52 protein-coding genes and 1 tRNA gene (1 of these 53 cut by a window edge) are annotated in these 56,458 nt (G+C 55.5%); 26 read left to right on the top strand and 27 right to left on the bottom strand.

The window, feature by feature from the left end:
* Positions 1–8 precede the first annotated feature (8 nt).
* Both ACFQDM_RS02380 and ACFQDM_RS02375 read right to left on the bottom strand, forming a co-directional pair.
* On the bottom strand, positions 9–2,108 hold the full coding sequence (locus tag ACFQDM_RS02380) for a beta-glucosidase (protein WP_377374946.1): 2,100 nt from the start codon (positions 2,106–2,108) through the stop codon (positions 9–11).
* A 16-nt stretch (positions 2,109–2,124) separates the two neighbouring features.
* Positions 2,125–3,501, bottom strand: coding sequence for an MFS transporter (locus ACFQDM_RS02375; RefSeq protein ID WP_377374943.1), 1,377 nt, complete (start codon positions 3,499–3,501; stop codon positions 2,125–2,127).
* Between the two features lie 301 nt (positions 3,502–3,802).
* Here ACFQDM_RS02375 and ACFQDM_RS02370 point away from each other — a divergent pair, with 301 nt between their 5' ends.
* A complete protein-coding gene (locus ACFQDM_RS02370) occupies positions 3,803–5,551 on the top strand; it encodes a CocE/NonD family hydrolase (RefSeq protein WP_377374941.1) in 1,749 nt (582 codons plus the stop codon).
* Positions 5,552–5,595: 44 nt separating this feature from the next.
* Here ACFQDM_RS02370 and ACFQDM_RS02365 read toward each other — a convergent pair whose 3' ends face one another.
* The 3 genes from ACFQDM_RS02365 to ACFQDM_RS02355 all read right to left on the bottom strand — a co-directional run bounded on the left by ACFQDM_RS02365 (position 5,596) and on the right by ACFQDM_RS02355 (position 9,851).
* Positions 5,596–6,456 (bottom strand): SDR family NAD(P)-dependent oxidoreductase, encoded by an 861-nt coding sequence (locus ACFQDM_RS02365; protein ID WP_377374938.1) that lies wholly within the window; start codon positions 6,454–6,456, stop codon positions 5,596–5,598.
* Positions 6,453–7,934 (bottom strand): flavin-containing monooxygenase, encoded by a 1,482-nt coding sequence (locus tag ACFQDM_RS02360; protein ID WP_377374935.1) that lies wholly within the window; start codon positions 7,932–7,934, stop codon positions 6,453–6,455. The genes ACFQDM_RS02365 and ACFQDM_RS02360 overlap by 4 nt, the downstream gene beginning before the upstream one ends.
* A 120-nt stretch (positions 7,935–8,054) precedes the next feature.
* Positions 8,055–9,851 carry a carboxylesterase/lipase family protein gene (locus tag ACFQDM_RS02355; protein ID WP_377374934.1) on the bottom strand — a complete coding sequence of 599 codons (1,797 nt, stop codon included), beginning with the start codon at positions 9,849–9,851 and terminating at the stop codon, positions 8,055–8,057.
* Between the two features lie 376 nt (positions 9,852–10,227).
* Here ACFQDM_RS02355 and ACFQDM_RS02350 point away from each other — a divergent pair, with 376 nt between their 5' ends.
* The 3 genes from ACFQDM_RS02350 (at position 10,228) to ACFQDM_RS02340 (ending at position 16,715) form a co-directional block, all read left to right on the top strand.
* On the top strand, positions 10,228–12,039 hold the full coding sequence (locus ACFQDM_RS02350; protein WP_377374931.1) for a long-chain-acyl-CoA synthetase: 1,812 nt from the start codon (positions 10,228–10,230) through the stop codon (positions 12,037–12,039).
* A gap of 14 nt (positions 12,040–12,053) precedes the next feature.
* Positions 12,054–15,134 carry a glycosyl hydrolase gene (locus ACFQDM_RS02345; RefSeq protein ID WP_377374928.1) on the top strand — a complete coding sequence of 1,027 codons (3,081 nt, stop codon included), beginning with the start codon at positions 12,054–12,056 and terminating at the stop codon, positions 15,132–15,134.
* A 723-nt stretch (positions 15,135–15,857) separates the two neighbouring features.
* Positions 15,858–16,715 carry an alpha/beta hydrolase gene (locus ACFQDM_RS02340; RefSeq protein WP_377374925.1) on the top strand — a complete coding sequence of 286 codons (858 nt, stop codon included), beginning with the start codon at positions 15,858–15,860 and terminating at the stop codon, positions 16,713–16,715.
* 146 nt (positions 16,716–16,861) lie between these two features.
* On the opposite strand, the gene ACFQDM_RS02335 is transcribed toward ACFQDM_RS02340, so the two are convergent.
* Both ACFQDM_RS02335 and ACFQDM_RS02330 read right to left on the bottom strand, forming a co-directional pair.
* Positions 16,862–16,938 (bottom strand) — tRNA-Arg (locus tag ACFQDM_RS02335).
* An 87-nt stretch (positions 16,939–17,025) separates the two neighbouring features.
* Positions 17,026–18,036, bottom strand: a complete 1,011-nt coding sequence (locus ACFQDM_RS02330; RefSeq protein ID WP_377374923.1) for a P1 family peptidase — start codon at positions 18,034–18,036, stop codon at positions 17,026–17,028.
* Between the two features lie 54 nt (positions 18,037–18,090).
* Here ACFQDM_RS02330 and ggt point away from each other — a divergent pair, with 54 nt between their 5' ends.
* Complete coding sequence (gene ggt / locus ACFQDM_RS02325; RefSeq protein ID WP_377374920.1) at positions 18,091–19,860, top strand: gamma-glutamyltransferase; 1,770 nt, start codon at positions 18,091–18,093, stop codon at positions 19,858–19,860.
* Between the two features lie 9 nt (positions 19,861–19,869).
* Here ggt and ACFQDM_RS02320 read toward each other — a convergent pair whose 3' ends face one another.
* From ACFQDM_RS02320 to ACFQDM_RS02305, 4 genes are all read right to left on the bottom strand, one after another.
* Complete coding sequence (locus ACFQDM_RS02320) at positions 19,870–21,333, bottom strand: sensor histidine kinase (protein WP_377374917.1); 1,464 nt, start codon at positions 21,331–21,333, stop codon at positions 19,870–19,872.
* Between the two features lie 53 nt (positions 21,334–21,386).
* Positions 21,387–22,826 (bottom strand): dihydrolipoyl dehydrogenase family protein, encoded by a 1,440-nt coding sequence (locus tag ACFQDM_RS02315; protein ID WP_377374914.1) that lies wholly within the window; start codon positions 22,824–22,826, stop codon positions 21,387–21,389.
* A gap of 74 nt (positions 22,827–22,900) precedes the next feature.
* The gene (locus tag ACFQDM_RS02310) at positions 22,901–23,644 is read right to left on the bottom strand and encodes a TVP38/TMEM64 family protein (protein ID WP_377374911.1); all 744 of its coding nucleotides are present in this window, start codon (positions 23,642–23,644) and stop codon (positions 22,901–22,903) included.
* Between the two features lie 24 nt (positions 23,645–23,668).
* Complete coding sequence (locus ACFQDM_RS02305; RefSeq protein ID WP_377374908.1) at positions 23,669–24,412, bottom strand: DUF547 domain-containing protein; 744 nt, start codon at positions 24,410–24,412, stop codon at positions 23,669–23,671.
* A 268-nt stretch (positions 24,413–24,680) separates the two neighbouring features.
* On the opposite strand from ACFQDM_RS02305, the gene rpmH reads away from it, so the two are divergent.
* Genes rpmH through dapE form a run of 9 tightly spaced genes read left to right on the top strand, consistent with a single transcriptional unit; the run spans position 24,681 to position 32,315 of the window.
* Positions 24,681–24,815, top strand: a complete 135-nt coding sequence (gene rpmH / locus ACFQDM_RS02300; protein ID WP_377374906.1) for a 50S ribosomal protein L34 — start codon at positions 24,681–24,683, stop codon at positions 24,813–24,815.
* A 23-nt stretch (positions 24,816–24,838) separates the two neighbouring features.
* Positions 24,839–25,198 (top strand): ribonuclease P protein component, encoded by a 360-nt coding sequence (locus tag ACFQDM_RS02295; RefSeq protein WP_377374904.1) that lies wholly within the window; start codon positions 24,839–24,841, stop codon positions 25,196–25,198.
* 11 nt (positions 25,199–25,209) lie between these two features.
* The gene (yidC, locus tag ACFQDM_RS02290) at positions 25,210–27,021 is read left to right on the top strand and encodes a membrane protein insertase YidC (protein WP_377374902.1); all 1,812 of its coding nucleotides are present in this window, start codon (positions 25,210–25,212) and stop codon (positions 27,019–27,021) included.
* Positions 27,018–27,656, top strand: a complete 639-nt coding sequence (gene yihA / locus ACFQDM_RS02285) for a ribosome biogenesis GTP-binding protein YihA/YsxC (protein WP_377374900.1) — start codon at positions 27,018–27,020, stop codon at positions 27,654–27,656. The genes yidC and yihA overlap by 4 nt, the downstream gene beginning before the upstream one ends.
* Before the next feature lie 34 nt (positions 27,657–27,690).
* On the top strand, positions 27,691–28,569 hold the full coding sequence (gene argB / locus ACFQDM_RS02280; RefSeq protein WP_377375381.1) for an acetylglutamate kinase: 879 nt from the start codon (positions 27,691–27,693) through the stop codon (positions 28,567–28,569).
* The gene (locus ACFQDM_RS02275) at positions 28,544–29,617 is read left to right on the top strand and encodes a DUF1036 domain-containing protein (protein ID WP_377374898.1); all 1,074 of its coding nucleotides are present in this window, start codon (positions 28,544–28,546) and stop codon (positions 29,615–29,617) included. Before argB ends, ACFQDM_RS02275 begins: the two co-directional genes overlap by 26 nt.
* Positions 29,614–30,324, top strand: coding sequence for a pyrimidine 5'-nucleotidase (locus ACFQDM_RS02270; protein WP_377374895.1), 711 nt, complete (start codon positions 29,614–29,616; stop codon positions 30,322–30,324). Before ACFQDM_RS02275 ends, ACFQDM_RS02270 begins: the two co-directional genes overlap by 4 nt.
* A gap of 19 nt (positions 30,325–30,343) precedes the next feature.
* Positions 30,344–31,174, top strand: a complete 831-nt coding sequence (gene dapD / locus ACFQDM_RS02265) for a 2,3,4,5-tetrahydropyridine-2,6-dicarboxylate N-succinyltransferase (protein ID WP_377374893.1) — start codon at positions 30,344–30,346, stop codon at positions 31,172–31,174.
* Positions 31,167–32,315, top strand: a complete 1,149-nt coding sequence (gene dapE / locus ACFQDM_RS02260) for a succinyl-diaminopimelate desuccinylase (protein WP_377374890.1) — start codon at positions 31,167–31,169, stop codon at positions 32,313–32,315. The genes dapD and dapE overlap by 8 nt, the downstream gene beginning before the upstream one ends.
* On the opposite strand, the gene truA is transcribed toward dapE, so the two are convergent.
* From truA to rmuC, 6 genes are read right to left on the bottom strand one after another with little or no spacing between them, the layout of a single operon-like run.
* On the bottom strand, positions 32,300–33,046 hold the full coding sequence (truA, locus tag ACFQDM_RS02255) for a tRNA pseudouridine(38-40) synthase TruA (protein ID WP_377374887.1): 747 nt from the start codon (positions 33,044–33,046) through the stop codon (positions 32,300–32,302). The genes dapE and truA overlap by 16 nt on opposite strands.
* 4 nt (positions 33,047–33,050) lie before the next feature.
* Positions 33,051–33,566 (bottom strand): GNAT family N-acetyltransferase, encoded by a 516-nt coding sequence (locus tag ACFQDM_RS02250; RefSeq protein ID WP_377374885.1) that lies wholly within the window; start codon positions 33,564–33,566, stop codon positions 33,051–33,053.
* A complete protein-coding gene (fmt, locus tag ACFQDM_RS02245) occupies positions 33,563–34,492 on the bottom strand; it encodes a methionyl-tRNA formyltransferase (RefSeq protein WP_377374882.1) in 930 nt (309 codons plus the stop codon). Before fmt ends, ACFQDM_RS02250 begins: the two co-directional genes overlap by 4 nt.
* Positions 34,493–34,514: 22 nt before the next feature.
* Complete coding sequence (locus ACFQDM_RS02240; RefSeq protein ID WP_377374879.1) at positions 34,515–34,685, bottom strand: hypothetical protein; 171 nt, start codon at positions 34,683–34,685, stop codon at positions 34,515–34,517.
* Positions 34,686–34,690: 5 nt separating this feature from the next.
* Complete coding sequence (def, locus tag ACFQDM_RS02235) at positions 34,691–35,215, bottom strand: peptide deformylase (RefSeq protein WP_377374876.1); 525 nt, start codon at positions 35,213–35,215, stop codon at positions 34,691–34,693.
* Between the two features lie 39 nt (positions 35,216–35,254).
* Positions 35,255–36,745, bottom strand: coding sequence for a DNA recombination protein RmuC (gene rmuC / locus ACFQDM_RS02230; RefSeq protein WP_377374873.1), 1,491 nt, complete (start codon positions 36,743–36,745; stop codon positions 35,255–35,257).
* Positions 36,746–36,844: 99 nt separating this feature from the next.
* Here rmuC and ACFQDM_RS02225 point away from each other — a divergent pair, with 99 nt between their 5' ends.
* Together ACFQDM_RS02225 and ACFQDM_RS02220 are read left to right on the top strand one after the other, a co-directional pair.
* Entirely contained in the window at positions 36,845–37,003 is a 159-nt protein-coding gene (locus ACFQDM_RS02225; protein WP_377374870.1) for a DUF2256 domain-containing protein, read from the top strand.
* Positions 37,004–37,034: 31 nt separating this feature from the next.
* Positions 37,035–37,778, top strand: coding sequence for a metallophosphoesterase family protein (locus tag ACFQDM_RS02220; protein ID WP_377374868.1), 744 nt, complete (start codon positions 37,035–37,037; stop codon positions 37,776–37,778).
* On the opposite strand, the gene ACFQDM_RS02215 is transcribed toward ACFQDM_RS02220, so the two are convergent.
* Complete coding sequence (locus ACFQDM_RS02215; RefSeq protein ID WP_377374866.1) at positions 37,779–38,477, bottom strand: DsbA family oxidoreductase; 699 nt, start codon at positions 38,475–38,477, stop codon at positions 37,779–37,781.
* 65 nt (positions 38,478–38,542) lie between these two features.
* Between ACFQDM_RS02215 and ACFQDM_RS02210 the strand changes: the two genes are divergently transcribed.
* Complete coding sequence (locus ACFQDM_RS02210; RefSeq protein ID WP_377374863.1) at positions 38,543–39,046, top strand: hypothetical protein; 504 nt, start codon at positions 38,543–38,545, stop codon at positions 39,044–39,046.
* 1 nt (position 39,047) lies between these two features.
* Here ACFQDM_RS02210 and ACFQDM_RS02205 read toward each other — a convergent pair whose 3' ends face one another.
* The 3 genes from ACFQDM_RS02205 to ubiA all read right to left on the bottom strand — a co-directional run bounded on the left by ACFQDM_RS02205 (position 39,048) and on the right by ubiA (position 41,870).
* Positions 39,048–40,007, bottom strand: a complete 960-nt coding sequence (locus ACFQDM_RS02205) for a fatty acid desaturase family protein (RefSeq protein WP_377374860.1) — start codon at positions 40,005–40,007, stop codon at positions 39,048–39,050.
* A 47-nt stretch (positions 40,008–40,054) separates the two neighbouring features.
* A complete protein-coding gene (locus ACFQDM_RS02200; protein ID WP_377374858.1) occupies positions 40,055–40,873 on the bottom strand; it encodes a hypothetical protein in 819 nt (272 codons plus the stop codon).
* A 67-nt stretch (positions 40,874–40,940) separates the two neighbouring features.
* The gene (gene ubiA, locus ACFQDM_RS02195; protein WP_377374855.1) at positions 40,941–41,870 is read right to left on the bottom strand and encodes a 4-hydroxybenzoate octaprenyltransferase; all 930 of its coding nucleotides are present in this window, start codon (positions 41,868–41,870) and stop codon (positions 40,941–40,943) included.
* 110 nt (positions 41,871–41,980) lie between these two features.
* Between ubiA and ACFQDM_RS02190 the strand changes: the two genes are divergently transcribed.
* The gene (locus ACFQDM_RS02190) at positions 41,981–42,778 is read left to right on the top strand and encodes a 16S rRNA (uracil(1498)-N(3))-methyltransferase (protein ID WP_377374852.1); all 798 of its coding nucleotides are present in this window, start codon (positions 41,981–41,983) and stop codon (positions 42,776–42,778) included.
* Here the strand turns inward: ACFQDM_RS02190 and carA are convergent.
* Complete coding sequence (carA, locus tag ACFQDM_RS02185; protein ID WP_377374850.1) at positions 42,775–43,968, bottom strand: glutamine-hydrolyzing carbamoyl-phosphate synthase small subunit; 1,194 nt, start codon at positions 43,966–43,968, stop codon at positions 42,775–42,777. The two genes, ACFQDM_RS02190 and carA, sit on opposite strands and share 4 nt — an antisense overlap.
* 153 nt (positions 43,969–44,121) lie before the next feature.
* On the opposite strand from carA, the gene ACFQDM_RS02180 reads away from it, so the two are divergent.
* Complete coding sequence (locus ACFQDM_RS02180) at positions 44,122–44,610, top strand: GatB/YqeY domain-containing protein (RefSeq protein ID WP_377374847.1); 489 nt, start codon at positions 44,122–44,124, stop codon at positions 44,608–44,610.
* Between the two features lie 10 nt (positions 44,611–44,620).
* On the opposite strand, the gene ACFQDM_RS02175 is transcribed toward ACFQDM_RS02180, so the two are convergent.
* Entirely contained in the window at positions 44,621–46,336 is a 1,716-nt protein-coding gene (locus tag ACFQDM_RS02175; protein ID WP_377374844.1) for an acyl-CoA dehydrogenase family protein, read from the bottom strand.
* Between the two features lie 43 nt (positions 46,337–46,379).
* Complete coding sequence (locus tag ACFQDM_RS02170) at positions 46,380–46,538, bottom strand: YqaE/Pmp3 family membrane protein (protein WP_377374842.1); 159 nt, start codon at positions 46,536–46,538, stop codon at positions 46,380–46,382.
* Positions 46,539–46,636: 98 nt separating this feature from the next.
* Here ACFQDM_RS02170 and ACFQDM_RS02165 point away from each other — a divergent pair, with 98 nt between their 5' ends.
* Entirely contained in the window at positions 46,637–47,053 is a 417-nt protein-coding gene (locus ACFQDM_RS02165) for a lipocalin-like domain-containing protein (RefSeq protein ID WP_377374839.1), read from the top strand.
* Here ACFQDM_RS02165 and metA read toward each other — a convergent pair.
* Complete coding sequence (gene metA, locus ACFQDM_RS02160) at positions 47,047–47,985, bottom strand: homoserine O-acetyltransferase MetA (RefSeq protein WP_377374836.1); 939 nt, start codon at positions 47,983–47,985, stop codon at positions 47,047–47,049. The genes ACFQDM_RS02165 and metA overlap by 7 nt on opposite strands.
* Positions 47,986–48,159: 174 nt before the next feature.
* On the opposite strand from metA, the gene ACFQDM_RS02155 reads away from it, so the two are divergent.
* The 5 genes from ACFQDM_RS02155 to rpoD all read left to right on the top strand — a co-directional run bounded on the left by ACFQDM_RS02155 (position 48,160) and on the right by rpoD (position 54,579).
* On the top strand, positions 48,160–49,182 hold the full coding sequence (locus ACFQDM_RS02155; RefSeq protein ID WP_377374833.1) for an adenosine deaminase: 1,023 nt from the start codon (positions 48,160–48,162) through the stop codon (positions 49,180–49,182).
* A complete protein-coding gene (locus tag ACFQDM_RS02150) occupies positions 49,179–49,829 on the top strand; it encodes a TrmH family RNA methyltransferase (RefSeq protein ID WP_377374830.1) in 651 nt (216 codons plus the stop codon). Before ACFQDM_RS02155 ends, ACFQDM_RS02150 begins: the two co-directional genes overlap by 4 nt.
* A 151-nt stretch (positions 49,830–49,980) precedes the next feature.
* On the top strand, positions 49,981–50,631 hold the full coding sequence (locus ACFQDM_RS02145; RefSeq protein ID WP_377374827.1) for a TrmH family RNA methyltransferase: 651 nt from the start codon (positions 49,981–49,983) through the stop codon (positions 50,629–50,631).
* Positions 50,632–50,696: 65 nt separating this feature from the next.
* Positions 50,697–52,583 carry a DNA primase gene (gene dnaG, locus ACFQDM_RS02140; protein ID WP_377374824.1) on the top strand — a complete coding sequence of 629 codons (1,887 nt, stop codon included), beginning with the start codon at positions 50,697–50,699 and terminating at the stop codon, positions 52,581–52,583.
* A 43-nt stretch (positions 52,584–52,626) separates the two neighbouring features.
* Entirely contained in the window at positions 52,627–54,579 is a 1,953-nt protein-coding gene (gene rpoD, locus ACFQDM_RS02135; RefSeq protein ID WP_377374821.1) for an RNA polymerase sigma factor RpoD, read from the top strand.
* Positions 54,580–54,731: 152 nt separating this feature from the next.
* Here rpoD and ACFQDM_RS02130 read toward each other — a convergent pair whose 3' ends face one another.
* Positions 54,732–55,277 (bottom strand): hypothetical protein, encoded by a 546-nt coding sequence (locus tag ACFQDM_RS02130; protein WP_377374818.1) that lies wholly within the window; start codon positions 55,275–55,277, stop codon positions 54,732–54,734.
* 768 nt (positions 55,278–56,045) lie between these two features.
* Between ACFQDM_RS02130 and ACFQDM_RS02125 the strand changes: the two genes are divergently transcribed.
* Positions 56,046–56,414: a hypothetical protein gene (locus ACFQDM_RS02125; protein WP_377374816.1), complete on the top strand. Its 369-nt coding sequence runs from the start codon at positions 56,046–56,048 to the stop codon at positions 56,412–56,414.
* A gap of 13 nt (positions 56,415–56,427) precedes the next feature.
* On the opposite strand, the gene ACFQDM_RS02120 is transcribed toward ACFQDM_RS02125, so the two are convergent.
* On the bottom strand, positions 56,428–56,458 hold the final stretch of the coding sequence (locus ACFQDM_RS02120) for a YkgJ family cysteine cluster protein (protein WP_377374814.1). It continues 551 nt past the right edge of the window; 31 of the gene's 582 nt are visible here — the last part of the coding sequence; its start codon lies beyond the right edge, outside the window; the stop codon is at positions 56,428–56,430.

Genomic DNA, 56,458 nt, shown 5'->3' with positions numbered 1-56,458 from the left:
GAAAAAAGCTAATTGCCGATTTCTTCAAGTCGAAAAGGAAGGATGTGATCCTGCGCTGTCACGCTGTCTGAACCTATTCGCATGGAATATTCAATGTCTTCCACAGCCCAGCGTCCTGCGGTCTCATCATAATAGGCGAGATCGTTTGCTGTGAGCTCAAACCGGATCGTTGCGGTTTCGCCGGGTGCCAGGGTGACGCGTTCAAAACGCTTCAGCAGGAAGGCTGGGCGATCAATCTGCGTGTTCTCAAATCCGACATAGCCCTGAACGATCTCATCACCGGTGCGGTCACCAATGTTGGTCACGTCGATCTCGAAGGCAATTTGCTCATCTGACGTCACCTTGCGCGCATTGGCATAGGAGAATCTGGTGTAGCTGAGTCCAAAGCCGAATGGGAAAGCGGGTTCTGCGTTCACCTTCGCGAGGTGCGAATAGCCATGATACAGATCGTAATCGATCTCCAGCGCGAACGCGTCGAAGAAAGGCAGGTCCTCAGCGCGCTTTGGAATGCCGAAGGGGAGCTTGCCGCCCGGATTGACATCACCAAAGACAGCGCGTGCGAAGGCGTGACCGCCCTCCATGCCCGGATACCAGATCATCATGATGGCTTCTGGTTTTGCCTTCCAGTCTTCCATGATGACGGCGCTGCCGGCCATAATTGAGACGAGCGTTTTGCTGTTTTCTTCGCAGACCGCTGAGATAAGGGCCTCGTCAGATGGAAGCAGGCGAAGGTCAGCGCGGTCGCCGCCACGTGATTCCATCTTTTCTTTGGAATCGAGGCCTTCCATTGCCTCATTGCCCGGAATGTATTCGCCCTCATTTTCCCAGGTGTAGCCCGCGGCAATCAGGCAGGCGTCGGCGGAAGCTGCCAGTTTCCGGGCTGCTTCGAGGTCGTCGCCGTCAAAGAATTCGAGCTTCACATCTGTCCCAACATAGGCCTCCAGCCCCTGCTTCAGGGTGACGGCGTAAGGCGGTGTGTTGCAGCTTGAGCCGCGGTCGCCGAGGTTTTGCAGGTCCATAAGCTTGCCGAAGCACGCGATGGTTTTCACCTCTGATTTGTTGAGTGGCAGCAATCCATCATTCTTGAGAAGCACAAAACTCTTTTCGGCAACTTCGCGGGCCAGATCTGTATGTGCGGTACAGGCCACATCCGCTTTCGCGTAATCGCGAGGATCGCTGGCGCGCGCGAACGTAAATTGCGTCCGCAGAATGCGCCGGATGGCGTCGTCGACAGCCTCTTGCGTGACCTCGCCTTTCTCGACCGCTTTGATCAGATGATCGCCAAAGAAAATCACGTCGGGATTTTCGATGTCCAGTCCGGCCTGCGCGGCGTCCGGCCCATAGGCGCCTTTCACCCAGTCTGAATGGACAAAGCCATTAAAGCCCCACTCGTCCTTCAGGATCTCGCGCAGCAAATGCGTGTTGTGCCCGCAATAATCGCCATTCACCTTGTTATAGGCGGACATGACGGATGCGCAGCCGGACTCGATGATGCGTTTGAAATGCGGCAGATAAACTTCGCGCATGGCGCGCTCGCTGACGCGGACATTCACTTCAAATCGTGAGTTTTCAACGCTGTTGAGGGCGAAGTGTTTGACCGTCGCGATGACATTGTGGCGTTGAATGCCTTCCGACAAGGCCGCGCCGAGTTCACCCAGAAGATAAGGGTCTTCGCCATAGGTTTCCTGGGCGCGCCCCCAGGCGGGATGACGCAAGAGGTTGACGCAAACCGCGCCTGAAAGCGTTGCGCCGATTGCGCGTGCTTCCGTTCCGATCACTTCACCGATGCGGCGCTCCAGGTCCGGATCCCAGGTTGCGCCGCGCGCCATGGACACCGGAAAGCTTGTAGCGGCTTCGCTGTGGCGCACGCCTCGCGGGCCATCCGTGAAATAGAGCGGCGGAATGCCCAAACGCTCGCATCCGCTGCCAGCCTCATAGGCCCGGCGGCCGAATTGTTTCTGGTCTTCACCGAAAAAGACTTCGAAAAAGCCATGCCCGTTCATCATCCAGACTTTCTCTTCCAGAGAAAGCTCTTCGATGATGGCGTTGATCTCGGCCTCAAGCTCGGGGTTGGTCGTATCGTTGAAAGCGGCGTGTGTGTCAGACATGAAAAGGTCTACCTTTTTATTGAGGTCGAGCTGAGATTTCGGCTTTGATCCGGGCATGCATCCGCTGATCGAGGCGGTAACGCTGCACGATCACGAGGCAGATCAGAGCCATGATGAAGGGAATGAGAGAGATCATCATTTTAAGGCCGGTGAGGGCCGTTTCGGTCTGCTCGGTATTGGCTTCATAGCCAAAGCCATCGAGCAGAAGTCCCGCGATCAGGGTCGCAACACCCAGCGCCAGCTTTTGCGCAAAGGCGACGGCGCCGAAAATGACAGACTCAGAGCGGATGCCGGTCTTCCATTGTCCGTATTCCACCGTGTCCGGCAGGGTGGACCAGGTGCTGAAATAGTTGGCGGCCGAGCCAATTGCGCCAAAGGCCAGAATGGGTAGGACGACCTGCGGAATTTCCAGAGGGTTCAGCCATAATGACAGCGTGGTGATCGCTGAAATGCTGATGCCGGATGTCCAGACCCAGCGCTTGCCAATCTTGGTGGAGGCCCAGCCCCAGATCGGTACGGCAATCAGAATGGTGACGGCGACGAGAAGTAGCGTCAGTCCTGTCAGGTGCTCTGCGCCAAGATTGTATTTCAGATAGTAAAGCACAGCCTTGCTGGAGATGGTTGCACCGATCATTCCGAACAGAATGATCGAGAAGGCCGTCCAGAAAGCGGAGTTCTTGGACAGCATGTGCAGTATGCTTTTGATGTCCGATGTTTCGTGATGGTCGTCGAGTTTCGGGTTCTCGCGGGTGTGGAAGACGCATGTTAGAACCGCCACCATGCCGATCACCGCATAAGCGATGGAAATGCGCTCAAAGCCGAGTTTCAGATCGCCGTCGCCAAGAAGGGCTGCGCCGTCACGGGTGAAGGCTGCAATCACAATCCCGGCGATCGAGGCAAAGACCATGCGATGCACGGCAAGTGCGCCGCGCTCGTCAGAATCCTGAGTCATGCGCGCAGAGAGAGAGCTGTAGGGAACGCTGACGACGGTGTAGAAGGTGCGGAAGACCAGCTGCGTGCCAAGCGCGTACAGGGCCAGATAGGTTTCCGGACCAGATGGCGCGTGAAACATCAGCACGAATGATACGGCAAGCGGGAGCGCGCCAACCAGAAGGTAAGGGCGGAAGCGGCCAAATCGCGTGCGGGTTCGTTCTGCAACAACGCCAATCAGCGGATCGGTGATGGTGTCCCACACCATCGCGCCGAAAATGATCAGGCCGGCCATCGTGTTCGAAATGCCAACGACGTCTGTGTAAAAGAACATGGCGAACAGATTCGTCATGTTCCAGAACACGTTGATTCCGAAATCACCTATTCCAAAGCCAATGCGTCTGCGGAAGCCGAGTTGTGGTGCAGCGCGCGCGGCGAAGCCGTGTTGATCAAGCATGCTCATGGCGTGCGGGGGTCCGCTGAGCCCATTCGATCTTCCTCCCAATTGGTATCTTTTTATCGGCCTGATCTGGCCAGGCGGCCAAAATGTTTCCAAATGGAATAAAAATCAACCCATCATCCCTCGACAAATCAGAAATTCTAACCAATTCTGCGCCCCGTGCCGTGGGGTGACCTTCGGGCTAATAGATATAAAAATAAATAAAAACAGTAAAATATATCGAATATGTGAGTTCGGTTCACAGAGTGTATTCAGCCTGAAAAGTCTGGTCCTGTGTGTTCCATATGGAATTATAGGGAAGAAAATGACACGTTTGCGCACAGTTGGTTTGGCCGTTCTGAGTGTATTGCTGTTGGCGGCACTCATGGTGTTTCTGTTCCGTGGAATGATCGGTTCGGCATTCATCACCCACTTCACGAAAGACTTTATTGGTCCGAGGCCTGCCTTTGAGACTTCTGCGAGACCTGTCACCTCTGAATGGGTTGAGATGCGTGATGGCACGCAGCTCTTCACGCGGGTCTATCTGCCGAAAGGGGAGGGACCGTGGCCAACTCTGCTGGTACGGGATGCCTATCAGTTCCAGCGTTTTCTGACCTGTCACTATTACGTCCGTTACGGTTTCGCCTGTGTGCATCAGGACGTACGTGGGCAAGGGGAATCAGAGGGCGAGTGGTATCCAATCAAGCATGAAGCAAGCGATGGGCAGGACACGTTGAGCTGGTTGCTGCAACAGGATTTTCAGGATGGGAATCTGGCGCTGATCGGCGGCTCATATTTGGGGCTGGCGCAATGGGCGGTGGCTGCGTCCCTTCCCGAGGAAGTGAAAACCATCGTTCCGACCACGTCGCATGGCGACTTCTATGAGATGATCTACCGGAACGGAAATTTTACGCAGGGGGTCGCAGGGCTCTGGGCGGCAGAGATTTTCTACCCTCTGGCGGAGAAGCAGGATGCTGCTGATCGCTGGATGGCCGAGATCGTGCCTGTTCGCCCGGCAAATGATGCGCCGCGTGATTTGTTCAAGGGGGCCTGGGCTTCCTATGCCGACTACATCGCACACCCAGACAAGGCAGACCCATACTGGCAGCAGGACTTCTATACGGACCTTCGCGGCGCGCATCACTCAGTCGATGTGCCTGTGCTCTGGATTGCGCGTTGGCATGATTTCTTTCTGGAAGGCACGCTGTCGAATTTCACCGAACTTCCAAGCCGGGACGAGAGCCTATTGCTCATTCAGCCGGGGCAGCATGCGGGCCTGACGGCTGATCTGAATTACAACAATATCGATTTTACAGAGTTTGCGACCACACTGGACTGGCTAAATCACCATCTGAAGGGGGCGCCTCTACCTGATGATCTGTCAGGGCGCGTGGTTTATTACGAGAATGGCGCCGATGCATGGGGCGCAGGAGATGTCTGGCCCCCAGAGGGTGGCGAGAGTCTTTCGCTCCATTTGACGCAATTATCTGATGCGAGCCATTGCGGTGGGGTGTTGAGTTCTCGCATGCCGGAAGGTGATGCGGCGCCTGCTCGTTTTTCCTATGACCCGGCTCGTCCCGTGCCGACGAAAGGCGGGGCCTTCATGCTCAACCCGAACTTTGCTCCTTCGGCGGTCACGGAGCAGGGTGACGAGGCGTGCGCGCGTGATGACGTGCTGAACTTCCGCTCGGATGCGTTTGCCAACGGGCTCCACATTGCTGGAGACATTCGCGTTGATCTCGCCATTTCGACATCCGCGCCTGATACGATTTTTACGGTCAAGCTGTCTGAAGTCTTTGCCGATGGCCGTGTGTGGAACATTCGGGATGACATCACGACCTTGAGCGCAGCAGGGGTTACCGGTCCGGGTGAGGCAGAAATCACGCTTGATCTCGCACCGATTGATTGGGTGCTTCAGCCGGGATCGAAGCTGCGTCTGGATATCTCGTCTTCGAATTTTCCGGCTTTTCCGGCGCATTCGAACAAGTCAGGTCTCTGGAGTGACGTTGAGAGCGTTGAACTCGCCGATCAGATGGTCGCTGGTGGCGTGCTGTCGCTGAGCGTCATCCGATAAACCGGGCTCTGGCGCTCCTCAGGAGGGAGCGCCAGCGGGGCGTCTCAGCCCGCTTTGCGGGAGACACGCTGCATCGTCTGGACGACCAGTTTGATGTAGGAGGATGGCAGGACGCGCGCGAGAATATCGAGCCGCTTCGCATCGGGCGTCACAATGATCCGGTGCTTGTTTCTGGCGACACCTTTCAGAATATCCATGGCAGCGTCTCGCGCCGGATAGGTAAGAAACTTTTCCTGATAGATCTTGCGTAGCTTCGCGGCCTGTTTCTGCGTTTCAGGACTGCCGGATTCCGTTTCATCCGGACGGGCGTTCGCGATGTTTGTCTTCACACCACCAGGGTGGACCACAACGATCTGAATTTGCTCTCCGCGCATCATCGCATCTGCACGCATTGCTTCGGTGAGCCCGCGCACGGCAAATTTGGTTGTGCAGTAAATCGCAACATTTGGCTGCGCCAGAAAGCCGTTCAGGCTTGAAATATTGACGAGTTTGCCACGTCCGGAGTGGGTCAGTATCGGCAGAAAGGCTCGCGACATGTGCAGCACGCCATTGAGATTGATGTCCATGACCCGATCAATGACCTTGTCCGGGGTCTGGGCAATGGAAACTCCTCCGCCCGATATTCCGGCATTGTTGTAGAGCTGATCGACCCGTCCGAAACGCTGAAGCAACTGGTCGGGATAGTTATAGATGGCCGTTCGGTCTGATACGTCCAGATATTGGCTATGAACTTCAACGCCCAGATCCTTCAGCATGGCTTCGGTTTCAGCCAGGCCGATCTCATTGACGTCGGAAATCGCCAGTCTCGCACCATGTTCGCCGAGGCAAATGGCCAGTTCACGCCCAATGCCACTTGCTGCGCCGGTAACAACGCAGACCTGACCTTCGTATGTCTCTTTCATCATTCGGCGGCTTCCTGGGTATGCATTTGTTCTGGATTTGAGAGTTTGAGTTCGGGCTGCAAAACCTCGCGCGTTCTGAAGGCCTTCCGGTCGACCATGAAGCTGTCATTCATTTCCCACGGAAAGCCTTTGCCTTGCTTGGGCAGCATGTCGGCTGCGCGTTTGACATAGCCGGCATCGAAATCGAGGAGGGGGCGGTTCTGGCTTTCGTCGGCAGGCCGCATGGGTGTGCAGATACTGGCGCCTTGCTCATCCATCTTGTCGAGGAGTTCGCAGAAATGTTCGCAGACCAGTCCGACTTTCAACGTCCATGAAGAGTTCGTATAGCCCTGCGCGAAACAGAAATTCGGAACGCCATCGAGCATCATGCCGCGATAGACTAGCTTTTCGCCTGTTTCGACAGGCACGTTATCGACGGTCAGTTCCACGCCGCCGAACATTTGCAGTTTCAGCCCTGTTGCCAGAATGATCGCGTCCGCTTCAACCCGTTCGCCAGTCGTCATTTGCACGCCTTCAGGGATGAATTGATCAATCTGACCTGTGACGATCGAGACTTTCTCTTTGCGAATGTCTGAGAAAAAGTCGGCGTCCGGTACGGCGCACAAACGTTGGTCCCAGGGATTATAAGGCGGGTTGAAGTGCGTCTTGATCGGGTAATCTTCCGGTAGGTGTCGCTTGTTCATCCGCATGATGGTTTTGCGCGCATGCTTCGGAAAAGTCTGGCAATAAAGGTAGAACAGACGCTGAATGCGAATGTTCTTCCAGCGTGTCAGCGCATGAGCTGTTTTTGCCGGCAGCCATTTTCGAAAAAACAGGGCCAGCTTATCCTGCTTGGGTCTCGGCACGATATAGGTCGGTGTGCGCTGGATCTGTGTGACGTGGGCGGCCTTGTCCGTCATGGAGGGGACAATGGTGACGGCCGTCGCGCCGCTTCCGATCACGGCAATGTGCTTGCCTGAATAGTCGAAATCTTCCGGCCAGAACTGTGGGTGGATGATGGGACCTTCAAAGCGCTCCTCATTTTCGAAGTGCGGTCTGAAGCCGTGCTCATAGTCGTAATAGCCCGCTGCGCCGAAAATCCATCGCGCAAAAAATTGCGTTCCATCTTCCACGGTGACGGTCCAATAGCCTCTCTGGCTGTTCCAGTCGGCGGTCAGGACCTTCTGTCCGAAATCAATACGGTTCTCGAGATCGTATTCCTCGACAGTTTCATTCAGGTATTCGAGAATTTCCCCGGCCGATGCAATCGAGTTCGGGCTATCCCATGGCTTGAAGGCATAGGAAAACGTGTAGAGGTCAGAGTCGGATCGGATGCCTGGATACCGAAACAGATCCCAGGTGCCTCCGATGCGCTCTCGCGCTTCCAGAATACGCCAGTTTCGGTAAGGCTGCTCTCGGGTCAGGTAGCATGCGCAGCCAATTCCGGAGACGCCTGCGCCGATGATGAGAACATCCAGAATATCGTTCGCCTTATCCGGCATGGCGGAGTTCCTTCAGAGTGAATGGTCAAATGGGTGATCAGCGAAAAAGCTGCCGCCCCGACGATGGCAGAAGCCATGCCGGGACGGCGACAGTTCCTGGAGGAAAGGGAATTGCAGCGCTCATGAGGTGCAGTAGCGCTCAGAAAGTGCGGTGAATGGATCGGTTGGCGCGCTTTGTGATGCGGCAATCATTTTCATCACTCCGGCGATCTCACAGCGTTGTGCGTCATTGATGAAACGGGGATCGACGATGAAGGCCTCGGCTATGTCCTGAGGTGTTTCGCGGACGACTTGCGTGCGAAGCCCGCCATCCGCTTCACTGTCCAGGATTAGGGTTTTTTGCCCTTCAGACCAGGCTGGCCAGTCTGGCTGACTTTCGACGTCTGGATCGAAGTCATGAGCGAAGCTCGCCCAATAGGACATCATGCGGCTGGATAATACGCGTCTGGATTCGGCGGTCTCATCCTTGAAGAAGGCCTTGTCGTCCAGAAAGGGGAGGCGAAAGTCGCCCGACACGAAATTGACGTCGAGGGCGTGAACAGCTCCGATCAGCAATGAGATATCGGAGAACATGAAGCTGCCTTGTTCATCCCAGTCAAAGCGATAGGTGAAAGTCGGAGATTCCAGTTCTTCAGCGCGGCGATCTGCGATCTGCTGAACCCCCAGTGACGCCCAGAGCCGGGAAGGATGCTCGCCAGACGCGATGTAGGCATCCTTGTCGATCGGGCGAAACAACACGCCCATTTTCTTTTTGGTGAAAGCTTCATTTTCCATCGCGAAAATGCGTGTTTCGTCACGATTGGTTCCGATGAGCAAAGGTATATCCCGGGAGGTGATCCGCGGGTCATGGCCCTCAGCACCTGTCCGCCGAATTGGGATCAGAACGCCGTCAGCTGTATTGTCGATACTGTTGATCTGATCACCGCCTGTTTCCGGATCGAGAAGCGCCAGATAGGCGTCATACAGAGCTTCGGGATCAAGTGATCGCAGCGTTGCAGAAAATGCTTCACTGTCTGTTCCCGCCGTTTCGGGGAGGCTGCCGTCTTTTTGAAGTTGCGAAATGGCTTCTCCAGATGAATAGCCCCGGCGATCATCCTCATTTGACGGGCCGTGCTCTGCTTCTTTCAGGGTGTAAGTGTTGAAACCTGCGCTCTGGATAATCGCGGCATCGAACAGGCCTTCGGACTGCGGCGCCATCATCAGGGCAGAAATATTAAATCCGCCTGCGGACTCGCCGAAAATGGTCACTTTGTCCGGGTCGCCACCAAAAGCCGCGATGTTCGTCTGAACCCATTCCAGGCCCTGCATCAGATCGAGCAGTCCGAAATTCATGGATTCGTCGAGTTCCGTTTCAGCCGTATCTCGAAGCGCCTCATGGCTGAACCAACCCATTGGGCCAAGCCTGTAATTCAGCGCGACAACGATGACGTCTTCTTGCGCGGTCAGCTGGCTATAGTCGTACTGACCCGCATAACCGGTCGCATTGCCACCGCCATGAACCCAGACCATCACGGGCAGGGGCTCGTTCGATGCCGTTTCAGGTGCCCAGATATTCAGGTAGAGACAATCTTCGCTCCCCACCAGATCGCCGGCTTTGCCGGGCAGAATGCTGGGTGAGTTGATCTGCAGGCAGGCGTGATCGGGAGTATCTGCGATCAGCGGTGCGCCGAAGGGCATTGCCGGCCGCGGCGCACGCCATCTCAAATCACCGACAGGAGGGCTGGCAAATGGGATGCCGAGCCAGGCTCTGCTCTTGTTTTCCAGATTGCGTACGCCGGTGAGGTCGCCTTGTTCAATGGAAACACGGGTCTCATCAGCCACGTCATAGGCGTGATCATTCTGCGAAGCAGATCCGCAGGCTGACAGCCCCGCTGTAATCAACAGCGCTGCGGCGATGAGCCATGGTTTGTCCGACATTTTTCCACCCGATAGCATTATTATAAAACATTCCAATTGGAATATAATTGCATGCGGAGATCTGCAAATCAACTCGCGTTATTGGACTATTGTCATCTCTGCGAGCGGTCGGACACACAGGCGTATCAAAGGTCCCCAACTGAACGGCGTCGCATATTAATGCTGACTTTTTCAATTTTCGGAGCGCGATGGCACGCGACTGCAAGCCTTGGAATTAGAAAAATTCACGCCATGCATGGACAGAAGAAGAATGCCTCTCTAGGACTTGCAAAACAATTCCATTTGGAAAGTAATATCTTCTGTCAGAGCTGCTCTTGAGGTGAAGTTCTGCGGAGAAGGGCTTTCGCACCGTTCGGCGGAAGCATGGGAGGAAGTTATGGAAGAACGCCTATCGTTTCTGCGCCGTCTGCAGAGCGACATGCGCTATATTTTTGGCTTGCGCGAGGTTGGGGAACGAACCGGTCAGTTCACGCCGGAAGGTGCGTTGCTCGTCCCGGACTGTCTTGAGCGTAGCGTCGACCAGTTCGGTGGGAATACAGCCTTCGTTTTCGAGGGACGGGATTCAAGTTATGGCGACCTGGATGTCAGGGCCAATCGCTTTGCTCATTGGGCGAGCGCAAAAGGCTGGCGCGCCGGAGACACAATTGCCGTCTTTCTTGATAACAGACCGGATGTGGTCGGCCTCTGGTTCGGGCTATCCAAGCTTGGGGTCACCGTCGCGCTGATAAACTCTCATTTGTCTGGAAAAGGTCTGGTCCACTGCATTGAGAGCGCGAACGCACAGGCTGTCGTCACCTGTCATGAATTGGCTACCGTGCTGGATGAGGCGATGTCGGCAGAGCGTGCCACCTATCCACGATATGTGCTCGGCGATGGTGAGCTCTCGGACAACGCGCTTGATGAATTCAGTTCGAGCCGTCCTGACAGGTCCTTGCGCGGCCATCTCAAGGGCAAGGACGTTGCGCTTCTGATCTACACATCCGGTACGACGGGCCTTCCAAAAGCAGCACGGATGAGCCATTCGCGCTGTCTGAACATGATGTCCGCCTTGATTGGCCCGACCAAGGTAACGCCTCACGACCGCATCTATGAAACTTTGCCGCTATATCACGGCACGACGGGGCTCTGCGGCGTCGGTGTGGCGCTGCTCAGTGGGGCGGCGATTGTTTTACGCCGGAAGTTTTCGGCAGGTTCTTTCTGGGAAGAGGTCTGCGAAAGCGGTGCGACCATGTTCGTGTATGTCGGCGAAGTGTGTCGATACCTGATGAACCGTCCGCCATCGGAGCTGGAACGCCAGCACGATATCCGCTGTATCTTCGGAAATGGATTGCGAAAAGACGTCTGGGAAGAGCTCAGTGAGCGAACCGGGATAACCCACATTGTGGAGTTCTACGGTTCGACCGAAGGCAACATCTCTTTGCTCAATCTCGATTCCCGACCTGGAGCGGTTGGTCGGGTACCACCGCTCATCCGAAATCGGCTTCCTGTTCGTGTCGTTGCCGTCGAGCCGGAAACCGGCGAAGCCTTACGAGGGGCTGATGGCCTCTGCCGCGAGGTCGAAGCCGGTGAGCCGGGTGAGGCGATTGGCGAGATCAGGCTTGATGATGCCCGCTGGCGATTTGACGGCTACAGCGACAAGGCAGCCACGGAGAAAAAGATCTTACGGGACGTGTTCAAGCCCGGCGATGCATGGTTTCGTTCCGGTGATCTGATGAAGCAGGACCGCGATGGCTATTTCTATTTTGTCGATCGCATGGGTGACACATTCCGCTGGAAGTCTGAGAATGTCTCGACGAGTGAGGTTGAGCAGGTTGTAAATGCCTTTTCAGGTGTGGATGTCAGCGCGGTCTATGGCGTGGAAGTACCGGGAAACGAAGGCCGGGCTGGTATGGCTGCAATCTGTGTGAATGAGGCGTTCGATCCGGCGGATTTCTATCGTCATGTCGATGCAGAACTGCCCGCCTATGCAAGGCCGGTTTTTCTGAGAATTGTTGCAGATCAGTTTCTGACGGGCACCATGAAGATCCGGAAAACCGAAGCCAAACAGCAATCCTACGAGCTGGTTGAAAATGGCGGCGAGGTACTGGTCGCTGATCCGGCGAAGAAAACCTACAGGCCGCTGACGCATGAAGATCTGCAAAGTCTTCGCGATGGTCACTTACCCGGCCCGGCGCCGAAAAACACATAGGGATGGGCCCAGTCATGAAGATACTGAAATGGATCGGATTTACCGTTCTGGGCCTTTGCGTTGTCGGCGCGCTGGTCGCGGGCGGCGGCTTTTTCTGGCTGAAAGGGCAGTTGAAGCAGGCAATGGCACCGCAAGAGGTGAATGAGGCTGTACCATCACTTCATACCTATTTGCGTGACACGCCGCCGAGCGGCACCGCATTTGCGTATGACAATCTACAGGGCTTTCGATCAGTAGATCAGTTGTTTGAGCAGAAGACGGCGCGTCCCTGGACACGTTGGTGGTGGCCGGGCGGCGATGTGGATGCCGCGCGTGCCTGCGAGCAATTGGCACGTCTGGAATCCATGGGGTTCGGCGGTGTTGAAATCCAGTCTTTCAATGCCGGTCTGATGTTTATCGAGGACGAAGGGACACAGTCAGCCATCAATGCTTTCGGCACGGATGCGTATCACGACACTCTGGCTGAGGTGATGGTGTGCGCTCGAGCGGCCAATATGCAGGTCTATCTCAACCATTTGAGCGGCTGGCCGGCAGGTGGGCCAGAGGTGCCTGTCGATGAAGGCATGAAAGAACTCACATTTGCGGAAATCGCGGTGAAAGGTGGTGAGCCCGTTGAACTGAAGCTGCCGGTCCCCCAGCCAGGCTATAATGACTACATCATGGCGATTGGCGAGCGCCTGATGGGCTTCGATCTGACCAATTTTGTGGTCGAAGAGCGAAACCTTCTGTCCGTTGTCGCCGGACGCCCTATCCGCGGGGAACGGTCCGGCAATCCGCTGGATGCCACGGATACGATTGAACTTGATCCGGAGTCGATCATCGTTCTGACCGATCAGGTTAAAGACGAAACACTAAGCTGGAGCGCACCTGAAGGCGATTGGCTCGTCATTGCTGTCTATGTACAGCCCTCTGGTGAAGCACCAACACTGATCGCGTCCGAACGTGCAGGCTATGTGATTGACCACATGGATGCAGATATTGTTCGCGGCCATTATGAATATGCCTATGGTGCGCGTTCGGGGCTGGAGCCGTATTACGGCAATCCCTTTGCGGGCTTTTTCAATGACAGTCTGGAATTCAAGATTTCCAGATTTGCCGCAAATGACATTCTGGACGCCTTTGAAGTACGCAGGGGATATGACCTCGAGCCTTTCCTGCCGATACTGTTTCGCCCGGCGCGGGATAATTTCTTCATCACAGAGACCATGCGGCACCGGCCTGCTGATGAATTTTACCTGACTGATCTCGATGAGCGTGTTCGCTACGATTATCAGGAGACGATTTCAGACCTTATCATTGAGCGCTTTGTTGAAACGAGCGCTGAGTGGGCAGAAACGCGCGGGCTGGTCTCCAAAGGGCAATCCTATGGCGCAGATTTCGACGTCATTCGCGCAATGGGCCAGAACACCATGCCAGAGAGCGAGCAGCTCTTCGCAGGCGGCGGTGAAACCGTGTTGAAAATGGCGAGCGCATCCGGGGATCTTTATGACCGACCCATCATCTCTGCTGAATCCTTCGTCTGGTACAAACTCGCCTATGGCGTTGCACCAGCGCAGCTGAAAATGGCGGCTGACAAGCTGTTTGCGTCGGGGATCAATCAGATCATCTATCACGGCATTCCTTACGGACCGGAAGGTGAGGCGTATGACGCATATTTCGGTGAGCTCGACTGGTACCCGTTCAGTGGACCGAAGAATGATAGCAATTTCTCTGGAAATTACGGGCCAGATTCGCCGGTCTGGAACATCCTGCCAGAACTGAACACCTATCTGACCTCTGTTCAGACATTGCTTCAGTCTGGTCGTCAACAATCTGATGTCTTCATCTATTATCCGTTTCTTGGATTCCCGCATGAGATCGAAGATTCAGAGGCGTTTTCGGAAGAGTTTCTGTTCATGGGGCAAATGCCGGGCGCAGCCCCCCGTGCCCACGAGCCGCCTATGGATATTCCTTTCGTGAAACTGCCTGATCTCACAGAGGAAGAGAAAAAGGATGTCCGTCTTCGCTGGCTGGAGCGCGTAAAGCCCTTGCTGGATGAGCTCAACGCGGCGGGGTTTAGCTGGACCTGGATCAATGATGAAGCGCTGACGCGCATTGACCGTATTGCGGGCCCAAAGGCTGGCGTTGTGATCGCGGACGCGCCATGGATTCAACGAGACGCGCTTGAGGCTCTGGCATCCTGGGACGGACATCAGGAGCGGCTGGTCTTTTGGGGCGCACTTCCTGAACAACAACCCGGCTTCAAAGGTCACGTTGCCAATGATGACTGGATTGCGAAGAGCGTTTCTGAATTGTCAGTGGGGCGGAGTCTCGAAGCTGTGGAAAGCGTCTCGGATCATTTCACGCCGCGCCTCGGCTATCAGGGGCGTTTTCCCGATATGAGGCGTTATACCCGGATTCTGGAAAACGGCGCCGAGCTTCACTTCCTGTTCAATCAGTCAGAAACAGGACAAGAGCTGTCGCTGGTTTCTGGTGCATCGTTCGCCAATGCCTATTGGTTTGATCCGGTTGATCGCGCGCTTTCGGTGGCGGTTCCTGACGAGGCGGGGCAGTTCTCACTCTATCTGGATGGTCTGGAAACCCGGTTTCTCGTGCTGTCTTCTGAACCCATGCAGGGTGCAGTGGAGGGCGGCAGCACCGACATCATGTCTTCGACCCTCTTGAATGGCTGGACGCTCCAGGTGGGAGAGGACACGCGCGAATATGAGCTTCTTCTGACAGATCTTCGTGAGGATGACGCTCTGCGCTATAAAGCTGACGCGCTGGTCTACAGAACGGATTTTACTGTGGATGGCGCGAGCTCATGCAATTGTCGATACGAGCTGAATCTTGATCGTGTGGCAGGCGTTGCGACGGTTCGTCTGAACGGGGACGATCTGGGTTCTGTCAGCCTCCCTCCATTCCGGCTGGATATCTCGCAGTCGCTTCAGGACGGTTTGAATGAACTTGAAATCACCGTTCAGCAGCCCTTGCGCAATCAGATGGTCGGTCGCGCGGTCGCGGGCGACGAGCTGTTCGCTCATATGTCTCAGCATGAAAATGCGCTCAGCGCGATGGGGCTGATTGGGCAGGTCCGGCTCGAAAAGCGCCGGTAAACTCGAACTGTGTCGGAACGAAAAAGCGGTATCGAAAGATGCCGCTTTTTTCGGTTTCCTGTCACGAGAGAAGCTCAGTCACATTGCGGATGAATTTCGCTTCCCGGACGGGCGGATCTTTAAATTGTAAAAACATGTATTGCATTTTGGGGTAGCCGCCTGCCATCCTGCCTGAGGATATGCGAGCTGAAGTCCTGTTTTTTGAAATGCCATCAAACCAAAAGGAAATTGGACCTTCTGCACTCGATATTCACCGCCAACACCGTCCCGATGTCTGCGTCAGAGCTTGAAGTCATCGTCAGGGAGGGGCGAAATAAAAGGTTTTGGATTGAAATGAAGCACGTATCCATATTCGGTGCAGTGGTTGCCAGTATCATCACGATGTTCGCTATCGGCTCGGGGGGCAGCTCGAATGCATGGGCAGATACCTCCGAAGTGACTTTTGCTGATGTTCTACAATTCAAGGCAAGCACGCCATGCGAACGCGTGGATGCCGAAATAGATGAATCTTTTCCGGCTTCTTTTCAGAGTATCTGGCGTGATGCCCGCGCGCTCTGCCAAATCGAAGCGCCTTTACCCACCAGTCTCGACACATTGACTTGGCACAATCCCAGAGTCGCAACGCTCTCGTCAGGCTCTAACTTCCACGTTTTCGTGGTAAGCGAGGACGCGCCGACACTCTGTTGTTCTATATGGTCTGAAAGCCTGAAACAGGTAGATGGCATGGCTCTGTGGGTTGCCAGCTTTCGCGTGCAGGATCTCGACAAGGCATCGTTTTCTTTCGAAGTCCATGATCGCGATGGTCAGAAGATCGCCGACACGGTTTTCTACGGCGGTGGCCAGTTTGCGCCTCCGGGTTTTGAGGGCGTGATACGTCGCTTTTCTCTCGAAGATCCGAAAAATGATGAGCGTCGGCAGATCTTTGTTTACTTTCCACCTGAGGACCTGGTCGGCCCTGCCGAACGGACCGTAGTGCTCCTTGATGGTGAGAGTATTTTCGACTTCGCCTATCACATCGAGAAAGCGATTTCTGCTGACGGGTTATCGCCCATAGCTATCATTGGAATCACGTCAGGTCCCTTCGCGGTCGAAGGCAATGCAGCTGGCGGGATACGGTCTCAGGAGTACCGACCTGCAACGCGTGAAGATTCGCCACGATTCGACAATTACGTTGATTTTGTCACGAAAACGGTCATCCCGTGGGCGGGATCGGATTTGTCCTTGCCATCAACCCCTGAGGCTATGACCATTGCGGGCTTTTCGGATGGTGCGCAGTTTGCCGCCTGGATGCTCAAGGAGCACGCCGCGTCATTCCGGAGCGCAATCATCATGTCACCTGGCGAACAGGTCGCCAAGCTGTCAGACCCGCTTCCTGCGGATGCAATCGCATATGTCAGCGCAGGACTCTATGAGCCAGCATTTCTTTCGGCTGCTCGAGCAACACGTCAGCGCTTCGAGGGCGCGGGAGTGACCGTCGCTCTTCAAATCGTGCATGCTGGACATGACACGTCCAACTGGACGCACGCTCTGATCAAAGGACTGTATGCGACTGAGAAAGCGCCGAACGATATGTCTGATTGAACTCAAGGCCAATCAGGGCATGAGAGCGATAAGTGCCCGTTTTTACGTGACTTGAGTTCCCGGATCTCGACAAAGTTCCTGAGAACTCCCTGAGGGTGCCGACGTTACCAGCATCTTGGAAACAGAAACAAAGATGAGGGAGAAAATGGCGGACTGGGGAGGATTCGAACCCCCGACCCCTTGGTTCGTAGCCAAGTACTCTATCCAACTGAGCTACCAGTCCGCGCCGAGAGGGCGGTCAATACCGAAGGGCGCAGGGAAAGGCAAGCGCATTTGCAGAAAAAAAACGCAATTCCTGACGATTTTCTGATCAGGCCGTGAGGTTTTCTCTGCCAGCCTCGTAAACGCCGCGGGCAATTGCCCGGGCGAGCGTACTCGCCGCGAGTTCACCCAGCCGTGCAAGCTGCATGGGCTCAGGCGCATCGAGCGGCTTCTTGGCCGTCGACAGGGCGAAAACGATATCCCCATCAAAGGGCGCAAAGACCGGACGAATAGCTCGCGCCATTCCTGCCACGGCCATATCTGCCAATCGCTGCGTCTGGCTGGGGGTGAGCGCTGCATTCGTGGCAATACAGGCAACTGTCGTGTTCGCGCGCGCGCCCGGATTGACTTTGGCTTGTCCCCAGTCTTCCGGATCGAAGGAAAAGGTCTGCGGGTAGGGGATGTTGCCGAACTCCTGATCCTGTTCGAACGGCGCAGCCCAGAAGGCATCACTGTTCGGAAGTTTGACTGAGCCAAAGCAGTTGACGGCGACAAGTGCGCCAACGCTAAAGCCATCTTCCGTGACAATACTGGCGGAACCGAGCCCGCCGGGCAGTGCGCCAGCCTGCGCGCCATAGCCGGCGCCGGATTTGCCGAGCGCAAAATCAGAGGCGCAGGCATGATAGGCTTCACGTCCGAGTGCGGCATAAGGCGGATGCGCCCCCCATGCTTTGTCTCCGCCATTTGCAAGATCATAAAGAATGGCGGAGGGCACGACCGGGCTCCTGGGCACACCAGCGACATCCATCAGGCCAAAACCCTTGCCCTCTGCGCCCATCTCCGCAATCACGCCATCAGCTGCGGCGAGGCCATAGACAGAGCCGCCAGACAGCACCACCGCATCGACGTCGTCGACAAGTGTGCCGAGTTTCAAAGCGTCCGTTTCGCGCGTGCCGGGGCCGCCGCCTGCCACGTGTGCAGCACAAACGGAACGTGCATCCGGGCAAATGACACTCACGCCTGTCGCAATGCTTGGTTGTTGTGCATTGCCGACGCGAATACCTTCGACATCTGTAATGAGATTGCGCGGTCCGGGATTTGCCATAGCTTCCCCTTTCATGGGTCTGTCTCCATGTCTAAGGTGGCCACAAACAGACGCCAAGGACTTTGCTTCATGATTCGCCAGATCCTCTTCGCTTCTACCTGTCTGAGCCTCGCAGCCTGCGCCGCTTCAACGCCGACAGAGACGACACCTCCGGTTGCTGATGCGCCGCCCGTTGCGGAAAAGCCAGCCTGGACAAAAGGTGGCATGGTTGCGGCCGCTGACCCGCGTGCCGTGGCCGCTGGCATGAAAGTACTGGAAGCAGGCGGACATGCGGTCGATGCGGCCATTGCCGTACATTCGGTCCTGTCTCTGGTTGAGCCACAGAGCTCTGGCATAGGCGGCGGGGCCTTCATGGTCGTCTATGAGCGCGAAAGCGGCGACATCACGGTTGTAGACGGACGTGAGACAACGCCGGCCGGATCGTCGACAGACCTGTTCTATGACAAGGACGGCAAGGTGATGGATTTCCTCACCGCCTGGCAGAGTGGACGCTCTGTTGGCGTGCCGGGACAGGTCGCGCTCTATGGCAAGGCCCATGAGCTCTTCGGCAAGGCAGAATGGTCGAGCCTGTTTGCAGATGCGATTGAGCTTTCTGAGAACGGCTTTGAAGTCTCGCCTCGGCTTGCTGAGGTGCTGGCAAACGAACGCCTGCGGGCCATTGTGAACCTGGACGATAACCCGGACACCGCGCCATACTTCTATCCGAATGGCGAGCCGCTCGCTGCCGGTGCGCTTCGTACCAATCCGGAACTTGCCGAAACACTGACCCTGATTTCCGAAGAAGGCGCCGACGCCTTCTATGAAGGGCCGATTGCCGAAGCCATCGTGAAAAGTGCCGGTGCTGGTGAGTATGGCAGTGACATGACGCTGGAAGATCTGGCGAATTACGAAGTGGTCGTGCGCGAAGCGCTTTGCGGTGTGGCGCTCAGCTACAAGATTTGTTCTGCCCCGCCGCCGTCGTCCGGCGGTAGCACCCAGAATGCCATTCTTGGCCTTTATGAGCTGATGATTGAAGACCTTGCGCCAGACGACCGTGAGGGCAAGTTGCGGGCATTTGTTGACGCACAACGCATCGGCTATGCGGACCGTGATCACTATGTCGCTGATGCTGATCAGGTGTTCGTGCCCGCTCAGGACCTGTACGATCCGGCCTATTTGAAAGTGCGGGTCGAAGACCGCTTTGAGCCGGGTGAGGTGCCAACGCCGGGTGATCCGGGTGCCGTGCTGCGTAATGAGCCTTACATCGACATGTGGGGCCACGATATGACAGATGACAAGCCGGGCACAACGCATATCTCCATTGTTGATACGTACGGAAATGCGGTCTCCATGACGGCGACAGTCGAGTCGGCGTTTGGCTCGTCGCGCTGGGCGAAGGGCTTCCTGCTGAATAACGAGCTGACCGATTTTTCACTCGATCCGATGAAGAATGGCAAGCTCGTGGCCAATGCGCCGGAATCGGGAAAGCGTCCACGCTCGTCCATGTCACCATCGCTGGTGTTTGATGACAGCGGCGAGCTTTACATGGTCACCGGTTCGCCGGGCGGAAACTCGATTATCGCTTATGTGTCCAAAACGCTGGTTGGTGTGCTCGACTGGGGCATGAGCGCTCAGGAAGCCGTGGCCTATCCGAACATCATTGCACGCGGTGAAAGCGTTGGCGTGGAAACCTCTGCAGACGGCGGCGAGCCGATTGGCGCCTTCCTTAAGGATCTTGGCTATGACGTGAAAGAACGTTCTGGCGAGAATTCCGGCCTGCATGTGATTGTGGTGAAGGAAGATGGCCTGGAAGGTGGCGCGGACCCGCGTCGTGAAGGCGTGGCTCTGCCGGTCAAATAATACAAAAGGTCACTCGGAGGGGGCGTCCTCGTCGTCTCCTCCAAGGATCAGCTCGAAGACAGTGCCTTCGGCATTCGTCCGGACAAGCTTCAGCTCGCCGCCCATGCCTGTGGCGAGCTCTCTGGCGATGGCCAGTCCCAGACCGGAGCCGTTTCGTGATCCGGATGCTGAAAATGGTCGGAACAGGCTTTCCTGAATCTTGGCAGGAATGCCAGGACCATCATCAATCACTTCAATATGTGTGCGGCTCATTTCAGCCCGTGAACGGATGGTGATACGTCCGGTCGTCTTGCGCGCTTTGTCTGCGGCGATCGCCTGAGCCGCATTGCGGATCAGATTGACGATGATGCGGTGCAAGTGATCGAGATCGATCTCCAGTTCAACGCCGTCCTCTATATCGTTGATCCACATCAGATCGGCGTGCTCAGCCAGAGCCTCGTAGGCAGCCTCTTCGATAATCTGCCTCAGGGCATGTCGCTCCAGCTTTGGCTGAGGCGGCTCTGCGCGGCCATATTGCAGTGTGTTTTCGGCAAGAGTGATGGCGCGTTCAATTGCGCGTTCCAGACGCGGGGCAGTGCGCTGAACACGCGGATCGGTGCTGAGCGTCAGACCGTCTGACACGATCTGCGCTGCCGTTAGCGAGTTGCGCAGATCATGGTTGATCTTGGCCATGGCTTCACCAAGACCTGCAAGGCGTTCGCGCTCTCGCATGGCCGATTTCACAGCGCCTTCCATATCGGAAAGCGCGTTCTGTGCGCGTCCGATCTCATCGCGTCGCGGTGTCGGCAGAATACGTGACTTCCAGTCGCGCGGATCATTGCGGAAGCGTTCGATGGATTTCGTGATCCGCCTGATCGGCCGAACCACAATCAACAGGAGGGACAGATAAATCAGAAAGCCGACAAAGGTGGAGATAAAGAGCGAAAGCCCGATGATCCGCTTGGCATAGTCAAACATGGCCGCGCGCAGAGGTGCGGCTTCCACAATCACTTCCACGAAATCCCCATCAAACCGGGGGTCTTCCAGCACACGGAAAAAGCGGATATCCGGGTCGAAAACAGTCTGTAACGTGCCGAATATGTCCGGCAGCATCGGACTGCGCCGCAAATCCACCATTTCGACATCACCGCTGATTTCCATTGCGGGGCTCAGGATCAGTTCACGTCCGGATTGAGAGCCTGAGACCACTGCGACAATGTTGGACTGCTCCAACAGGTTGCGAGACAGTTCATCAGACACCTGAGGCTCCATCATCGCTTCCAGCGTGATGACAGAGGTCTGAGCCATTTCGACTCGTTCATTCAGCCAGGCGAGGCGGAAATTTGCCAGGGAGGGCAGGAAGATCAGTGCTTCTGCCAGCAGGATGAAGAGAATGGTCAGAAAGAAAAGGCGCGATGACAGGCCCAGCTTGGAATGCCGGGGCTTTCTATCGGGCGTTTCCCCTTCCAGAACCTGATCTGTTTCTGACTGCATCGCCCGATTGAAGTAGAGCCTGGAAAGAACTTCTACAAGCTGAGAATGATCGACTAAGGGATCCGTTGAAGAATACTAACAGCCGTTCTCATCGGTTTTCCGAATACAGTTGATTGGAAATGAGAACTTGCAGCCCGTTTCACTGCTTCTGCACGCGTCGGATAAGGGGAGATATGGCTGGTCAGTGATCTCAGCTTTTGCCCATTAGCGATCGCATAGGCAATGATCTGAGCGATGTCTCCAGCACCTTCACCATAGACGCTTGCGCCCAGGAGTTTCCCGCCGCCTTTTGTGAAAATCTTGACTGATCCGGATGTTTCGCGCTCCGCAATGGCGCGGTCATTTTCTTCAAACGCAAATTGTGCGACCTCGACCTTATCGCCATGCGCGTCGCGGGCTTCGGCTTCGGTCATGCCGATCTGTGCGAGTTCGGGCTGAACATAGGTCACAGCAGGCAGAGGGTTGGGATTGGCCTTGGCAGGCAGTTTCATCAGTGCAGCCTGTGTGAAAATGCTCGCATGCCAGCCGGCCAGATGCGTGAACTGTCCGCATCCGGCAATATCGCCGACGGCCCATACACGGGAATTCGAAACGGATTTCAGATTGTCTTTCGTGACGATGCCCTGCTTGTTCGTCTCCACATTCCCTTTCTCAAGGTCCAGACCATCGAGATTTGGGGTGCGTCCGAGGGCCACCAGCAAATGCGTGCCTTCGACGACGGTCTCGCCCTGGTCTGACGAGGCTGTGACACGGATGGTTCCGTTCGTGTGGTCTACTTTTTCCGCTTTATTACCTTCCAGCAGTTCGACGCCTTCGGAAATCAGTTTCCGGCGTGCCAGGTCTGCATGTTCCGGATCGGCCTTACCGAAGGCTTTGCTCATCTCGATGACGGAGACTTTTGATCCGAGCCGCGTGAATGCCTGAGCCATTTCCATGCCAATCGGTCCACCACCGAGAATGATCAGGTGTTCCGGCAGGGCGTCGATCTCGAAGAGCGTTTCATTGGTCAGATAGGGGGCGTCGGCAAGGCCCGGAATTGGCGGAACCAGAGCGCGTGAGCCCGCTGCGATCACGATGCGGCGTGCGGTGACGCGAACGCTGTCTGAAATGAGTGTCTTTTCGTCCTCAAAGCGAGCATGCTCCCGGATAACCGTACAGCCAAGGCCTTCAAAACGCTCCTGACTGTCGACCGGGGCAATCTGCTCAATGACGCCGTGGATATGAGATTTGACAGCCTGCCAGTCGATCTGAGGTTCGGCGGCGGCAATGCCGAATTTCGCATTCTCACGCATGGCCTGTGCGTGTTTTGCCGTGTGGATCAGGGCTTTGGACGGCACGCACCCGGTGTTGAGACAATCTCCGCCCATCTCACCGCGCTCAAACAAGACGACTTTCAGACCGAGCTGTGCCGAACCGGAGGCAACCGACAGGCCGCCAGAACCGGCGCCAATCACGGCAACGTCCACATCCAATGTCTTTCGAGTGTCAGTCATGAGGTTACTTTCGTTTTGCTTTGGCCGTGGCGCATGGAGTGGGAAATGGGAGAAACACGTTCAGGTTTCAGTCCTCACAGCTTCGTGTCCTTCGGCTTGCGTACGCGCTTCCAGATAACGGGGATCAGGCTGACCAGAGCCAGTGCGATAAGAGGCGGGCCGAGTTGACCTGCAAATGCATTCAGGTCGAGATCTTCGCCGCGGTCGAACACGCCGCCGAGACCTGCACCAATCCAGGTATAGGCAATCACGCCGGGTAGAATGCCGATAAAGGTGGTGAAAATGAAATCGCGGGGACGAGCGCCAAGAATGGCCGGTGCGATGTTGGCAACGGGGAAGGGGACCACCGGCATCAGCCGCATGAAGAACATATAGCTGAGGGCATCATCCCGAAATCCGGCTTCGATCTTCTTGACGAAGGGGCCTGCGCGTTCACGCAAGGGTTTCCCGACCGACGTTTGAGCGGCAAAGAACAGAAGACTTGCGCCAATCGTCGCGCCAATCGCGGTTGCTGCAGATCCGCCGACGAGACCAAACATCAGACCGCCTGCAATTGTGACGATTCCCGCCCCTGGTAACATGGTGACGGTCACGAGCGTATAAACGACCAGAAAGATAGCAAACGTCAGAAGCAGATTGGCTTCGACATAGGCTTTCAGATATTGATGCTTCCGCTCAAGCGTTTCGAGCGACAGATAATGGTGCAGGCCGCTCATATAGGCGACGGCCAGTGCGATCAGGATCAGGGCGACAGGCCACAGGCGTATCAGCCAGTTGCTTTTCTTCTGTCGCTGCGGCGCGGCTTCTTCGGACGTCATTCTGTTTACTCCCCCTGCGCCTTCTTACGCGTCTGGTGAATTGATAGACCAGTCATATTTGTGATCCGCGATATCGGGATTGGCTCTGATCTTCTCCGCCAGATCCGGTTCTGCATAAGCGAGCAGGTGCGCAATCACGCCGTCTTCGTTTCCGCCAAAATCTTCCCGAAACCAGCGGTAAATGGTTGAGACCTGAAGCCGTCCATCTGAACGGATCGTTACGCCACGCGGGTGATTGATGTATTCCCGTGCGGCGGCATCAAGGTCAGCGTCCAGCGTTTCGGCTTCCCAGGCCGTCTTTTTCAGGTTTGGGCAACCGAGTGAGGCGCAATTGACGGCATAGTGGACGCGCGGATCGCCAAACCCTTTGCGCAATTTCTCATGTTCGATTTCGTCAAGCGACAGTGTCTCGCCTTCCACCTCGATCAGTTCTTTTTTCCAGGGGCCGATCGAAAACAGGCCGGGGCGAATTTTGGTGATGGAAGACACTGGCTCGTGCTCAACAATGAGCTGTATGGTGAGCGCATTATAAAGATTGGCATAGGCTGCAAAACGTTCCGCGTCAGGCAGTGTCGAGATGGCCTGAGATGACAGCGCGTCGATATAGGCTTTCAGTTTCGCTCTGTCATCTGTGTGCTCGCGCAAGGCGGCATAATCGAATCGATTGATGCCATCTGCGCTGTCGACGACGTAGCGTGCGAGGATTTCGCTCCAGACTGCGTGTTGGTCAGTTTCAGAAACGGTCTTCTGCTTATGTAAGTCGGACATTGATGTTTCGACCGGCAACGCACTGGCAGCGCAGGGTGACAGAATAATAAGTCCGGCGCATATCCAGTGTCGCAAACGGTGGCTCCTTGTTTTGCTTACATATACAATGCCTGCCTTAGCGGCGTCGTTTCACAACTCTTCTCGCTTTTTCAAGCAAGCGTGATCGGATTGATTTGGAATGAACTGAGATTCTGTCCCGAATATGCTTGACGCCCCCGATCAAAACCCGTATCAGCCCGAGCTTTCAAGGATTTAAGGGGCGTGAGCCGTGAAACGCACATTCCAGCCAAGCAGACTGAAGCGTGCCCGTACCCACGGGTTCCGCAGCCGCATGTCAACCAAGAACGGACGCAAGGTTCTGGCGAACCGACGCGCCAAGGGTCGCAAACGTCTGGCTCAGTAAGCCAGTCGTGTGTTCTGCGCCGCTTGCAAAAGCGGCCGGAATTTCTGCGTGCTGCCAAGGGTGAAGCCGCAAGGCGAAAGCTCGTTGTGGTTCAGTCGATTCATCGCAAGGATGGCTCTTCCCATATGGGCGAGGGCTTTACCAGCACCAAAAAGATCGGAGGCGCGGTTGTTCGCAATCGCGCCCGCCGTCGTTTGCGGGTCGCATCCAGAATGCTGTTGCCGGAATATGGCCAGCCTGGACATGACTATGTTTTCATCGCGCGTATAGACACTGCTGTCGCACCCTGGCCACGTCTTCTTGACGATGTGGAAAGCGCGCTGATAAGGCTCCGCAGCGGTTCATCCAGAACATCGGGTCAGGGCGAAAGCCGAAAGAGATAGGGCGCCAGCGCATGCAACAGGAAACCAATCTACGCAATCTCTTGATTGCCATGGGCGCGGTCATCGCGATCATGCTTGTCTGGCAGATCTTTATCTGGGGTCCTGAAAGCAAAGAGCGTACCGCAGCCATGGAAGCGGCGAAAGCCGAACGCGTTGCTGAAGAGGCCACTCAACAGGCGGCAACACCGACCCCCGGCAGCGACGAAGCGTCTGTTGAGACGAGCACACCAGTTGTTGAAGATGTCCGCGTGCCGTTTGAAGGCCCGGAAATGGATGGCAGCCTGCTTCTGCGTGGCGCCCGCATCGATCAGCTGAAGCTGAAAGAATATTACGAGACCCTCGAGGACAAAGAAGCCCGCAACCCGGATGGCGAGGTTGAAATCTTTGCGCCACAGGGGACCGGTGACGGTTACTACGCGTCTATCGGCTGGACACGCCCGGAAGGTGGTCCGCTTACCGATGCGCAGACAAACTGGCAGCTGGTCGGGGGTGAGACACTCACGCCTTCAACGCCAATCACACTTGCTTATCAGGGGCAGGGCTTTTCGATTGAGCGTGTGGTCACGATGGATGACCACTTCATGTTTACCTTCGAGGACACGATCACGAACACCTCTGCGACTGAGCAGTCTGTTCAGCCTTATGGCGTATTGCGTCAGTTTGGTGTGCCGGAAGACCTGGCGAACTTTCACATTCTCCATGAGGGCCTGATTGCCGCGGCTGGCAACAAGCTGATCATGGAAAAGTACAAGCAGCTTGGAAAAGGCGAAACGGTCAGCGAAACCAGCAATGACGGTGGCTGGGTCGGTCTGACGGATAAATACTGGCTGGGCGCGATTATCCCGGATCAGGATCAGCCTTTCACCATTGGCTACCGCACGATTAACCGGACCAATGGTCAGGTGCTTCAGGCGCGCGTTGATGGCGCAGTCTCTCTGCTTGGCCCGGGCCAGTCTGCGACGACGGTCAACCGTGTCTATGGCGGCGCCAAGGAATCCAAGATCCTGCGTGCTTATCAGGAAGATCTGAACGTCCCTCGCTTTGTTGATGCGATTGACTGGGGCAGCATGTTCTTCTGGCTGACCAAGCCTTTCTTTGCCGTTCTGACCTTCATCAATGGCTATATCGGCAATTTCGGTGTCTCGATCCTCATTCTGACGGTCATCGTGAAAGCGATTTTCTTCCCGATCCAGAACCGCGCTTACAAGTCCATGGCTGTGATGCGTGAGCTTTCTGAGCCAATGAAGAAAATCCGCGAAACGGTCGACGACAAGCAGGAGCAGCAGCGCCAGATCATGGAGCTGTATCGCGAGAAGAAGGTGAACCCCGTTGCCGGTTGTTTGCCAATTCTGATCCAGATCCCGGTCTTTTATGGCCTGTACAAGACGCTCTTTGTGACCATCGAAATGCGTCACGAGCCGTTTTTCCTCTGGATTCGTGACCTTTCCGCGCCGGACCCAACGGCCATCGGTAATCTCTTCGGCCTGCTGCCAATCTCGACAGATGCGGTAACGAGCGTTCCTTTCCTTGGCGCCGTGCTGGCGATTGGTGTCCTGCCGATCATCTACGGTCTGACCATGTGGGCGTTGCAGTCGCTGAACCCACCACCACAGGATGACACGCAGCGCATGATCTTCATGTTCCTGCCGATCATCTTCACCTTCGTGTTCGCAAACTTCGCGGCAGGTCTGGTGATCTACTGGTGCTGGTCGAACTTCCTGTCGATCCTTCAGCAATACACCATCATGCGCCGAAATGGTGTGAAGACGGAACTCGACAAGTTTATTGATCGGCGCCTTGGCAAGGGTGAAGCAAAGAGTTGAGCGAAGACGAACGCTTTGACGAGGAACAGATAGAAGCCGGGCGACTGCTTTGTGCTGCACAGGTGGACTTTGTCCTGAGTGTTGCTGACATGCGCCAGCTGCCCGGTACGGACTATCCCGAGATCGCCTTTGCCGGCCGCTCGAATGTTGGCAAGTCCAGTCTGATCAACGCCCTTCTGAACCGCAAGAAACTTGCGCGCGCCTCGAATGAGCCGGGCCGGACGCGTCAGCTCAACTATTTCCTGCTGAACGAGCAGCTCTATCTGGTCGACCTTCCAGGCTATGGCTACGCACGTGCGTCCAAGTCTGAAATCCAGCAATGGACCAAGCTGACGCTGAATTATCTGCGCGGCCGGCCAACACTCAAACGGATCTTTCTGCTGATCGACTCGCGTCGCGGTGTGAAGGAAACCGATGAAGAGGTCATGGACCTGCTCGACAGTTCAGCCGTCGTTTATCAGATCGTGCTGACCAAGCTCGACAAGCTGAAAAAGAGTGAACAGGAAGGCCTGGCGCGCGAGGTCTTTGAAAAGCTCAAGAAACGTCCGGCATTTCACCCGATTGTCTGTAAAACCTCCAGTGAGGATGGTACAGGCATCCCGGAATTGCGGGCTGAAATCGCGAGCCTGATCTAGGCGCGAAGGGAGATGAAAAGTGACTGATCCGGATATGGGATTTGAATCGGCGAAAACCCTGTCTGAGGCTCTGCCTTTCATCCAACGCTATCACGGCAAAACCGTCGTCATTAAATTCGGTGGCCACGCCATGGTCGACGAATCCCTGTTTGCGAGCTTTGCGCGCGATGTCGTCCTTCTCAAGCAACTGGGCGTAAACCCGGTCGTGGTGCATGGCGGTGGTCCGCAGATCGGCGACCTTCTCAAGCAATTGAACATCGGCACACAGTTTGAAGATGGTCTGCGTGTGACCGACGCGGAGACGATGAAAGTTGTTGTCATGGTGCTCGGCGGTGCAATCAACTCGTCCATCGTCCGGGCCATCAATGCGGCCGGCGGCAATGGCGTTGGTCTTTCCGGTTCGGATGCGGGGCTCCTGACAGCGAAGAAACTTCAGCGAACGGTGATCGATCCTGACTCGGCGATTGAACGCATTGTCGACCTTGGTTTTGTCGGTGAGCCGGACAAGGTGAACCCGATTGCCATCAATGCGCTTAAAGATGCCAAGGAACCTTTCATTCCGGTGATCGCGCCGCTCGGCGTCGGCAAGGATGGCGAGAGCTATAACATCAACGCAGATAGTGCGGCTGGCGCAATTGCATCCGCGCTGAATGCCAAGCGCCTGCTGCTCCTGACCGATGTGAAAGGTGTGCTCGATAAGGCCGGTGAACTGATCCGTTCTCTTCCGATCGATCAGGTCCCAGCGCTCATCAAGGATGGCACCGCGAAGGGCGGTATGATTCCAAAGCTTGAGACTGCTGCCAAAGCCGTAGATACAGGGGTAGAGGCAGCGGTGATCCTGGATGGTCGCAAACCGCACGCCCTGTTGGTGGAGTTGTTTACAGATCATGGCGCAGGCACGCTTATTTCCTAAATCGTTGTCGCACCTGCTTTCGGCCGCTCTGGCGACCGCTTCTCTTGTTCTGCCGATCAGTGGATTGCTCAGCGCAAACGCGCAAACGGCAGAAGGCTGGTCTGTCTGTAATGAGACCAGCATGATTGTCGAGGCGGCGACCGGGCGCCCGAACCAGTCCACCACAATCATTGAAGGCTGGACGCGCATTCGTCCGGGTGAATGCCGCGTTGTCCTGCCAGCGCCTTTGCAGGCTGAGCCCTATTATCTGTATGCGAGATCTTCAAAAGCCCATCGCAATGGCACGCGTGTCTGGGCAGGGGATTATGAGTTCTGTGTTGATACTCAGGGCTCGTTTTCGGTTGAGAGCGCGCCGAGCTGCGAAGCCATGGGGCTGGAGCCGCGCAAGTTCAAACCGATCATGATCGAGTCCCGAAATCGCTGGAAGACGACGCTCAAGGAAACCCAGAAATGGACGGCGGAAACAGCTCGCAACGCCGGTGTGCAGCGCTTGCTGAATGATGCCGGCGTCGAGAATACGACGCTCGATGGTTATATTGGCCGCCGGACGCGAGGGGCGATTGCCGAATTTCTGCGTGAACATGACCTTCCCTCCGATACCGATGACTCGCAGCTGATTGATGCTCTTGAGCAGACAGCTATCGAACGGTCCCGTGATTTGGGGCTTATGATCTGTAACCGTGCGGATGAGCGTATCTGGTCAGCGATTGGCCGACGACGCGGCGAAGGCTGGGAAAGCCGTGGCTGGTGGCCGATAGAGGCGGGGGCCTGCGAACGTGTGGTCGATGCATCTCTCCTGGCCACCGAGCACTATGTCTACGCGGAAATGGAAGCGGAAGCTGGCATGAAGCGCCTTGCCGGCGGCAATGAAGCCTTCTGCGTGTCGCGTACAAAGTTTGCCATTCTCGGACGGACAACCTGTGAGCAGGAACACTATGATCAGGTCGATTTCGTCACCACGGACGTGCCTGAAGATGGTAAGCTTGTCTTTGAAATCTTCGGACGCGATATGGAGTTCGTTGAACAGCCGGAAAGCGAAACAGAATGAGCGCAGACCTCACACATGTCGATCATTGGGTGTTCGATCTCGATAACACGCTATATCCGGCAGAATGCGATCTATTCGCTCAGATCGATGTACGCATGACCGAGTTCGTCGCCAAAGCGCTCGACCTTCCAAAGGAGGACGCGCGTCGCATTCAGAAACAGTACTATGCCGAGCATGGAACGACGCTGAACGGCCTGATGGCAATGCATAAGCTCGATCCGGGGCCATTCCTTGATTATGTGCACGACATTGATCTGACGCCGATCCCGCTGATGGAGGGGCTCAAGGGCGCGATTGAGGCGCTCCCGGGTAAGAAATACGTCTTCACCAATGGTTCGCGGGGCCACGCAGACCGTGTGGTCGAAAAGCTGGGGCTGACCGGACTGTTTCATGACCATTTCGGCATTGAGAACACGGCTTATCAGCCCAAGCCCAGTCGCACGGCTTTTGACCGCTTCCATGAAACACACGAGATTGATCCGTACGCATCCGTCATGTTTGAAGATCTCTCGCGCAACCTGAAGACGGCACATGAGCTCGGTTACACCACTGTGCTGGTGCATTCCGACAAGGATTGGAGTCATGAGCCGGCTGAAGCCCGTCCGGCAGGGGCAAATCATGCTGCAGACCACATTCATTATTTGACTGATTGCCTCACAAGCTTTCTAAAGGCGGCTCAGACAGCAAATCCTGCCAAAACCGACTAGGACTCTGGGAAAGAACAGAATGACAAAAACCGATCTCATCACCGTGATCGATGCTGCCTTTGATGCGCGCGACACCATCAACACCGAAACGACGGGCGAAGTCCGCGACGCGGTCAACACTGCGCTCGGTATGCTGGATGCTGGCGAAGCGCGCGTGGCAGAGAAAGCGGAAGATGGAAACTGGACGGTCAATCAATGGCTTAAGAAGGCTGTGCTTCTGTCGTTCCGCCTGAACCCGAATGCTCTGCAATCCGGTTCTGCAAATGGCGGCAGCTGGTGGGACAAGGTCCCGTCCAAATTTGAAGGCTGGGGCGCTGAAGAGTTTTCAAAAGCCGGTTTCCGCGCTGTGCCAAACTGTGCTGTGCGCCGCGGCTCCTATATCGCTCCGAATGTCGTGCTGATGCCATCCTATGTAAATATCGGCGCGTATGTTGATTCCGGTGCGATGGTCGACACCTGGGCGACGGTCGGCTCCTGCGCGCAGATCGGTAAGAATGTCCACATTTCCGGCGGCGCTGGCATTGGTGGTGTTCTGGAACCACTTCAGGCAGGTCCGGTGATCATTGAAGACAATTGCTTCATTGGTGCGCGTTCAGAAGTCGCTGAGGGCGTGATCGTCCGCGAAGGTTCTGTGTTGTCCATGGGGGTTTTCCTTGGCCAGTCGACCAAGATCGTGAACCGCGCAACTGGCGAAATCTTTTATGGTGAAGTGCCAGCTTACTCTGTCGTGGTCCCTGGTACGCTGCCAGACCCGAAAGGTGGTCCATCGCTCGCATGCGCGGTCATCGTGAAGACCGTTGATGAGCGCACACGCTCCAAAACGTCGATCAATGAGCTGCTGCGTGACTGATCTGAAAACAAGCCCGCTCGCTTTTGCGCAGGATCTGATCCGCTGCCCCTCCATCACACCCGTGGATGAAGGGGCGCTGGACGTGCTGCAAAAAGCGCTGGAAGGGCTTGGATTTACCTGCAAACGCTATCCGTTTGAGGATGTGGACAATCTCTATGCGCGCCTCGGGACAGAGGCGCCAAATTTCTGCTTTGCCGGACATACGGATGTTGTCCCGGTCGGTGATGCAGAAGCATGGAGCGTTGATCCGTTCGCAGGCGAGGTGCGCGATGGCCAGTTGATCGCGCGCGGCGCGGTTGACATGAAGAGCCAGATTGCCGCTTTCGTAACAGCCGTGGCACGTCATCTTGAAACGCATGGCAGACCGAAGGGCTCAATCTCATTCCTGATTACAGGGGATGAGGAAGGTCCGGCGGTCAATGGCACCAAAAAGCTGCTGAAGGCTATCCATGACGAAGGCGAAGTCCTTACCGATTGTCTGGTCGGGGAGCCGACATCTGAAAGCCGTCTTGCTGATGTCATCAAGAACGGTCGACGTGGCAGCCTGAATGGCAAAGTCGTCGTGACCGGCAAGCAGGGGCATGTGGCGTATCCGCAAAAGGCCGCCAATCCGGTTCCGGCCTTGCTGGAGTTTCTTGGAAAACTGACCCGCTGGCATCTCGATGATGGCGCACCTGGTTTTCAGACCTCCAATCTGGAAGTCACCAGCGTGGATGTCGGCAATGCTGCGCATAATGTGATCCCGGCAAAGGCGGAAGCGAAATTCAACATTCGTTTCAACACCAATCATACGGGCGACATGCTGAAACAGCAGATCACCGATTTTGCCAAGGATATCCGCGTTGCAGGAACGGACATTGCGCTTGATCTGAAAGTGACGGGTGAAGCCTTCTACACTGAGCCGGGACGTCTGACCGATATTCTAATCGAAGCGTCAAAACATGTCACAGGCAATACGCCAGCTTTGACGACGGGCGGGGGAACGTCGGATGCGCGCTTCATCAAGGATTATTGCGCTGTTGCCGAACTCGGTTTGAAGAACGAGACCGCCCACAAGGTCGACGAGTTCACAGTCATCTCTGAGCTCGAACAGCTTGCAGATATCTATACCGGCGTGTTGGCGCGCTATTTCGAGGCGTAATCCACGCGCGTCAGATATAACCCGTCAGAAGGTGCGACCGGTCCACATGCGGATCGGTCCGCAGCCTTGAGGATCTTGCCAACCCACATCGTGTTCTCTTTGCCGCGACCGACTTCGACCAGAGATCCGACCATGGATCGGACCTGACGGTGCAGAAAGGAAAGCGCCCGGCAGCGCACATGCACTTCCTCGCCCATGCGTGCCACAGAAATGGCATTCAGTGTTTTGACCGGGCTATCGGCCTGGCACTGGCTGTCTCGAAAGGTCGAAAAGTCGTGATGGCCCACCAGCGCCTGCGCAGCGGCATGCATGGCCTCTGCATCCAGCTTCATGCCAACCCGCCATGCAAAACCATGATCGAGGGTCAGCGGCGCACGCCGGTTTGATATCCGGTAAAGGTAATGCCGTTCGGTGGCGTCAAAGCGAGCATGAAAATCATCATGCATGCGTTCGGCGGCCAGAATGGCGACTGGATGTGGCTTCAGGTGATAATTGATGGCATCGCCGACTTTTTCGGCTGGCATGTCTTTTTGCAGGTCCAGATGCGCGACCTGGCCGGCAGCATGGACACCAGAGTCAGTGCGGCCCGCGCCTTGCACCTGCACAGGCGCGCCATCCAGCTTTGCGGCTGCTTCCTCCAGAGCCTGTTGAACGCTGGGCTGGTCGTTCTGGCGCTGCCAGCCTGCGAAAGGGCGTCCATCATATTCAATGGTGATCTTATAGCGTGGCATGGGCTTAATTCTCTGCAAAAGCGGCGGGATAGACCAGTTCACCGAATTCCGGTCCACCGGAGTTCAGGCGCAAGGCCATGAAAGCAGGCCCTCCCCAGGCGGCGGCAAAACCGACCGTTTCCTGCTGGCTGAAACCGAAGCGCTTGTAGAATTTCGGATGTCCCAGCACGAAGACCTTCTGAATGCCCTGATCCTTGATGGTCTTAAGTCCCGCTTCGATGAGCGCTGTGCCAATACCGCGGTTCTGCAACTCGCTTGCGGCCGATACAGGGCCGAAACCAGCAAAATTTGCGGGTCGGTCGTGATTGATCACCTCAATCGGGAAGAACTGTATATGACCGACAATCCAACCGTCTTCATTCAGCGCGACAAGCGAAAGGAGGGACTCGCCATCATCGGCGAGCGCCTCAACGATGCGGGCTTCATCCTCCTGATCAAACGCGTCTTCATGGAGATCCATAATCTCCTGAATGTCAGCGCGTTTGGCGGGGCGAATGCTGATAGGCAATTTCGGCTTCACAGCACTTTGCTCCCAAGTGTCAGAGGATTACCACGTAGAAAATCTTCGGCCGAACAGGCGCTCTTGCCGGCTTTCTGCACACGGCTGAGCCGCACAGCGCCCTTGCCGCAGGCAATGGTCAATTCATCGTCCAGAACATCTCCGGGATTGCCGGAGCGGTCCGCCAGGTATTCCGACATCAGGGCTTTCACGCGGACCGGTTTCTCATTCTGAAGGATTTCAAACCAGGCACCGGGGAAGGGCGATAATCCGCGAATTTGCCAGTCGATCTCCTCGCCAGCACGGTTCCAGTCAATCCGCGTATCATCCGGGCCAAGCTTGTGCGCATAGGTGACACCGTCCTCAGATTGCGGACGGGATTCCAGGCCGTTTTGTTCAAGCTCTTGAAGTGTTTCGACGAGCAGCTTGGCACCGAGGTCCGCGAGACGGTCATGCAAACTTCCCGCGGTATCGTCGTTGGTAATGGGGGTCGTCGCGGTCAGGAAAACCGGGCCTGTATCGAGGCCCTTCTCCATCTGCATGGTTTGAACGCCTGTGATTTCGTCGCCTGCCATGATGGCACGTTGCATCGGCGCAGCGCCTCGCCAGCGTGGCAGGAGTGATCCGTGCAGATTGATACAGCCCAGCTTTGGTGCATCCAGAATGGCTTTCGGCAGGATTAGGCCATAGGCCACGACAATTGCCGCATCGAGATCAAGCGCAGCAAATGCGTCTTTCTCATCCTGAGATTTGAGGCTTTCGGGGTGGCGCACTTCAAGACCATTGGCCTCAGCAAACGCATGAACGGGTGTGGGGGTGAGTTTCTTCCCGCGACCGGCGGGGCGTGGCGGCTGACTGTAAACGCAGGCGATCTCGTGACCGGCATCCATCAGCGCTTTCAGCGATGGCACGGCGAAGTCTGGTGATCCCATAAAGGCGAGGCGCATAAAGGCTTATTCCCGGAACAAATCAGAACTGACAGGCGTCCCGGCTATAATCCCATGCGCCGCCGCGATCCAGACAATCATCGATATAATAATTTCGGACGGACCAGTCGCCGACCTGAAACAGGAGAAAAATGAGAACCAGAATGGCAAATGCGCCAACGACAGCCAGAAGCCATCGTTTCCACGAAGACACGGAACTTACGCCGCTTTCGTTTTCAGGCGTTTGGCCTTCTTCACCTTCTCAACGGCGCGCTGGCGCTTGAGGCGAGACAGGTGGTCAATGAACAGCGTGCCTTCGAGATGGTCCATCTCGTGCTGAATACACACGGCGTACATGCCTTCTGCCCATTCTTCGACTTCGTTACCGTCATAGTCGAGGTACCGCAGGCGGCAGCGTGCCGGACGGTCCACCTGATCGAAGTAATCCGGAATGGAAAGACAGCCCTCTTCATAAGGCTTGGTCTCTTCCACGGTTTCGAGAATTTCCGGGTTCACGAAGTATTTTGGCTGTGGCTCTTCATCTTCGCGCGCGAGATCCATAACGATCACACGCTTTGGCACACCAATCTGGACCGCCGCCAGGCCAATGCCCGGTGCGTCATACATGGTTTCCAGCATGTCATCCATAAGCGCCCGGATCTCATCGGTCACACCGCCTTCGACGGGCTCAGAGACCTTTTTCAGGATCGGGTTTGGAACGGTCAGAATTTCTCGAATAGCCATGGTTTGTAAGTATGAAGCGACACTGGAAAGGTCAAGATTTTACGACGTCTCGTCGCTGTCATCATTGCTTGCCGGTGTGGCGTTGACGGGAAACTCCTCAAGCAGCTGAATGTCAGGAAGGGTTGTTCCGCTTTCATTCAGGTGGAGTTCCTCGAATTTGCGGGCCTGCGACATCACCATGCGGTCATAGGATCCCGTCATGCGGTTATAGGCATTGACCGACTGGCCGAGATGGCGTCCGACTTTTTCGACGTGATCTGCCAGCGTTTTCAGGCGTTTGTGCAGTTCGCGGCCAATTTTGGCGGCTTCCAGCGCGTTTTTCGACGCTTCTTCCTGACGCCAGCCATATGCGACGGCCTTGGCCAGTGCGATCAGCGTTGCTGGCGTGACGATCAGAACGCGGTTGCGCGCTGCAAAATCAAACAGATCCCGGTCGACGCTGAGGGCTGCTGAATAAAAGTTTTCGCCCGGAACCCACATTGCGACAAAGTCGACCCGGTTTTCAATATCTTTCCAGTAGTCCTTGCTGGCGAGGCGCTTGATCTGATCTTTGAAGTGGCGCGCATGGGCCATCAGATACTGGCGGCGTTGCGTATCATCGGTCTCTTCAGATGCGCGCAGATAATTGTCCATCACGGCCTTGGAGTCGATCACGATCTCCCGGCCGCCTGGCATCTTCAGAACGACGTCGGGACGCAGGCCAGATCCGGAATCCTGTGTCTGTTCGAGAAAGTCACAGTGTTCCGACACGCCGGCAAGCTCCAGAGCATTGCGCAGGGATTCCTCGCCCCAGCTGCCGCCGCCGCGCGGGGTCGACAGGGCGTTTACGAGTTTCGAGGTTACCGTCTGTGTCTGCGAGAGGAGGCGAGTGATGTTTTCAACCTGCTCGGACAGTTTGGATTTGTCCTCAGCGCGGACCTTCTCGATGGTTTCGACACGCGTTTCGAACTTTCCAATGGCCTCTTTCAGTGGACTGAACATCTCTTTCAGATTGCCCGCGGCTGCTTCTTTCTGTCGGCCAAATGTTTCATTGGCCGTTTCCAGAAACAGCTTCTGGGATTTGGACAGGGCTGACTGAGCTATTTCGTTGAACTTGGTTTCGACCTCGGCGCGGAGCTCAACGAGTTGTTTGCGCTCGCTATCGAAGGCCGCCTTGCGTTCTTCTTCGCGCACACGTGCAGCTTCAAGCGATTTGCTTGTATCGTCTAGGCGCGCCTGGAGCGTCCGCACGCGTTCATCTGCTGCTTCAAGGCGCGCGGTAAAGTCGGCGCGTTCCCGGTCCATGCCGGAACCCAGGGCTTCAAAGCGTGCCAGCAGGGCAGCATGTTCCCGGTCCAGCGCATCATGCGCCTCGTCGAGCTGTTTGAATTCTTCCCTCATGTCCCGTGCGCGGTCGGCCTGTGCGCGTTGACGCTTGGCTTCAGACATGGCGCGAAACGCCAGAACCAGACTGATCAGAAGAAGAGCAACAAGGGTGACATGGATCAGATCCAGTTGGAGCTGCCCCAGCGTGGCAATCGGCATATTCATGAGAGAAACGCTATCAGGATTCCGCTAAGAACAAAACAAAAACATTTGTCTTTTTGAGGGTTTGAACCAGTTCATGTGGAAGTGAGAAAGGCGTTCTCAATGTCTCGTCAAAAGCAGAAATCTGACTTGCCGCGTAAAATCTGTCCGGTGTGCGAACGTCCCTTTGTGTGGAGAAAGAAGTGGGAGAAAGACTGGGATCACGTAAAGTTTTGCTCGAAAGCCTGCAGATCTCAGAAGAATAGTTCAGCTCTGACTTGAATTTTCCCGGAAACTGCCCTCATGCATCCGGATGAACTCGTTTGCTCCTGATACGGTCTTTTATGCGATTGGCGACGTCCACGGCGAAGCTGCACGTTTGCGTGCCTTGCATGAGCAAATCCTTGACCATCATGAGCAGACGTTTCCCGGACGACCGATCGCGATCATCCATTTGGGAGATTATGTCGACCGCGGTCCGGATTCGAAGGGCGTCATCGACGCGATCATGGCGCTCGAAGCGCGCGTTGCCAATCGTCCGGAGCTGACGGTTCTGTCGCTGCGTGGAAACCATGAGCAGATGATGCTGGATGCCTTGGATGGGGATCTGGATCAGCTGGATTTATGGCTCCGCAATGGCGGGCGGGAAACGCTGCGCAGCTATACCGGGCCAGATGGCGATATTGATGCTGCGATGGCGGACCTTCCGAAGCGCCATATTGAATGGCTTTCGGCTTTGCCAACGATTTTCAGAATACCGCAGCATCATCTGATCTTTGTGCATGCGGGTATTGAACCGAGGGACTACCCGAATTGTAACGCGCAGCGTCATTTGTGGACGCGCTCTCCGCGATTTTTCGACCCGGTTCAGTGGGCGGGTAATGAGGCGTTGTCTGGTATGTGCGTAGTCCATGGCCACACGCCCACGGTTGGCTTCATGCCGGAAGTTGCCGGTGATACCCAGCGTATCAATGTCGATACGGGCGCTGTCTATGGTGGTCAGCTTACGGCCGTTGTGATCGCCGATAACGCGAAACCGGAATTCCTGACCAATTGATCAGCCAGGTGTTGTGTCTTCGGCCTGCTCGAGCGGGTATTCTTTTTCTGCCGTCCGCAGGAAACGAACCAGTTTGCGTACCTCTTCAGCGCCTTGCGCGGCGACCTTACGGTTCGCGATATAGGTCGGAACGCCGGAAATGCCGAGCTGACGGAAAGCGTTTTCTTCCTGCATCGTCGCCTGCATATCGGCTTCTCCGGACAGAAGGTCTTTAATAAGCGGACCGTTCAGGCCGATCTTTTCAGAGAGACGAACGAGCACGTCATGGTCGCCAATATCCTCATGATCGTTGAAATAGGCGTTGAAGAGCACCTCCTTCGCCGCCATGCCTTTTCCCTGGCCCTGAGCCCAGCGGACAATGCGATGCGCGTCGATGGTGTTCGGGCGACGCTCAATGCCTGAGAATTTGAACGGTATGCCTTCTTCGACGCCATATTGCTCCAGCAGTTCCCGCATCTGCGAAAACCGATCTTTTTGAGCATTCTTCTCAGTTTCACCGACGCCGCCAAACTTTTGAGTCATGTATTCCTTGTATCCAACACCTTCACGCGGAATGGCGGGATCAAGTTGATACGGGCGGAAGATCAGTTCGACATCAAATTCGTCTTTTACTTCGTGAATGGCGGCATTGATGCGGCGAAGGCCCAGCCAGCACCACGGGCAGACGAGATCGGAAACCATTTCAACAAGGACAGTCATGCGCGCAGTCTGCCTTGCTATCGTGTGTTTGTCAGGGGGGCGCGTAGAATGATCGAGCAATCGTGATGGCGAGCAAACGTATTTCGGGTATCAGACACGCCCTTCTTCTGGCCTCTGGTGTGTTCCTGGCGGCGTGTAATCTCAGCGAACCAGACGTCGATGAGCCACCACCTCAGTTACCGGGTGATGCGCCGCTGGAACTCGTGATCGCAGCGGAACGCTGGGAAATCCTGATTGAGAATGCGCAGGGACTGACGCCGCGAACCGAGATTTCCATGCCGGGCGAAAGCGGTATGACCAACACCAGGCGGGTGCATCAGGCTTTGATTGATGGCGCGCTGACGCTTGTTGCTCTCCGAAACGATGTTTGCCGGGAAGAGCTGCTTGGCGCCATTGAGTGCCGTCACGTCCGATTCCCGGACTGGGTTACGGTCTATGAGGCTGAACCGCCGGAACTCTATGTCCTGCAGGAGCGGTCTGAATGGCTAGCGCGCACCCTCCCGCGCTTTGTTGAGCTACGCTGCACGACGGCGCGCGGGGGATGGCGAAAAGCCTGCGAAGTGGATTAATTCAGGCTGGCTGTGCGTCTGGCTTCGACGAAGCGAGCTTCAAAACGGACCAATAGCCGGTTTTGACCTCCATTTCCTTGTCGATGCCTTTTTGGGCCAGCAGCCTGTGCGCCTTTCCAAGCCGGTAGCATGGCAGGTGCATGAACATATGGTGTTCACAGTGATAGGCGACCCAATAGGGCGCAATGAACAGGCGCTCAAGGAAATTGGTGCGCGTGGTCCGGGCGATCCGCATCGGGTGGCCTGAGCCATCAAGACAGGCATGCTCGGCGATGTTTCGCAGGCGCGTGACCAGCTGGTTCCAGGTCGCCAGAGGCAACAGCCAAAGCACCGGCCATGCCCACCAGCCAATTGCCAGCGTCATGATCACGGCCAGAATGATGTTCGTGATGATGAAAGGCATCACAGCTTCGCGCGCGGTCTGAGCGCGGTTTTCGCGGCCTTTGCCCGGCTTGATGCCAATGCCCATCGCGTTGAGAAACTGATTGCGCCGTTGTTTGAAAAACGTCTGCCCGGTCATGTCGCGCACGATCTTTCGCCAGAGCGATTTGCGCGTAACCGGAAAGGGCGCAGAGAGAATGATATCCGGGTCTTCCATCGTTTGCGCATATTTGTGATGCGACAGATGATAATCACGATAATTGCCGAGATGAGCACCTACCGGAGCTGCGCAAAGCCATTGGCCGACCCAGTCATTCACTTTCAGATTGGTCGAAAGTCCGCCATGTGCCGCTTCATGCATCAGAATGGCCAGACCGAGCTGGCGTGCACCAATCAGCATGATCGCCAGAACAAAGGTCAGTGAATTTGGCCATAGCGCGAACAGGGCCATGGCGAGCGCAATGACGGCCCAGGCATGCACGATCATGCCCAATCCCATTACATCCGAACGTTTCCTCAGGTCAGCCCACTCTGCCGCCGTGAAGAGGTCGGTGGGCTTCAGTTTTTGTATCGTAGTCATGAGAGTCTACTAACATTTCCGTTGGTGCCGGAAAAGGGATTCTCGTTTCAGTCGGGATTTTTGGGAAATAAGGATCTGTAGTTCGGATGGATCATGTCTGCGATGTCACCAATGGGGATGAAGACAATATACTCGCCTTCCTGGCGCGCGCCGATCCGTCCTGGCTCATAGTAGAAATAGATCCCTTCAAACCGCGTGCTTTGTTCATTGGCTTTCAGCGCAAATGGCGGGCCTTCGATGAAATCGAAGTCCGGACTGGCTTCGCAATCAATAGCTTTCCCGCGAAAGGTAACCGCCCCGATGCGGCTCTTCTTTTCTGCGCTCACTGCCTCACAAAGTCGGGCGTTCAGACGCAGTCGGCTCGCTGTATTGTCCAGGAACAGGTCGCTCAGTTCGAACGTGCCATCGCGCAGGCGATTGAGCATGGAAGATGCGTATTTCAGCTCATGCAGACCGGCATTTCGGTAGAGATATTCCACCCGAAGCAATGACGTGATCGGCCCAACTTCAGAGACACGACGGAAGTGCACATCGGCGCGCCACTGCACGTCTGTCTGTTTGCTTGCGATCTCTTCATAATGGTCAAGAAGTTCAGGCTGTGCAGCCATAATGGCATTGTAGAGCGGTGTGCCCGCCTGAATGCCGGAACTGAAAGCGCGATAGCGCAGAGACGGGCTTTCTGCTTCGAGCAATGGACGCAGACGGGACAGCTTTTCCGGTGCCAGACGTACTTTCGCGGTTTTGGACATGGTCAAATAGCTCGCGACGCCCTTGGCGGCGAGCATGCTGAGCGTGCCGATCAGTAAACCGACCAGAATTGCCGTGAAGATTTTCGGTTCCGGTTCAGAAGCGCCATAGCGCGGCATGACTGTGTCACCATGGGAAAGATCAAAGAGCTCCCCATGGCTTATGCAAGGCCGGAGCCAGCCAGCTTCAGTCGAGGCCGATCAGAACGATTGTGACGAGAATACCGAACACGACCAGAAGCCCCGCGGCCCGGTTCGATTTGAAAATATCGAGTGCAGCACGGTCCCCGAACCGTTTGAAGGATGTCACCTGCCAGACCAGGTGGCCGAAGAAGGCCAGCGTGACAATGATGCCAGGAACGCGTGGTCCACCATTCGACAGCGCAAGGCCGACAAACAGCGTGGTCACTGCATAAAGCGCGCTGACAGCGGCAAAGGTGTGGTCACCGAACAGGCGAGCCGTTGACTTGATGCCGACCAATGCATCGTCCTCGACATCTTGCCGGGCATAGATGGTGTCATAGCCGATCGTCCAGCAGATGAGACCGATATAGAACAGCAGCGGCCATAGGAATTCAGTTCCGCCTGCCGCGACATATCCGATCGGGAAACCGAAATTGAAGGTGAGTCCAAGCCATGCCTGCGGCCACCAGGTAATCCGCTTCATGAATGGGTAGGCAGCGACGAGCGGAATGGAAAACAGGGCGACGAGCTTGGCGGCATTGGGCAGGCATAACCAGACAAGGAAACCAATGCCAACCTGGACGAACAGCCAGATCCAGGCGGCGAGAAGCGTCACCTGACCAGAAGGCAGCGGCCGGCCCGCTGTGCGATCAACCTGGGCGTCCAGCTTCATGTCGGCAATGTCGTTATAGGTGCAGCCAGCGCCTCGCATCGCGATGGAGCCGATGCCGAAAATGATCAGATAGAACAGGTCAATCGGTGCCCAGCCCGCATCGAGAGCCGCAAATGTCGTACCCATCCAGCATGGAATGGCCAGCAGCCAGAAGCCGATCGGACGGTCAAAACGGGCAAGGCGCGCATAGGGCTGAAGACCTTGCGGCAGCAAATCGACCCAGCTCTGGCGGGCGTCTCCTGGTCGGACCGTGTCGGTCATCCGGCTATCCTTGTTTATCCAATGTTTCGCACAGCAGAACTGCCCTGATTGTGTTTGTATGTATATGGGTTTTTCTTGCGCTTCCAGATGATGAATGCAATGGACGAGGGATGAGCAATATTCCTCGATTATTTGTTCCGACCGACCTGCAGCAAGACGCGCCGGTCGCACTGGATGAAGCCCAGTCCAAATACCTGTTCAAAGTGATGCGCCTGAATGTCGGCGACCCGGTTCGGGTGTTCAATGGGCGCCATGGAGAATGGAAAGCCAGTGTCAAAGAAATTCTCGGCAAGACGGCAGGCATGCTTCAGGTTGATGAGCAGACCAGACGTCAGGGCGTGCTCACCGATCTTCATCTCTATTTTGCGCCGCTGAAAAAGACACGGACGGACTTCGTTGTCGAAAAAGCGACCGAACTTGGTGTGGAGGTCATCCAGCCGGTAATCACCGAATACACGCAGGCTGAGCGCGTGCGTACAGATCGCCTCGAGCGACTGACGATGGAAGCAGCCGAACAGACGGAACGGCTCAACATGCCACGCGTGCAGGAGCCGCTTTCCCTGATCAAGCTGATGTCCAGCCTGACAGATCACAGGCATGTCTATTATTGCGATGAACGCGGCGATGACGAAGGTGCAGCCTGGGGCGGTGATGATAATCGCGCTCGCCCGATGGCGGACGTGCTCATGGGCAAGCCGCCGCATTCAGCGGCTATTCTGATTGGTCCGGAAGGGGGATTTTCACCCCAGGAACGCAGCATGCTCCGCAAAATGGAGAACGTGATTCCGGTCTCTCTGGGGCCTCGTATCCTACGTGCCGAGACAGCCGCTGTGTCAGCGCTGACCCTGTATCAGGCCTTGTGCGGAGACTGGCGCGCCGCAGAAGAGGGCGCGCCGCAGGACGACTAGGCGTCGACTTTTGCTTTGTGCGTGTCCATCAGATCGCCGAAACGGCGGAACAGGTAGAAGCTGTCCTGTGGACCGGGTGAGGCTTCAGGGTGGTGCTGAACCGAGATGATCGGCTTGCCCGCAACGCGCAGACCTGAGTTTGTGCCATCAAACAGAGATACGTGAGACTGCTCGACACCTTCCGGCAGCGTGTCCGGATTGACCGTGAAGCCATGGTTCATTGAGACGATCTCGACCTTGCCGGTTTCCAGATCCTTCACCGGGTGGTTCGCTCCATGATGGCCCTGAGGCATTTTCATGGTTTTTGCGCCCAGCGCGAGTGCCAGCATCTGGTGGCCGAGACAAATACCGAGCAGTGGAATGCCGGACTCGATCAGCTTCTTGATTTCCGGGCCAGCATAGACGCCGGTCGCGGCCGGGTCGCCTGGACCGTTTGAAAGCACAACACCGTCCGGATTGAGTGACATCACATCCTCAGCGGTCGACTTGCCGGGCAGGATGGTGCATCGCGCGCCGATCTCTGAAAGATTGCGCAGAATGTTTTTCTTCACACCATAGTCCAGAACGACGACGTGATATTTTTCGTCGCCCATCGGTGCGTAACCGGCCTCGCGCTCCCAATTACGTTCCGTATGCGAATAGCGCGCGAGCGGGCCAACTTCGGCGGCGAGGTCTGTGCCTTCAATACCAGCAAAGCCTGCCAGCTGTTCTTTCAGGTCCGAAATCTTGATCGTTTCGCCTTCGGCATGGGCGATAATGCCGTTGACCATGCCTGTTTCGCGAATGCGGCGTGTGATGGCGCGGGTGTCGATGCCGGTCAGGCCGACAATACCTTTCTTGCGCATCCAGGCGTCGAAGTGATCCACAGCGCGCCAGTTCGAAGGGGATGTGATCGGCGCGCGCATGATGGCGCCGCGTGCCGCGCGTGCTGCCTGCGGGCTCGATTCTTCGTGGTCATCACTGTTCGAGCCGACATTGCCGACATGCGGGAAGGTGAAAACAACGATCTGGCCGGAATAGGATGGATCGGTGAGAATTTCCTGATAGCCGGTGACAGCGGTGTTGAAACAGATTTCTGCAGGCGCTGCACCAACTGCGCCACATCCGTATCCGAAGAACACCTCTCCCGTCGCAAGAACCAGCGCTCCGGAAGCTTCAATCAACTCTTGATCATCCGTTAGGAAAGGCATAATACGGCATCCTTATGCTGTGTTGATGACCAGGGTGTCATCGGGCAAACGCGCGAGGCCTAATGCTGCCAGCGTCTCGCGTCAAGCGCCCAAAGAACGAGATTGTGTTGCGTGCCACCGAAACCAAGTGAATAAGCGCGAATTCTTTTCTGTATGACTGCTACGACTTCTCTTGAACCCAGATTGCGCGCCCGTCTTGAAGCGGATCTGGCCACTGCCGAACAAGCCGAAGATGCTTCGATTGAAGCATCTACCCTGCGCCTGATTCTGTGTGCTGTGCATGATCGCGACGCCGAAGCACGCGCGCATGATCATTGCAGTGGCTGCGATGACACGGTCATTCGGGACGTGCTGGAACTGATGGTTCGCCAGCGCGAGGATTCTGCTGCCCGTTATGAAGACGCTGGACGCATTGAAATGGCGAGCCGCGAGCAGGACGAAGCAGAAGTCATAAAGCGCTATCTGCCAAAGCCTCTGGAAGGCGAGGCGCTTTCAGAAGCCGTCGATAACGTCATCAATGACCTTGATGCGCACGGCCTGAAAGATCTCGGCCGTTGCATGAGCGAGCTGAAGAGCCGCTATTCTGATTGTCTCGATACGCGCAAAGCAAACAAGCTGGTCAAGAAATCGCTCGTCGAATAGCTGATTTGGTTCAGCTCATCGGGGCCAACGCGCGTTCAATCAGTCTGGCCTGATCAACATCCGCATTCATGTCCCCGTAGAGAAAGCCTTTGCGCGTCGGGTCCAGGCGCTGAGCGCAGAAGGCTTCGAACACATATCCCGGAACCGTATTGAAAAGTGCTGCCGCCTGAAGAGCCAGCGCCATATCCTGTGCAAAGCGCCGGGCTGTGCCTTCGTGTAATTTGCCTGGCAGAAAATAGTCTTTCAGCCATTCCGCGTGGGCATCGAAATAGGGATGGGCGCCAACGGGTGTCTGCAATTCCGCCATGATCGCTTCCAGACTGTCTGGCTCACGTGATAGCGCGCGGAGAATATCCAGCGCGATGACATTGCCGGATCCTTCCCAGATGGCATTCAGCGGAGATTGGCGGAAGAGTTTCGGCATCGGGCCTTCTTCGACATATCCTGCGCCGCCATGACATTCGAGCGCTTCATAGACAAAGCCCGGCTGTCGTTTGCAAATCCAGTATTTGGCGATCGGCGTGGCCAGTCGCATAAAGGCCGCCTGTTGCTCATCGCTTCCGGCGCGGTCGAGACTTTGTCCGACGCGCAAGGCGAGCGCCGTTGCGGCCTCGCTTTCGATGATGAGATCGGCAAGCACGGCACGCATGGCAGGCTGATCGACAAGTGTTTTCTGAAAGGCACGGCGTTGAGATGTGTGCCAGAGCGCCTGGGTCAGTGCGGCTCGCATGCCGCCGGTCGACCCCAGCATACAGTCATATCGTGTCAGCTGGACCATATCGATGATGGTTCGCACACCGCGCCCTTCATCCCCGACGCGCTGTGCCCAGGCCCCATGATATTCGATCTCGGATGAGGCATTGGACTTGTCGCCCATCTTGTCTTTCAGGCGCATGATGTGAATGCCATTGCGGGTGCCATCCGGTTTCCAGCGTGGCACCAGAAAGCAGGTCATGCCCTGTTCGGTATAGGCAAGGGTCAGAAACGCATCGCTCATCGGGGCTGAGCAGAACCATTTGTGACCGGTCAGAATATACCCGCCGTCTGCGGTCGGCTCAGCACGGGTCGAGTTGGCGCGTACATCCGAACCACCCTGCTTTTCTGTCATCGCCATGCCGATTGTGACCCCGGTCTTTTCATGGGCCGGGATGAAGCGCGGATCATAGCTCGAGGCCTGAACGCGCGGCGTCCAGAGTTGTGCGAGTTCCGGGTTTGATTTCAGTGCGCCGACACAGGCATAGGTCATTGACATTGGGCAGGTCACGCCGGGATCGGCCTGGCTCATCAGGATCATCATGGCGCCATGGTGCACATGCCCAGCCGCGTCGCGCGTCCAGGCGCCGGCGGACACGCCGGAATCAAGGCCCAGTGCCATCAGCGTGTGATACGCCGGATGAAACTCCACTTCGTCCAGGCGGTGGCCATACCGGTCAAAGCTCTTCAGTTTTGGGGTGTTCTCATTGGCGAGGCAAGACCAGTCCTGAGTCTCCTCGGCGCCGCATTTCGTGCCAAACTCAGAAAATTCAGCAGCATGCTGTTCGCCGCCGCGCGCTTTCACAGCATCGGTTAGGGCCGGATCAATTGCATAGAGATCGTGTCCGGCAAAGGGTTTGGGCTGATTTGTGACCTGATGCGTTTCCAGGTCTGCGCGCGGATTTTTGTGCAGCATGTTCTGCCCCTCTGTGTCGGCCTTATGGTCTGGCGTTTCCGGTTTCCCTAGCGACATGAATCGCAAACCAGACCACAAGGTCAATGGGGCAAGTGTGTGATTACTTCTTCGCAATCACCCAGACAGCGTGAATGATGCCGGGAATATAGCCGAACAGAGTCAGCAGGATATTGATCCAGAATTGCAGGCCGATGCCGACTTGCAGGAAAACGCCAAGCGGTGGAAGCAGAATGGCGAGAATGATGCGAATAAGATCCATTTGATTTGCCGTCCTTCGAATTGAATGCTTTGACGAGGTAACGCCGCTGCAAGGCAATTCGTTGCCTGACAGTCATAAACACTGGGGAGAAATTGAGTATGGCCGGATTGATCGGTGCCTGGACGCTGGTTTCGAGCGTGAATTATCGCAATGACGAGGGAAAGCCGACCTTCGGCACACCGCCGGGCGGTCAGCTTCAGTATACTGCGGATGGCCGTATGGGCGCGTTTCTTCAGGACCCGGACTGGGCGGCGCGAGGCGAGAACGACAAGGTGCCGGACAGCTTTACCGAATTTTTCGCCTATGCCGGACGCTGGGAGCTCAATGGCGATCAGGTCCGCCACGTGATTGAGTTCGCATCTGTCCCGACGCGCGTTGGTACGGAATTTACGCGAACGCTCAACGTTATTGATGACGATACGATGGAGCTCACCACCGCGCCGGAAACATCAAAATCAGGCGCGGTCTATGTCACAAAGCTCGTCTGGAAACGCGCCAGCGCCTCCAATCAGTAACCCGGATCGTGCTGTTCGAGACCAATCTTCGAAATATCGTACGGCGTGGTCTGGTACATATTGTTGATCCAGTTACCGAACAGCAGATGCGCGTGTGAACGCCAGCGATTGAGCGGCGGCTGGCTCGGGTCATCATCGGGGAAATAATTGTGCGGCAGCTGGATATCGACGCCGCTTTCCTTATCCCGGAAATACTCTTCTGCCAGCGAGGTGGAATCGTATTCGATATGATTGAAGACATAGAGCCGGTTGCCCTTGCGCTCATGCACAATGCAGAGGCCGGTCTTTTCTGAATTCATCAGAATTTCGAGGCCCGATGCCTTTTCTACGTCTTCTGCCCGGCATTCTGTCCAGCGCGAGACCGGGATCATGAAATCGTCTGAGAAGCCGTTCATATAGGGGGAGGCCGGGTTGAGATTCTGGTGGCGATAAACACCGAAGGCTTTCTCATCGAGAATGTATTTCGGCACGCGATGGAAATGCCAGATGGCCGCCATTGCGCCCCAGCAGACATTCAGCGTGGAATGTACATTGGTCGCCGTCCAGTCAAAAATGGCTTTCATCTCATCCCAATAGGTGACGTCCTCAAAGGCCAGTTTCTCCACGGGTGCGCCGGTGATGATGAAGCCATCAAACTTCTGATCGCGAATATCTTCCCAGCGATGGTAGAACGAAAACAAATGCTCTGCTGGCGTATTCTTCGGCGTATGCCCGCCCACGCGCACCAGTGTGAATTCCACTTGCAGCGGGCTCGCGCCCAGAAGCCGAGCAATCTGTACTTCCGTGCGGATCTTGTTCGGCATCAGGTTTAACAAGCCGATGCGCATCGGGCGAATATCCTGACGCACCGCCACGCGCTCCGACATGACACGCACACCTTCGGAAATCAGCGTGTCACGGGCAGGCAATCCATCGGGAATTCGTATCGGCATGTCAGATTATAATCTTCGCATTCGGCTTACAGGTCAGACTGGCCTTTAAATGGGAAGTCTCACCGAATTGCAAAGTTTTTGAGATCACGTTCCTGTTCTGTCAGCGGAACACCGGATATCTCTGCCCCTCTTTTTGCGAAGTCGTGCTAAGGCAGAAAGAAAGAAGGGGATTGCATGAGCCAGCTGGAAACATTGGTCCGGGCGCTGCCAAAGGCCGAACTGCATCTGCATATTGAGGGCTCGCTTGAGCCGGACATGATGTTCGAACTGGCCAAGCGAAACGGCGTCAGTTTGACATACGCCAGCGTCGACGAAATCCGCGCTGCCTATGATTTCTCCAATCTGCAGGATTTTCTGGACCTCTATTATCAGGGCATGGCGGTCTTGCAGACCGAACAGGATTTCTACGACCTCACTGCGGCCTATCTGGCGCGCGCTGCCGAAGACAATGTTCGCCATGTCGAGATCTTCTTTGATCCACAGGCGCATATGGAGCGGGGTGTGGATTTCGAGACCGTGCTGGATGGTGTTGAGCGCGCCCTGAAAGAAGGCGAAGCCTCACGCGGCATATCCTATCGATTGATCATGTGTATTCTGCGTCACTTGCCGGAAGATGATGCCTTTGCGCTGATGGATGTGGCAGACCCACATCTTCATCGGCTCGATGGAATTGGGCTCGACAGCTCAGAGCTCGGTCACCCGCCCTCCAAGTTTGAACGTGTGTTTGCACGGGCGCGAAGCAAAGGGTTGAAACTCGTGGCGCATGCAGGTGAGGAGGGACCACCTTCCTATGTCTGGGAAGCGCTTGACTTGTTACAGATTGACCGGATCGATCACGGCAATGCAGCGGCCAAGGATGCGGCACTTCTGGCAGAAATCAAAGCCAGAGGGCTGACGCTTACCATGTGCCCGCTATCCAATCAGCGGCTCTGCGTCACGCCGGATCTGAACGATAACCCGCTGGCAGGCCTGCTCCGGGCAGGGGTCTCTGTGACCGTGAATTCTGACGATCCCAGTTATTTTGGCGGCTATATCAATGACAACTATCTTGCGATTGCAGAGGCACTCGACATGAGTGCGGATGAAATGATCGGGCTGGCCAGGAACAGCTTTCTTGGGGCGTTTCTATCAGATGCGGAGAAGAAAAAATACCTGGCCGAAATTGACTATGTCGAGCGTTTGGGGAGCCATTCATGAACGATGATAGCGACGCAAAAAAGTCGCGAAAGTCACTGCGGTCGCGCGTGAAGGAACTCAAGCCTTTTCAGTGTAAAAATCTCATAGCGGTGCTTGAAGAGCCAAACGACATCGGCAACATCGGAACGGTTATCCGCAATGTGAACGCATCGGGCGTCGAGAAAGTCTATATCATTGATCCGCAAGGCGCGTTGCCGGATGAATGGCAGGAAATGCGAGAGACAAGAGCCCTCTCCAAAACGTCAGGTTCCGCCAACAAATGGACGTTTGTGAAACGGTTCGACAGCACGCAGGACTGTCTCGATCATCTGCGTTCCAACGGATACAAATCCGTTGCAACATCGCCGCATGTGAAAGGCAAAGCGAGTTATTATCTCGATGAGTGCGATTTTACCGAAATGGCCAAACTGGCGGTCTGGTTCGGCAATGAAGCGCGCGGTATCAGTGAAGCGGCCGTACAGCAGAGCGAGTTTTGCGTGGCCATTCCGATGTTCGGCCTGGTGGAGAGCCTGAACCTCGGGACAAGTTCCGGCATTGTGCTTTACGAAGTCACCAAACAGCGCCGCGCCTATCAGAGTGAATATGCAAGATCAAATCGGAGACAGAAACGGTCTGTGCCGCTGCCGACAACAATCCCCAGAGACTAGATTAACACGGCGTGTCAGCGGTAATCACCGCTGGACTTTGTCCTGTCGTTGGCGGATCAGAAACAGCTTTTTATGGATGTTTCTAAATGCCGATAGCAGTTGCGAATTTCTTGAAGAGATTGATCAGGCCGGCCTTTGATAGTCTTATATAATGATGGAAAATACCGAACCGAATACAGGGCGGAAAACGCTTCGTGAGCGCGCCGACGAAATCAAGCCGTTTCGATGTAAAAACCTCGTCGCTGTTCTCGAAGAACCGACAGACTTTCGAAACATTGCAACAGTTATCCGCAATGTAAACGCAATGGGCGTTGAGAAAGTCTACGTCGTGGACTCGCGAAAATCTCTGCCGGATGACTGGCAGGATATTCGTGAACGGAAATCTCTTTCCAAGGTTTCGGTCGCTGCAAGCAAATGGACGTTTGTGAAACGGTTCGACAGCACGCAGGACTGTCTCGATCATCTGCGTTCCAACGGATACAAATCTGTCGCGACTTCGCCGCATGTTAAAGGCAAAGCGAGTTATTATCTCGATGAGTGCGATTTTACCGAAATGGCCAAACTGGCGGTCTGGTTCGGCAATGAGGCGCGCGGTATCAGCGAAGCGGCCGTAGAGCAGAGCGAGTTTTGCGTGGCCATTCCGATGTTCGGCCTGGTGGAGAGTCTGAACCTCGGAACAAGTTCCGGCATTGTGCTTTACGAAGTCACCAAACAGCGCCGCGCCTATCAGAGTGAATATGCAAGATCAAACCGGAGACGGAAACGGTCTGTCCCGCTGCCAACAACAATCCCCAGAGACTAGATTAACACGGCGCGTCAGCGGTAATCACCGCTGGAATCATCCTCAAAAAAATGTAAACTCCTGCAATGGCAGCTCCGCGTTTTTCCGAAAGCTATATCAATGAACTGAAGTCCCGTATCCGGATTTCGGATGTGGTGGGGCGCAAGGTCAAACTGACCAAAAAGGGCAAGGAATGGGTCGGGCTCTCGCCGTTCACTGCGGAGAAAACGCCCAGCTTCTACGTCAATGACCAGAAGCAATTCTTCAAGTGCTTTTCCTCTGGCAAGTTTGGCGATGTCATTTCTTTTCTGCAGGAAACCGAAAGGCTTGGTTTTTCCGAAGCGATTGAGCGCCTTGCCGGTGAAGCGGGCATGGATCTGCCGCAGGACACAGCCCAGGACCGGGCTGAACGGTCTCGCCGGGGACGTCTGCTGGATGTCTGTGAAGCTGCTTGCGCCTATTTTGAAGACCGATTGCGCGGCCCGGAAGGCAGCGCAGCGCGGGCCTATCTCGATGGACGCGGTCTGAAGCCGGAAAGCTGGGGCAAATACCGGCTTGGTTTCGCACCCGATGGCTGGCGCCACCTTCAGGAGTTTCTGAAAGGCAAGGGCGCGCGCGAAGAAGACATGCTGGCGGCGGGTCTCATCATCCGACCCGATAATGGCAAGGAGCCTTACGACCGGTTTCGTGGGCGGCTCATGTTTCCAATCGAGGACACGACCGGAAAGGTGATCGCCTTTGGCGGCCGGGCGCTCGAAAAGGATGCCAAGCCGAAATATCTGAACTCGCCCGAAACCGAACTCTTCCACAAAGGCCACCAGCTTTATCGCTATAAACGCGCCCGGGAGGCAGCGGCCATGGCGAACCGGGAAGGGCTGATCGTCTGTGAAGGCTATATGGATGTCATCGCACTTTGCGAGGCAGGTTTCGAATACGCGGTGGCACCACTCGGGACGGCGCTGACGGAAGATCAGCTGGGCCTCATCTGGAAGGTCGGGGGTGAGCCCATTCTCTGTTTTGATGGTGACGAAGCCGGTGTGCGTGCAGCGCATAAGGCGGTGGATCGCGCCATGCCCCATCTGGAACCGGGGCGATCTTTGTTCTTTGCCATGTTGCCGGACGGTCTGGACCCTGATGATCTGATCCGTGAGCGCGGCAAGGGCGCCATGAAAGAGGTCCTGGAAAAGGCGAGCCCGCTGGTTGAGTTGCTCTGGCAACGCGAGCTGATCGCCCATCCGCTCGATACACCGGAGCGTCAGGCTGGTTTCGAACAGCGCCTTGATCAGGCCACCGGCCAGATTGTTCATGACGGTGTGAAAAAAGCCTATGGCCGCGAACTGCATCAGCGGCTGCGCAATCATATGTTTCAGCTGCGTCGCGGTGGTGGTGCAGGCGGGAGACCCGGCGCTGCGCCGGGGCGCGCTGCGACCCAGCCTCTGCAACCGAATGTTAATGCCCGGGGCCTTAGAATCCTCACCAGAATGATTGATTCGCCAGCTTTGCTGGAAAGCGGATTAGAGCGTCTGGCCATTGCCAGATTCCCTGATCCTGCAGTCTCATCATTGAAAGATGCGGTTTTTGACCTAATTGAAAGTGGTGAAGAGGTTGACCGAACCGGCTTGACAAGCCATTTACGACATCTTGGGAAAGATGACGCTATCCAATTATTGCGCACACAACCGACTGGATCCCCGCTCGACCCCGCATCTCCAGAGGGTCAGGACTGGCTAAGTGCCCTGGAGCGGTTCTGCGCAGTGGATGAACTTTCTCAGGATGAAGAACGGCTTGGACGCAATGCCGCGGGAGTGTCGATTGAAAACAGTCGTGTCAGTTTGAAGGCACGGTTGAAGACAGAAATCAGGGATCTGACCAGAGGTGATGATCAGGATATCGGAAGTGAATCACACCGTTCCGGACTACGTGATGCACTTAACGCCTTTGACGAGATCGTAAAGAGAAAAATGGGCCGTTGAGCCCGCAGGCTGCAACCATGCCTGTGATCTGGAGAGAGACTGAATGAGCAAAGCCTCAGCTAAACCAGCCGCAGAAGCCGAGCAACAAGACGGCCCGGTGCTGGACCTTACAGATGCTGACGTCAAGAAGTTTATCAAGAAGGCGAAAACCCGTGGCTACATCACGCATGATGAGCTTAACAAGGTTTTGCCGTCAGACGAAACGAACCCGGATCAGATCGAGGACATCATGTCCACGCTCTCTGAAATGGGCATCAGCGTGGTCGATTCCGAAGAGGAAGGCGAAGAAGAAACCGAGAAGAAGGGCGAACTCGCCACGGTCTCCGGTTCGAAAGCCGTCACCACGACCAAGGGCAATGCGCGTGGTTCAGACCGTACCGATGACCCGGTACGCATGTATCTGCGCGAAATGGGCTCTGTTGAGCTTCTTTCCCGTGAAGGCGAGATCGCGATTGCCAAGCGCATTGAGGCTGGCCGTGATGCGATGATCCGCGGTCTTTGCGAATCCCCTCTGACCTTTGAAGCCATGATGGTCTGGCGCGACGAGCTCGTGAACGAGCGTGTTCTGCTGCGTGACATCATCGACCTCGAAGCGACTTATGGCGCGGAAAACCCGCCGCCAGAGCCGGAAGAGGAAGAAGAGGACGAGGAAGAAGAGTCTGAAAACTCTGAAGAAGAGGGCGAAGACGGCGAGCGCAAACGTGAAGAGGAAGACGAGGACGAAGGCGCAGCCATGTCCATGTCGGCCATGGAAGCGGAATTGCGCGACGGTGTGACCAGCAAGCTCGACGAGATTGCCGGCGACTTCGCGAACTTCCGTCAGCTTCAGGAAACGCTGATCACCCGTCGTATGGAAGGCACAGGCCTGACAACGGACGAGCTGAAAAGCTATAATCAAATTCAGAACGACATCATCGAAAACCTGAAGACAATGCACCTCAACAATGCGCGTATCGAAGCGCTGGTTGAGCAGCTCTATGCCATCAACAAGCGCCTGATGGGCCTTGAAGGCAAGCTGATGCGTCTGGCGGATGCGCATGGCGTACCGCGCAAGGACTTCCTTGATTCCTATCTCAGCCACGAGCTTGACCCGGAATGGATTTCCGATGTCAAAGGCCGCTCGAAAAAGTGGGAACGCTTTGTCGTCGCCGAGATTGCCAAGATCGAAGAGCTGCGTGCGGAGATCTCTGACACGGCGCAGGAAATCGGCGTTCCGATTGATGACTTCCGTCGCATTGTTCAGACCGTCCAGAAGGGTGAGCGCGAAGCGCGCATCGCCAAGAAGGAAATGGTCGAGGCGAACCTGCGTCTCGTGATTTCCATTGCGAAGAAATACACCAATCGCGGCCTGCAATTCCTGGATCTCATTCAGGAAGGCAATATCGGCCTGATGAAAGCGGTTGATAAGTTCGAGTACCGTCGCGGTTACAAATTCTCGACCTATGCGACCTGGTGGATCCGTCAGGCCATCACCCGCTCTATTGCGGACCAGGCACGCACGATCCGTATTCCGGTGCACATGATCGAGACGATCAACAAGATCGTCCGCACACAGCGTCAGATGCTGCACGAGATTGGCCGCGAGCCAACACCGGAAGAGCTGGCTGAAAAGCTTGGTCTGCCGCTGGAGAAAATCCGTAAGGTTCTGAAAATCGCGAAAGAGCCGATTTCGCTCGAAACGCCAATTGGTGATGACGAAGATTCAAACCTCGGTGACTTCATCGAGGACAAATCTGCGCTTCTGCCGGTGGATGCCGCGATCCAGTCCAACCTGCGTGAAACCACGACCCGTGTGCTTGCCTCGCTCACGCCGCGTGAAGAACGCGTTCTGCGGATGCGTTTCGGTATCGGCATGAACACCGACCACACGCTGGAGGAAGTCGGTCAGCAGTTCTCGGTTACGCGTGAGCGGATCCGCCAGATCGAAGCGAAAGCACTTCGCAAGCTGAAGCATCCATCCCGCAGTCGGAAGCTCCGCAGCTTCCTGGATACCTGATTGTCATCCCGGACTTGATCCGGGAACCAGAACACATGACTTTGAAGGCGGCCCTCGGGCCGCCTTTTTTAATGCATTAAAAAATATCTATTTTTCATGGTCATAGTAATCTACCAAATCCATAGCTTGTCGCCTTTCTTTTTTGGTTGGCTCTACAAGTTACGTCGGACTACTTTTCCTGTCTTACTATCTCTGCGGACATCTACCTCCAGTACTTCGTCGTCCACAATCGATTGAAGAATTGTTTCCCAATCGCTCAGCGATAGTAATATTGCTCGATCGTTCTGATTTATATGCGAGCTTACAATTACGCTATCTATTGATCCAGATTCATCTAGTGCCCAAATTAATGCGAAGCTGTGTATTATCTCACTGCAAATTTTCGATAATTTTAGGCGTATCTTATTTTCTGGATTCTCGTCGAAATCTTTTCCGATTTCAAAATAACGAGTTGCTGTTCGAATAACTTCTGAAACGTTTTCAGGGCGGGCCCTGAAAACGCTGACCGATAGTTCATGCATCGCCAGCTTATCCGTCAGTCTTCGATTCTCGAGCAATTTCCGGACGACAAGTGCTGAGTAGTACAAAGACCGTTCTAGAGAGAAAAGGACGGATTCATCGTCAGCGATGCTTACAGAAAGCAGGTTTGTTTTCAGCGAAGAAAGTTCAGTTTTCCATAGAGCAGTTTCAGTAAGCACTATTTGCTCCTGATTACGAAATTTGGGTGTTTTCTCAAGACTGCCTCATAGGCTCAGGTTGTCCCAGTTTGATGGAGCATGATGAGGATAAAAGGGCGATTTTACAACGTTGAGTCATTCAAAAGAGAGTTTAAGGATATAAAATCCTCCCTTTTGTTCGTTGTAGGAATGTTTTTCTTCTGTGAGTATTTCACGGCTCAGCCGCTTAACTCATCCCACACCGTCTAAGATCCCGCATAATCACCGGATGCAGAAAGACGGGGCCGATCCGGAAGGTTTCCTTTCTGCAGGCAATGTTGATCACCGAGGCTGGCCCTGCCAGGCCCGTCTGATCGGTCGAGACACAACTGAGAGGCTCAAGCGGCATAGCCGGGTGGTTCCAGCACCCTTAATCTGCCTTGTCGGAACCAGATGACCTGTGTCGATACGCATTGCGGGCGATATACGCCGTCAGGCCAAATCCGATCTGCACCGTTTTTTCGAAGCGGTAAGCAGATCAATCCCAAACTCTCGCGTCCGTCTAACTCCCGGATGCAACAAAAATCTGTTCTCAAGGCCCTGATGGCGATATCGTCCGGTCCCATTTTCATCGTTCCGGTTACTCCCATGGAACGCCAGCTACACTGCATCTCCACGGCCATGGCCGCTGGAGCCATCCGCGCATCTTCAACTGAGACTTGAGCTGGTCAAATGAGGATGAGTGATCTAAACTTCGCCGTAGGCATATGAAGGGACGCGTATGCCAATCACGCATCTAAGGGGACGCAGATGAAAAAATTACTTTTAACACTGGTATCACCGGTGCTGGCTTTGATGCCTGCGGCGGCTCATGCCGATGAAAAATGCCGCCTTGGCAAACAGGTTTATGAGTTCAAGCCGACGGGGAAGAAAATTTCCGTGAAGGACCTTTCTTCCAAAGAGGGCAACGCGCTTGCGAGCGATGACAACTCATTTATGAAATTACCTCCGCCCAATTATAATCTTAAAGAGAGACTCCCGAAGGGCACGGAGTTTTATACCACCAAAGCAGGTGCCTTTCTTAAAATTCCTGACATCGATGGAGAGAGCATCAAATCGATCTTCAAGACCAGGGACGGGATGATCGAGATTTATAAAGGCGAGCCGACCTGCAAGTAAGCGGACGCTCTAACTATCGATGCTGACGGACGCCAGCCTCCCAG

Origin of the sequence: Ponticaulis profundi, assembly GCF_042659465.1 — a bacterium.
Taxonomy (GTDB): Bacteria; Pseudomonadota; Alphaproteobacteria; order Caulobacterales; family Hyphomonadaceae; genus Ponticaulis; species Ponticaulis profundi.
Note: the sequence above shows the minus strand (reverse complement) of the source record. Positions and strands in the feature narration are given on the sequence as shown.

Excerpts from the sequence above, each read along its gene's own strand:
- ACFQDM_RS02380 (WP_377374946.1), bottom strand. The coding sequence starts at position 2,108 with ATGTCTGACACACACGCCGCTTTCAACGATACGACCAACCCCGAGCTT.
- ACFQDM_RS02375 (WP_377374943.1), bottom strand. The coding sequence starts at position 3,501 with ATGAGCATGCTTGATCAACACGGCTTCGCCGCGCGCGCTGCACCACAA.
- ACFQDM_RS02370 (WP_377374941.1), top strand. The coding sequence starts at position 3,803 with ATGACACGTTTGCGCACAGTTGGTTTGGCCGTTCTGAGTGTATTGCTG.
- ACFQDM_RS02365 (WP_377374938.1), bottom strand. The coding sequence starts at position 6,456 with ATGATGAAAGAGACATACGAAGGTCAGGTCTGCGTTGTTACCGGCGCA.
- ACFQDM_RS02360 (WP_377374935.1), bottom strand. The coding sequence starts at position 7,934 with ATGCCGGATAAGGCGAACGATATTCTGGATGTTCTCATCATCGGCGCA.
- ACFQDM_RS02355 (WP_377374934.1), bottom strand. The coding sequence starts at position 9,851 with ATGTCGGACAAACCATGGCTCATCGCCGCAGCGCTGTTGATTACAGCG.
- ACFQDM_RS02350 (WP_377374931.1), top strand. The coding sequence starts at position 10,228 with ATGGAAGAACGCCTATCGTTTCTGCGCCGTCTGCAGAGCGACATGCGC.
- ACFQDM_RS02345 (WP_377374928.1), top strand. The coding sequence starts at position 12,054 with ATGAAGATACTGAAATGGATCGGATTTACCGTTCTGGGCCTTTGCGTT.
- ACFQDM_RS02340 (WP_377374925.1), top strand. The coding sequence starts at position 15,858 with ATGGCTCTGTGGGTTGCCAGCTTTCGCGTGCAGGATCTCGACAAGGCA.
- ACFQDM_RS02330 (WP_377374923.1), bottom strand. The coding sequence starts at position 18,036 with ATGAAAGGGGAAGCTATGGCAAATCCCGGACCGCGCAATCTCATTACA.
- ggt (WP_377374920.1), top strand. The coding sequence starts at position 18,091 with ATGATTCGCCAGATCCTCTTCGCTTCTACCTGTCTGAGCCTCGCAGCC.
- ACFQDM_RS02320 (WP_377374917.1), bottom strand. The coding sequence starts at position 21,333 with ATGCAGTCAGAAACAGATCAGGTTCTGGAAGGGGAAACGCCCGATAGA.
- ACFQDM_RS02315 (WP_377374914.1), bottom strand. The coding sequence starts at position 22,826 with ATGACTGACACTCGAAAGACATTGGATGTGGACGTTGCCGTGATTGGC.
- ACFQDM_RS02310 (WP_377374911.1), bottom strand. The coding sequence starts at position 23,644 with ATGACGTCCGAAGAAGCCGCGCCGCAGCGACAGAAGAAAAGCAACTGG.
- ACFQDM_RS02305 (WP_377374908.1), bottom strand. The coding sequence starts at position 24,412 with ATGTCCGACTTACATAAGCAGAAGACCGTTTCTGAAACTGACCAACAC.
- yidC (WP_377374902.1), top strand. The coding sequence starts at position 25,210 with ATGCAACAGGAAACCAATCTACGCAATCTCTTGATTGCCATGGGCGCG.
- argB (WP_377375381.1), top strand. The coding sequence starts at position 27,691 with ATGGGATTTGAATCGGCGAAAACCCTGTCTGAGGCTCTGCCTTTCATC.
- ACFQDM_RS02275 (WP_377374898.1), top strand. The coding sequence starts at position 28,544 with ATGGCGCAGGCACGCTTATTTCCTAAATCGTTGTCGCACCTGCTTTCG.
- ACFQDM_RS02270 (WP_377374895.1), top strand. The coding sequence starts at position 29,614 with ATGAGCGCAGACCTCACACATGTCGATCATTGGGTGTTCGATCTCGAT.
- dapD (WP_377374893.1), top strand. The coding sequence starts at position 30,344 with ATGACAAAAACCGATCTCATCACCGTGATCGATGCTGCCTTTGATGCG.
- truA (WP_377374887.1), bottom strand. The coding sequence starts at position 33,046 with ATGCCACGCTATAAGATCACCATTGAATATGATGGACGCCCTTTCGCA.
- fmt (WP_377374882.1), bottom strand. The coding sequence starts at position 34,492 with ATGCGCCTCGCCTTTATGGGATCACCAGACTTCGCCGTGCCATCGCTG.
- def (WP_377374876.1), bottom strand. The coding sequence starts at position 35,215 with ATGGCTATTCGAGAAATTCTGACCGTTCCAAACCCGATCCTGAAAAAG.
- rmuC (WP_377374873.1), bottom strand. The coding sequence starts at position 36,745 with ATGAATATGCCGATTGCCACGCTGGGGCAGCTCCAACTGGATCTGATC.
- ACFQDM_RS02225 (WP_377374870.1), top strand. The coding sequence starts at position 36,845 with ATGTCTCGTCAAAAGCAGAAATCTGACTTGCCGCGTAAAATCTGTCCG.
- ACFQDM_RS02220 (WP_377374868.1), top strand. The coding sequence starts at position 37,035 with ATGAACTCGTTTGCTCCTGATACGGTCTTTTATGCGATTGGCGACGTC.
- ACFQDM_RS02215 (WP_377374866.1), bottom strand. The coding sequence starts at position 38,477 with ATGACTGTCCTTGTTGAAATGGTTTCCGATCTCGTCTGCCCGTGGTGC.
- ACFQDM_RS02210 (WP_377374863.1), top strand. The coding sequence starts at position 38,543 with ATGGCGAGCAAACGTATTTCGGGTATCAGACACGCCCTTCTTCTGGCC.
- ACFQDM_RS02205 (WP_377374860.1), bottom strand. The coding sequence starts at position 40,007 with ATGACTACGATACAAAAACTGAAGCCCACCGACCTCTTCACGGCGGCA.
- ACFQDM_RS02200 (WP_377374858.1), bottom strand. The coding sequence starts at position 40,873 with ATGCCGCGCTATGGCGCTTCTGAACCGGAACCGAAAATCTTCACGGCA.
- ubiA (WP_377374855.1), bottom strand. The coding sequence starts at position 41,870 with ATGACCGACACGGTCCGACCAGGAGACGCCCGCCAGAGCTGGGTCGAT.
- ACFQDM_RS02190 (WP_377374852.1), top strand. The coding sequence starts at position 41,981 with ATGAGCAATATTCCTCGATTATTTGTTCCGACCGACCTGCAGCAAGAC.
- carA (WP_377374850.1), bottom strand. The coding sequence starts at position 43,968 with ATGCCTTTCCTAACGGATGATCAAGAGTTGATTGAAGCTTCCGGAGCG.
- ACFQDM_RS02180 (WP_377374847.1), top strand. The coding sequence starts at position 44,122 with ATGACTGCTACGACTTCTCTTGAACCCAGATTGCGCGCCCGTCTTGAA.
- ACFQDM_RS02175 (WP_377374844.1), bottom strand. The coding sequence starts at position 46,336 with ATGTCGCTAGGGAAACCGGAAACGCCAGACCATAAGGCCGACACAGAG.
- ACFQDM_RS02170 (WP_377374842.1), bottom strand. The coding sequence starts at position 46,538 with ATGGATCTTATTCGCATCATTCTCGCCATTCTGCTTCCACCGCTTGGC.
- ACFQDM_RS02165 (WP_377374839.1), top strand. The coding sequence starts at position 46,637 with ATGGCCGGATTGATCGGTGCCTGGACGCTGGTTTCGAGCGTGAATTAT.
- metA (WP_377374836.1), bottom strand. The coding sequence starts at position 47,985 with ATGCCGATACGAATTCCCGATGGATTGCCTGCCCGTGACACGCTGATT.
- ACFQDM_RS02155 (WP_377374833.1), top strand. The coding sequence starts at position 48,160 with ATGAGCCAGCTGGAAACATTGGTCCGGGCGCTGCCAAAGGCCGAACTG.
- ACFQDM_RS02150 (WP_377374830.1), top strand. The coding sequence starts at position 49,179 with ATGAACGATGATAGCGACGCAAAAAAGTCGCGAAAGTCACTGCGGTCG.
- ACFQDM_RS02145 (WP_377374827.1), top strand. The coding sequence starts at position 49,981 with ATGATGGAAAATACCGAACCGAATACAGGGCGGAAAACGCTTCGTGAG.
- dnaG (WP_377374824.1), top strand. The coding sequence starts at position 50,697 with ATGGCAGCTCCGCGTTTTTCCGAAAGCTATATCAATGAACTGAAGTCC.
- rpoD (WP_377374821.1), top strand. The coding sequence starts at position 52,627 with ATGAGCAAAGCCTCAGCTAAACCAGCCGCAGAAGCCGAGCAACAAGAC.
- ACFQDM_RS02125 (WP_377374816.1), top strand. The coding sequence starts at position 56,046 with ATGAAAAAATTACTTTTAACACTGGTATCACCGGTGCTGGCTTTGATG.